This window comes from Novosphingobium sp. SG919 (genome assembly GCF_012932495.1).
Classification (GTDB): Bacteria; Pseudomonadota; Alphaproteobacteria; order Sphingomonadales; family Sphingomonadaceae; genus Novosphingobium; species Novosphingobium rhizosphaerae.
Genome location: NZ_JABCNG010000005.1, coordinates 230,687 through 288,357, shown reverse-complemented (window position 1 = coordinate 288,357; position 57,671 = coordinate 230,687). Strand labels below are relative to the sequence as shown.

Annotated in this window: 44 protein-coding genes (2 of these 44 running past the window's edge); 32 read left to right on the top strand and 12 right to left on the bottom strand. The window is 66.1% G+C overall.

Translation table 11 applies throughout. The features are described from left to right. Both FHT19_RS19190 and rpsA read right to left on the bottom strand, forming a co-directional pair. Positions 1-2,560 carry the 5' portion of a calcium-binding protein gene (locus FHT19_RS19190; RefSeq protein WP_169476381.1) on the bottom strand. The gene continues 1,613 nt to the left of window position 1, outside the view, so the window shows 2,560 of its 4,173 coding nt (coding positions 1-2,560); its start codon is at positions 2,558-2,560; its stop codon lies off the left edge, out of view. Positions 2,561-2,770: 210 nt separating this feature from the next. Further along, positions 2,771-4,471: a 30S ribosomal protein S1 gene (gene rpsA / locus FHT19_RS19185; RefSeq protein ID WP_168557623.1), complete on the bottom strand. Its 1,701-nt coding sequence runs from the start codon at positions 4,469-4,471 to the stop codon at positions 2,771-2,773. A 300-nt stretch (positions 4,472-4,771) separates the two neighbouring features. Here rpsA and FHT19_RS19180 point away from each other — a divergent pair, with 300 nt between their 5' ends. After that, positions 4,772-5,317 (top strand): GNAT family N-acetyltransferase, encoded by a 546-nt coding sequence (locus FHT19_RS19180; RefSeq protein WP_168557624.1) that lies wholly within the window; start codon positions 4,772-4,774, stop codon positions 5,315-5,317. Between the two features lie 9 nt (positions 5,318-5,326). On the opposite strand, the gene FHT19_RS19175 is transcribed toward FHT19_RS19180, so the two are convergent. Continuing rightward, positions 5,327-6,757, bottom strand: coding sequence for a Mur ligase family protein (locus FHT19_RS19175; protein ID WP_169476380.1), 1,431 nt, complete (start codon positions 6,755-6,757; stop codon positions 5,327-5,329). Between the two features lie 420 nt (positions 6,758-7,177). On the opposite strand from FHT19_RS19175, the gene FHT19_RS19170 reads away from it, so the two are divergent. The 6 genes from FHT19_RS19170 (at position 7,178) to FHT19_RS19145 (ending at position 13,396) form a co-directional block, all read left to right on the top strand. Beyond that, entirely contained in the window at positions 7,178-8,011 is an 834-nt protein-coding gene (locus FHT19_RS19170; RefSeq protein ID WP_169476379.1) for an LD-carboxypeptidase, read from the top strand. A gap of 32 nt (positions 8,012-8,043) precedes the next feature. Beyond that, positions 8,044-8,982, top strand: coding sequence for an ACP S-malonyltransferase (gene fabD, locus FHT19_RS19165; protein ID WP_169476378.1), 939 nt, complete (start codon positions 8,044-8,046; stop codon positions 8,980-8,982). A gap of 151 nt (positions 8,983-9,133) precedes the next feature. Then, a complete protein-coding gene (gene fabG, locus FHT19_RS19160) occupies positions 9,134-9,898 on the top strand; it encodes a 3-oxoacyl-[acyl-carrier-protein] reductase (RefSeq protein ID WP_168557628.1) in 765 nt (254 codons plus the stop codon). After that, positions 9,898-10,428 (top strand): hypothetical protein, encoded by a 531-nt coding sequence (locus tag FHT19_RS19155; protein ID WP_246866304.1) that lies wholly within the window; start codon positions 9,898-9,900, stop codon positions 10,426-10,428. Before fabG ends, FHT19_RS19155 begins: the two co-directional genes overlap by 1 nt. Positions 10,429-10,670: 242 nt before the next feature. Beyond that, entirely contained in the window at positions 10,671-11,789 is a 1,119-nt protein-coding gene (gene dnaN / locus FHT19_RS19150) for a DNA polymerase III subunit beta (protein WP_168557629.1), read from the top strand. A gap of 176 nt (positions 11,790-11,965) precedes the next feature. Beyond that, entirely contained in the window at positions 11,966-13,396 is a 1,431-nt protein-coding gene (locus FHT19_RS19145; RefSeq protein ID WP_169476377.1) for a globin-coupled sensor protein, read from the top strand. Between the two features lie 54 nt (positions 13,397-13,450). Here FHT19_RS19145 and FHT19_RS19140 read toward each other — a convergent pair whose 3' ends face one another. Beyond that, positions 13,451-14,251 (bottom strand): alpha/beta hydrolase, encoded by an 801-nt coding sequence (locus tag FHT19_RS19140; RefSeq protein WP_248290558.1) that lies wholly within the window; start codon positions 14,249-14,251, stop codon positions 13,451-13,453. A gap of 193 nt (positions 14,252-14,444) precedes the next feature. Here FHT19_RS19140 and FHT19_RS19135 point away from each other — a divergent pair, with 193 nt between their 5' ends. The 3 genes from FHT19_RS19135 (at position 14,445) to FHT19_RS19125 (ending at position 20,713) form a co-directional block, all read left to right on the top strand. Then, entirely contained in the window at positions 14,445-17,111 is a 2,667-nt protein-coding gene (locus FHT19_RS19135) for an EAL domain-containing protein (RefSeq protein WP_168557631.1), read from the top strand. Positions 17,112-17,209: 98 nt separating this feature from the next. After that, positions 17,210-19,012: a translation elongation factor 4 gene (gene lepA, locus FHT19_RS19130; RefSeq protein WP_168557632.1), complete on the top strand. Its 1,803-nt coding sequence runs from the start codon at positions 17,210-17,212 to the stop codon at positions 19,010-19,012. 90 nt (positions 19,013-19,102) lie between these two features. Beyond that, on the top strand, positions 19,103-20,713 hold the full coding sequence (locus FHT19_RS19125; RefSeq protein ID WP_211184966.1) for a mechanosensitive ion channel family protein: 1,611 nt from the start codon (positions 19,103-19,105) through the stop codon (positions 20,711-20,713). 8 nt (positions 20,714-20,721) lie between these two features. Here the strand turns inward: FHT19_RS19125 and FHT19_RS19120 are convergent, their stop codons facing one another. The 3 genes from FHT19_RS19120 to FHT19_RS19110 are packed head-to-tail and all read right to left on the bottom strand — an operon-like array spanning position 20,722 to position 23,946. Then, positions 20,722-22,239, bottom strand: coding sequence for an AarF/UbiB family protein (locus tag FHT19_RS19120; RefSeq protein ID WP_169476376.1), 1,518 nt, complete (start codon positions 22,237-22,239; stop codon positions 20,722-20,724). A 46-nt stretch (positions 22,240-22,285) separates the two neighbouring features. Beyond that, positions 22,286-23,047 (bottom strand): DeoR/GlpR family DNA-binding transcription regulator, encoded by a 762-nt coding sequence (locus FHT19_RS19115; RefSeq protein WP_169476375.1) that lies wholly within the window; start codon positions 23,045-23,047, stop codon positions 22,286-22,288. Beyond that, positions 23,044-23,946 carry an endonuclease/exonuclease/phosphatase family protein gene (locus FHT19_RS19110; protein WP_248290557.1) on the bottom strand — a complete coding sequence of 301 codons (903 nt, stop codon included), beginning with the start codon at positions 23,944-23,946 and terminating at the stop codon, positions 23,044-23,046. Before FHT19_RS19110 ends, FHT19_RS19115 begins: the two co-directional genes overlap by 4 nt. Positions 23,947-24,167: 221 nt before the next feature. On the opposite strand from FHT19_RS19110, the gene FHT19_RS19105 reads away from it, so the two are divergent. From FHT19_RS19105 to FHT19_RS19075, 7 genes are all read left to right on the top strand, one after another. Further along, positions 24,168-26,948, top strand: coding sequence for a TonB-dependent receptor (locus FHT19_RS19105; RefSeq protein WP_169476374.1), 2,781 nt, complete (start codon positions 24,168-24,170; stop codon positions 26,946-26,948). A 126-nt stretch (positions 26,949-27,074) separates the two neighbouring features. Further along, on the top strand, positions 27,075-28,001 hold the full coding sequence (locus FHT19_RS19100) for a CmcJ/NvfI family oxidoreductase (RefSeq protein WP_169476373.1): 927 nt from the start codon (positions 27,075-27,077) through the stop codon (positions 27,999-28,001). Between the two features lie 339 nt (positions 28,002-28,340). Beyond that, complete coding sequence (gene cysD / locus FHT19_RS19095; RefSeq protein WP_169476526.1) at positions 28,341-29,243, top strand: sulfate adenylyltransferase subunit CysD; 903 nt, start codon at positions 28,341-28,343, stop codon at positions 29,241-29,243. Beyond that, the gene (gene cysN / locus FHT19_RS19090; RefSeq protein WP_169476372.1) at positions 29,243-31,183 is read left to right on the top strand and encodes a sulfate adenylyltransferase subunit CysN; all 1,941 of its coding nucleotides are present in this window, start codon (positions 29,243-29,245) and stop codon (positions 31,181-31,183) included. Before cysD ends, cysN begins: the two co-directional genes overlap by 1 nt. 22 nt (positions 31,184-31,205) lie before the next feature. Next, positions 31,206-31,940, top strand: coding sequence for a 3'(2'),5'-bisphosphate nucleotidase CysQ (locus FHT19_RS19085; RefSeq protein WP_169476371.1), 735 nt, complete (start codon positions 31,206-31,208; stop codon positions 31,938-31,940). Positions 31,941-31,992: 52 nt separating this feature from the next. Next, positions 31,993-32,484 (top strand): flavin reductase family protein, encoded by a 492-nt coding sequence (locus FHT19_RS19080; RefSeq protein ID WP_168557640.1) that lies wholly within the window; start codon positions 31,993-31,995, stop codon positions 32,482-32,484. A 293-nt stretch (positions 32,485-32,777) separates the two neighbouring features. After that, positions 32,778-33,476, top strand: a complete 699-nt coding sequence (locus tag FHT19_RS19075) for a Crp/Fnr family transcriptional regulator (RefSeq protein WP_168557641.1) — start codon at positions 32,778-32,780, stop codon at positions 33,474-33,476. Between the two features lie 272 nt (positions 33,477-33,748). On the opposite strand, the gene FHT19_RS19070 is transcribed toward FHT19_RS19075, so the two are convergent. Further along, entirely contained in the window at positions 33,749-34,441 is a 693-nt protein-coding gene (locus FHT19_RS19070) for an OmpW family outer membrane protein (protein WP_169476370.1), read from the bottom strand. A gap of 271 nt (positions 34,442-34,712) precedes the next feature. Between FHT19_RS19070 and ccoN the strand changes: the two genes are divergently transcribed. The 13 genes from ccoN to sthA all read left to right on the top strand — a co-directional run bounded on the left by ccoN (position 34,713) and on the right by sthA (position 49,420). Continuing rightward, on the top strand, positions 34,713-36,365 hold the full coding sequence (gene ccoN / locus FHT19_RS19065) for a cytochrome-c oxidase, cbb3-type subunit I (RefSeq protein ID WP_169476369.1): 1,653 nt from the start codon (positions 34,713-34,715) through the stop codon (positions 36,363-36,365). Positions 36,366-36,381: 16 nt separating this feature from the next. After that, positions 36,382-37,128: a cytochrome-c oxidase, cbb3-type subunit II gene (gene ccoO, locus FHT19_RS19060; RefSeq protein ID WP_169476368.1), complete on the top strand. Its 747-nt coding sequence runs from the start codon at positions 36,382-36,384 to the stop codon at positions 37,126-37,128. Beyond that, entirely contained in the window at positions 37,125-37,286 is a 162-nt protein-coding gene (locus FHT19_RS19055) for a cbb3-type cytochrome c oxidase subunit 3 (RefSeq protein WP_169476367.1), read from the top strand. The genes ccoO and FHT19_RS19055 overlap by 4 nt, the downstream gene beginning before the upstream one ends. Continuing rightward, on the top strand, positions 37,279-38,202 hold the full coding sequence (gene ccoP, locus FHT19_RS19050; protein WP_169476366.1) for a cytochrome-c oxidase, cbb3-type subunit III: 924 nt from the start codon (positions 37,279-37,281) through the stop codon (positions 38,200-38,202). Before FHT19_RS19055 ends, ccoP begins: the two co-directional genes overlap by 8 nt. 6 nt (positions 38,203-38,208) lie before the next feature. Then, a complete protein-coding gene (gene ccoG, locus FHT19_RS19045; RefSeq protein ID WP_169476365.1) occupies positions 38,209-39,723 on the top strand; it encodes a cytochrome c oxidase accessory protein CcoG in 1,515 nt (504 codons plus the stop codon). Between the two features lie 13 nt (positions 39,724-39,736). Then, entirely contained in the window at positions 39,737-40,204 is a 468-nt protein-coding gene (locus FHT19_RS19040) for a FixH family protein (RefSeq protein ID WP_169476364.1), read from the top strand. Then, a complete protein-coding gene (locus tag FHT19_RS19035) occupies positions 40,201-42,345 on the top strand; it encodes a heavy metal translocating P-type ATPase (protein WP_169476363.1) in 2,145 nt (714 codons plus the stop codon). The genes FHT19_RS19040 and FHT19_RS19035 overlap by 4 nt, the downstream gene beginning before the upstream one ends. Then, positions 42,342-42,494: a cbb3-type cytochrome oxidase assembly protein CcoS gene (gene ccoS, locus FHT19_RS19030; protein WP_168557650.1), complete on the top strand. Its 153-nt coding sequence runs from the start codon at positions 42,342-42,344 to the stop codon at positions 42,492-42,494. Before FHT19_RS19035 ends, ccoS begins: the two co-directional genes overlap by 4 nt. Further along, positions 42,491-42,781 carry a hypothetical protein gene (locus FHT19_RS19025; RefSeq protein ID WP_169476362.1) on the top strand — a complete coding sequence of 97 codons (291 nt, stop codon included), beginning with the start codon at positions 42,491-42,493 and terminating at the stop codon, positions 42,779-42,781. Before ccoS ends, FHT19_RS19025 begins: the two co-directional genes overlap by 4 nt. A gap of 37 nt (positions 42,782-42,818) precedes the next feature. Next, positions 42,819-44,174, top strand: coding sequence for an oxygen-independent coproporphyrinogen III oxidase (gene hemN, locus FHT19_RS19020; RefSeq protein WP_169476525.1), 1,356 nt, complete (start codon positions 42,819-42,821; stop codon positions 44,172-44,174). A 110-nt stretch (positions 44,175-44,284) separates the two neighbouring features. Then, positions 44,285-44,902, top strand: coding sequence for a bifunctional 4-hydroxy-2-oxoglutarate aldolase/2-dehydro-3-deoxy-phosphogluconate aldolase (gene eda, locus FHT19_RS19015; protein WP_168557652.1), 618 nt, complete (start codon positions 44,285-44,287; stop codon positions 44,900-44,902). Between the two features lie 72 nt (positions 44,903-44,974). Beyond that, the gene (locus tag FHT19_RS19010) at positions 44,975-47,761 is read left to right on the top strand and encodes a phosphoenolpyruvate carboxylase (RefSeq protein ID WP_169476361.1); all 2,787 of its coding nucleotides are present in this window, start codon (positions 44,975-44,977) and stop codon (positions 47,759-47,761) included. A 267-nt stretch (positions 47,762-48,028) separates the two neighbouring features. Then, complete coding sequence (gene sthA / locus FHT19_RS19005) at positions 48,029-49,420, top strand: Si-specific NAD(P)(+) transhydrogenase (RefSeq protein WP_169476360.1); 1,392 nt, start codon at positions 48,029-48,031, stop codon at positions 49,418-49,420. 6 nt (positions 49,421-49,426) lie between these two features. Here the strand turns inward: sthA and FHT19_RS24795 are convergent, their stop codons facing one another. The 3 genes from FHT19_RS24795 to FHT19_RS18990 all read right to left on the bottom strand — a co-directional run bounded on the left by FHT19_RS24795 (position 49,427) and on the right by FHT19_RS18990 (position 53,123). Beyond that, positions 49,427-51,241 carry an FUSC family protein gene (locus tag FHT19_RS24795; protein ID WP_211184967.1) on the bottom strand — a complete coding sequence of 605 codons (1,815 nt, stop codon included), beginning with the start codon at positions 51,239-51,241 and terminating at the stop codon, positions 49,427-49,429. A gap of 115 nt (positions 51,242-51,356) precedes the next feature. Then, a complete protein-coding gene (locus FHT19_RS18995; protein WP_169476358.1) occupies positions 51,357-52,472 on the bottom strand; it encodes a potassium channel protein in 1,116 nt (371 codons plus the stop codon). A 63-nt stretch (positions 52,473-52,535) separates the two neighbouring features. After that, positions 52,536-53,123: a WHG domain-containing protein gene (locus FHT19_RS18990; protein ID WP_169476357.1), complete on the bottom strand. Its 588-nt coding sequence runs from the start codon at positions 53,121-53,123 to the stop codon at positions 52,536-52,538. A 200-nt stretch (positions 53,124-53,323) separates the two neighbouring features. Between FHT19_RS18990 and FHT19_RS18985 the strand changes: the two genes are divergently transcribed. Both FHT19_RS18985 and FHT19_RS18980 read left to right on the top strand, forming a co-directional pair. Continuing rightward, the gene (locus tag FHT19_RS18985) at positions 53,324-56,728 is read left to right on the top strand and encodes an acyl-[ACP]--phospholipid O-acyltransferase (RefSeq protein WP_169476356.1); all 3,405 of its coding nucleotides are present in this window, start codon (positions 53,324-53,326) and stop codon (positions 56,726-56,728) included. A 162-nt stretch (positions 56,729-56,890) separates the two neighbouring features. Further along, positions 56,891-57,517 carry a YceI family protein gene (locus FHT19_RS18980; protein WP_168557657.1) on the top strand — a complete coding sequence of 209 codons (627 nt, stop codon included), beginning with the start codon at positions 56,891-56,893 and terminating at the stop codon, positions 57,515-57,517. Between the two features lie 48 nt (positions 57,518-57,565). Here FHT19_RS18980 and FHT19_RS18975 read toward each other — a convergent pair whose 3' ends face one another. Beyond that, positions 57,566-57,671, bottom strand: the end of a protein-coding gene (locus FHT19_RS18975; RefSeq protein ID WP_169476355.1) for a hypothetical protein. 1,454 nt of this gene lie beyond the right edge of the window; only the last 106 of its 1,560 coding nucleotides appear in the window; its start codon lies beyond the right edge, outside the window; its stop codon occupies positions 57,566-57,568.

Here is a 57,671-nt window from a genome sequence, read left to right as displayed (position 1 = left end):
CGACCATGCGGTCGATCCCGCCGCGGCCGTCGATGTCATTGTCCGCGCTGTTGCCGGTGATGGTTTCGTTGGCATCGCTGCCGATGGCGCGCCGCGCCGCAGAGCCTTCGGCCAGAATGAGTTTCTCGACATTGGAGGCACGCGCGAACGTGTAGTCGATCGACGTCACGATCGTGTCGGTGCCCGAACCTGCCTCTTCGATCACCTGATCGCCCAGGTTATCAACGTAATAGGTATCGTCACCGGCATAGCCGACCATCACGTCGGCCCCGGTCTTGCCGTCGAGGATGTTGTTCTTGGCTGTCCCCTCGATGCGGTTGTCCAAGCTGTTGCCATAGCCTTCGGCCGCGTCTCCCCGCAGATAGAGATTTTCCAGGTTTTCGCCCAGGGTGTACGACAGCGAGGCATAGACGCGGTCGTTGCCCTCGCCAGCCTTTTCGATGATCACCTGGCCGGTCGTCTCGATGACATAGAAATCGTCACCCAGGCCGCCGATCAGCGTATCGTGCCCGCCCTTGGCGATCAGCGTATCGTAGAAATCGCCCCCGGTCAGCACGTTGTCGAGCGCATTGCCGGTCAACGCGCCGCCATGCGTGGGCGCAGAGATCACGCCGTTTTCGATATTGTCGGGCAGGATATAGGTATAGGCGGTGGTATAGACCGTGTCGGTGCCTTCATCGGCGTTTTCGAAGATGCCATACTTGGTACCATCGTTCACCCCGTTGACATTGTAATAGACGTCGTCACCCTTTCCGCCATAGATCCTGCTGGCGTTGAAATAGGTGATCACGTTGTTCTTGTCGTTGCCGTAGATGGTCGTGTCGAATGTCGCGGTGGCGGTAATTGCGTCACCCAGCAGGTAGATGATTTCGACATTGGCAATCTTGCCCAATGACGCGGTGCTGTAGACCGTGTCCGTGCCACTGTTGTAGGTGTACTCTTCGACAACCGTGTCCCCGACGTTGTCGATATAGTAGATATCGTTGCCTTGCCCGCCGATCATCGTATCGGCCCCGCCTGCGCCATCGAGCACGTCGGCGCCGCTGCTGCCGGTCAGCACATTGGCCAGGGCATTGCCGGTGGCGCGGTGGCCGCCGGCATCCATCGTCAGATTCTCGAGAGTGTCGCCCAGGGTATAGTCGAAAGTGACGCGCACCGTGTCCACGCCGGCATCGGCGGTTTCCACGATCACGTCATCCAGCCCCTGGATCACATAGGTATCGTTGCCCAGGCCCCCGGTGAGCACATTGGCGGCGGCATTGCCGGTCAGCACGTTGTCCAGATCGTTGCCGGTGGCGTTGATCGCGGCGCTGCCGGTCAGCGTCACGTTTTCGATGTCGGCCCCGGCGGTCCACGAAAGGCTGGACTTGATCGTGTCGATCCCGCCGCCGGCGTTCTCGGTGACCTGGTCGCCCTTGTTGTCGATGACGAACGTATCGTTGCCCGCGCCACCGATCATGCGATCGGCGCCGCCCATGCCGTTGATAAGGTTATCCCCTGCATCGCCGATCAGCGTATCCGCATAGGCGGAACCATTGATGTTTTCGATGGCCGTCAGCGTATCGTTGCCATCGGCGCCGGTTGCCGTGCCAAGGCCAAGATCGACCGTGACCGCACCGCTGGCATGGACATAGGTGGCCGTATCCAGCCCCAGGCCGCCGTTCAGGCGATCGTTGCCCAGGCCGCCTTCCAGCGTGTCATTGCCGTAATTCAGCGTGACGGTGTCGACCCAGGTGCGCTTGCCCGTGGTGGTCCAGGCGCCATCGCCATAGAGCGTGTCGTTGCCATCGCCGCCGCGCAAAACGTCGTTGCGATAACCCCCCGCCAGGATATTGGCGCCCGCGTTGCCGGTCAGCACGTCGTCGCCATAGCCGCCTGCCAGATTTTCGATGCTGGTAAGCGTCATCGCGTTGGCTGCGGTGGAGGGAACGAGCGAGAACGTGGTGCCGTTCTTGCCGGTGGTCCATCCCTGGATGCCCACGACCAGCCAGTCCGAGCCGGCGCCGCCATCGAGCGTGAAAGGGCCGACGGGCACGGCAGGCGTGCTGGAACTGAGTACGATGATATCGTTGCCGGCGCCTCCGGCAATCAATCCACCCGTCATGATTGCTGTCGCCTGGAGCCAGTCGTTGCCCGCAGAGCCGCGCAAAGTGCCGACCGTGCCGGAAACGGCTACCCCTTCCACCTCGGACACGATGAAGTTTCCGAACACTCCAGTGGCTTGCGCCGTGGTAAGCGAGAGGTCGAGCGAAAAGGGCTGGGTTGCTGTGCCCAGGTTTGCCCAGAGCAGATCCGATCCCGTTCCGCCGATCCAGGTCTGGACCGTGCCGGCATAGGCAAAACCGGATTCCCAGGTGGCAAACAGCCAGTCGTCGCCGCTGCCGCCATCGACCAGGTCGTTGCCGGTCCCCGGATGCAAATAGTCATTGCCGCCGAGGCCGCGCAAGATGTCATCGCCAGCGCCGGCATCGATGTCGTCCGACCCGTCATAGAAATCCTTGGGCGCGGGATTGGTGCCGGTGATGGTATCGTTGCCGGCGGTGCCGTAGGTGGTGATCAAGTCCTGCCCCTGGGAATTCTTGCGTGACGGCGGCAGGATAGAGCGCGCCGGAAGACCGTCAAATCCTATGTTTCAAAAGTTTTCGCCGTTCTGGAGCGATTGCGACGGCCACGAAAAAGCCCGCCCGGCAGATGCCGAGCGGGCCTTTTCGTGTTGTCTCAGGCGGCGAGGGCGCCAGGCCCCCGCTCAAAACCCCTGAGGCTTGCGGGATCAGCCGCGCGCCTTGAGGGCTTCGCCCAGGATGTCGCCGAGCGAAGCGCCCGAGTCCGACGAACCGTACTGTTCCACGGCTTCCTTTTCTTCGGCCAGCTGACGGGCCTTGATCGAGAAGTTGGGCTTCTTGGAACGATCGAAGCCGGTGACCATGGCGTCGATCTTCTGGCCCACCTGGAAGCGGTCGGGACGCTGTTCGTCACGATCGCGGCCCAGGTCCGAACGCTTGATGAAGCCGGTCGCGCCGTCTTCGCCAGCCTGCACTTCGAGGCCGCCATCGCGGACTTCGAGGACAGTGACGGTGACGACTTCGCCACGACGCAGCGAGCCCGAGGTGGCAACGCCGCCAGCGGCCGGAGCGCCCTTTTCGAGCTGCTTCATGCCGAGCGAGATGCGCTCCTTGTCGACGTCCACGTCGAGGACCACGGCCTTGACCTGCTCACCCTTGCGGTGAAGGGCGAGGGCGTCTTCACCCGAGATGCCCCACGCGATGTCGGACATGTGGACCATGCCGTCCACGTCGCCATCCAGGCCGATGAACAGACCGAATTCGGTGGCGTTCTTGACTTCGCCTTCCACGATCGAGCCGACCGGGTGCTTTTCGGCGAAAGCTTCCCAGGGGTTCTGCTGCGCCTGCTTGAGGCCCAGGCTGATGCGGCGCTTGTCGCTGTCGACTTCCAGAACCATGACGTCGACTTCCTGGCTCGTCGAAACGATCTTGCCGGGGTGGACGTTCTTCTTGGTCCAGGACATTTCCGAAACGTGGACCAGGCCTTCGATGCCCGGTTCCAGCTCCACGAAGGCGCCGTATTCGGTGATGTTGGTGACGGTGCCGCGCAGCTTGGCGCCAACCGGGTACTTGGCGGCAACGCCATCCCACGGATCGCTTTCCAGCTGCTTCATGCCCAGCGAGATGCGCTGCGTGTCCTGGTTGATGCGGATGATCTGGACGCGCACGGTGTCGCCGATGGCGATCACTTCGCTCGGGTGGTTGACGCGCTTGTAGCTCATGTCGGTGACATGGAGCAGGCCGTCGATGCCGCCCAGGTCAACGAACGCACCGTAATCGGTGATGTTCTTGACGACGCCGTCGATGATCTGGCCTTCCTTGAGGTTCTGGATCAGGCCCGAACGCTGTTCGGCGCGGGTTTCTTCCAGAACGGCGCGGCGCGAAACCACGATGTTGCCACGGCGGCGATCCATCTTGAGGATCTGGAACGGCTGCGGCATGTCCATCAGCGGGGTCACGTCGCGCACCGGGCGGATATCGACCTGCGAACCGGGCAGGAAGGCCACGGCGCCGTCGAGATCGACGGTGAAGCCACCCTTCACGCGGCCGAAGATCACGCCTTCAACGCGCTTGCCTTCGCCGAATTCGGATTCGAGCTTGTCCCAGGCGGCTTCGCGGCGGGCGCGGTCGCGGCTGAGCATGGCTTCGCCTTCGGCGTTTTCCACGCGGTCGACGAACACTTCGACTTCGTCGCCGACCTTGAGGCCGTGCGGCTGGCCGGGGGCGGCGAATTCGCGGAGGGCCACGCGGCCTTCGCTCTTCAGGCCCACGTCGATGACGGCCTTGTCGTTTTCGATGGCGGTAACGGTGCCCTTGACGACGCGGCCTTCAAAGCCACCGGTGGCGCCAGCGCCAAGCGATTCGTCAAGCAGCGCGGCGAAATCGTCGCGCGTCGGGTTGGTAGACATGGAAAGTCTTCCTAGTATCGATGTTTCCGGCCAGGCGGTTGGGTCCGCCGGTCTTTTCTCCACCACCTGCCCCATGCAGGATGATGGGCCAAAAGGGCCGATCCGCCCGTGCGGGCCGGATGCCCGCGCAGGCATTCTTCCGGCAGGGCCGGCAGAACACCGCGCGCTTAGGCCTGCCCCTTGTGAAATGCAAGCAAAACCGCGTGTTTTGCAAACGCCCGCTTTGCGCAAGGTCAAGGTCCGGGGGGCGAAACGCGGCTAGCTGCGATGCATCAATTCCTGCCGACGGGAGATGCCGCGATGACTGCCACCCAAACCCCACCCACCCTGGCCGCCTTGGCCCGCGCGGCCACGGTCGTCACCCGCCATGGCGTGACGCTGAGCGTGCGCCAGGCCTTTGCCGAAGACGAAGACGCGCTGGCCGCGTTCTTTGATGCTGTGTTGCCCGAAGACCGGCGTTTCCGCTTCCTGGCGGCGGCGGGGCATCTCGATCACCAGCGTCTTTTGCCGCTGACGCGGGTGGACCACTGGCGCACCGAAAGCTTCCTCGCGTTCGACCAGGCGAGCGGCGACCTTGTCGCTTCGGGCATGCTGGCGTGCGACGCCGCGATGGACACCGGCGAAGTGGCGGTTTCGGTGCGCGGCGACTTTCGCGGGCAGGGCGTGGGCTGGGCCATGCTCGATCTGCTGGCCCATGAAGGCGAGCGCCGCGGACTGGACCGCGTGATCGCCATCGAGGACCGCGCCAACCAGGCCGCGATCGACCTGGAAAAGGACTATGGTTTCATCGCCCACGGGGTAGAGGGCGATCCGCACCTGGTCATGCTGGAAAAGAAGCTGGCGTGAGAGGGCTGGTCAGGGAAGGCTGGCCAGCACATCGCGCGCGAACGCCGAGAGGGTATCGTCGCGCGCACCCATGATCACGATCCGGTCACTGGGGCGGGCGAGGGCGACGAGCCTTTCGCCTGCCTCGCCGCGCTGGCCGACGTGCTCGGCCCGGCCACCTTGCCCGTTGATCAAGGCGACGATCCGTTCGGAACCCATCGTGCGATCCACCGTGCCGCCGAAATAGACCGGGTCGGTGAGGATAACCTGGTCATCCGGCCCGAGCCGGGTAGCCAGGACTTCGGCCAATTCCGCACCCATCTGGCGCAGCGGGCCATAGCCGTGCGGCTGGAACAGCGCGAGCACGCGGCCCGGATGCGCCTTGAGCGTGGCGAGCGTGGCGGCCACCTTTTCCGGGTTGTGGCCGAAATCGTCGATCACCGTCACGCCGCTGGCGCTGGTGCCGACGATATCGAACCGGCGAGCAAGCCCGGCATAGCCGGCAAGCGCTGCCACGGCCTCGGCCAAGGGCAGGCCGGCGGCACTGGCGGCGGCCAGCGCGGCCAGGGCATTGGCGAGGTTGTGGCGGCCCGGCACGGCGAGGGTGAGTGGATATTGCGCGCCATCGCGCCGGTCGATCACCGTGCCTGAAATGCCGGTGGGGCTTTCGGCCACGCTGCCGGGCACCACACCGATCGTGGCGCTTTCGGCAAAGCCGAAGGTGAGCGCCGCGTGGGCACGATGGCGCAGGCCCGTGCTTTCCGCGTCATCGGCGTTGATCACCGCCACGGCCGCCGCGGCCAGGAAATTGCCAAACAGATCGCGCAATTCTTCCAGGCTCTTGTGATCGAGGCTGACATTGTTGAGCACGGCGATCTGCGGGCGATAGAGCGCGATCGAACCGTCGCTTTCATCCACTTCCGAAACGAACAAGTCACCCTGGCCAACCCGCGCCGAGGCGAACGGCGCATCGGGCGTGGCGAAGTTCTTCATCACCGCGCCGTTCATGATCGTGGGATCGCGGCCGGTGGCGGTGAGGATCCAGCCGATCATGCCGGTGACGGTCGATTTGCCGCTGGTGCCGCCCACGGCAATGCCCACCGGTGCGGCGTTGAACAGGCGCGCGAGCAATTGCGCGCGGGTGAAGCGCGGACAGCCCAGGTCACGCGCGCGCACCACTTCGGGCACGGTGTCTTCCACCGCGGCGGAGGCAACCAGCGCCTGGTTGGCCGAGGTGATGCCGCTGCCATCCTGCGGGAACAGGGCAAAGCCCAGGCTTTCCAGCCAGGCGAACTTTTCCGGCGTACGGCCCTGGTCGCGGCTGCGATCCGACCCGGCCACTTGCGCGCCGGCGCCTTTCAGGATCAGCGCCAGGGGCAACATGCCCGATCCGCCGATGCCGCAAAAGAACCAGGGGTGGGCAACAAGCGCATCATCGGGCGCGGAAACGGTGTGGGCCATGGCGCCAAGGCACTACAGAAAATGGCCGCCGAGGCAAGATTGCTTGGGGCTGGCGATTGGGGGCTGGCGGTGGAAAGGGCTGGCCGGAGCGAATGCCAGGGTGGACGGCATCGTTCGGCCAGGCCCTTTCACCAGGACCGGGTCCGGGCCGGAAAATGGCGAGACCGGAGCCAGGCTCCCCGTGGAGAGCACAAGTTCGGCCAAGCCATCTTCGGCCCTTCGCCCGATTGCAAAGGCGCAAGGGGCGACAGCACCGGAGCGGCCCACGCTGCATGTCCAGCGTGCCCGTTCGGCCCTGTCATCCGCTCAACGCGGCAGGCCCGAAAACCTTTCCCGAAACGCGCGCCCTAAGTATTCGGGCAATATCTGCTTAACCAAGTGCGATGGACGAAGGCCCCGGCACGGCCTAACACAGCCGCTATGTTGCGCGTTGCCGTCTGTGCCCCGTCCACCCCGTTTGACCGCGACGATGCCGTGCGCGTGGCCGCCTTGGCGCAGGATCATCCCGGCGTGGAAATCGTCTTTCACGACCAGTGCTTTGCCCAGGAAGGGCATTTTGCCGGGCCGGATGCGCTGCGCCTGGCCGCTTTCGTGGAATGCGCCAGTGATCCCGGCTTTGACGCGGTGTGGTTTGCGCGCGGCGGCTATGGCGCGGGGCGGATTGCGCAGGATGCGCTCGGGCTGCTGGGACCAGCCGCGCGCGGGAAGGCCTATCTTGGCTATTCCGACGGCGGGGTGATGCTGGCGGCGCTGTATCGCGCGGGCATCGGCCGGCCGGTTCACGCGCCGATGCCGGTGGACGTGCGCCGCGAAGGCGGCGAGGCGGCGGTGCGGCGCACGCTCGCCTGGCTGGGCGGCGAGGTTTGCGGGTTGGAACCTTCGCTCGATGGCGCTGTGCCGGCCGTGGCGTTCAACCTCATGACCCTGGCGATGATCATGGGCACGCCGGTCATGCCCGATCTGGCCGGGCACGTGGTGATGGTGGAGGAAGTGAGCGAATACGACTATGCCGTCGATCGCCTGCTGTTCCACGTCACGGCGGGCCTAGCAGCCGGGAAGGCGGCCGGGCTGCGGCTTGGCCGGGTAACCCAGGTGCCTGAAAACGATAGGCCTTTTGGCATTTCCGTGGAAGAGATGGCGCGCCACTGGTGCGCGCGCGCCGGCCTGCCATACCTGGGCCGGGCCCAGATCGGGCACGACGCCGACAATCGCATCGTGCCGTTCGGGCTTGCAGGAACCCCGCAGGGTCAATAGGGCGCGCGCCAGTTTTCAGGAGGCTTTGAACAATGCGGGCATTCGTTTTTCCGGGGCAGGGCAGCCAGAAGGTGGGCATGGGCGCCGAACTCGCCGCCGCCAGTGCCGCCGCGCGCGAAGTGTTCGAGGAAGTGGACGACGCGGTCGGCCAGAAGCTGTTCCAGATCATGACGCAGGGCCCCGACGACGCGCTGACGCTGACCGAGAATGCCCAGCCGGCGATCATGGCTCATGCCATTGCCGTGCTGCGCGTGCTGGAAAGGGAAGGCGGCATTTCCCTGGCCGACAAGGCCGATTTCGTGGCCGGCCACAGCCTGGGCGAATATACCGCGCTTTGCGCTGCCGGGGCCTTTTCGCTGGCCGATACCGCGCGCCTGCTCAAGCTGCGCGGCCAATCGATGCAGGCCGCCGTGCCGGTGGGTGAAGGCGCGATGTGCGCGCTGCTGGGGGCCGATATCGACAAGGCGACGGCGCTGGCGGAAGCTGCGGCGCAAGGCCAGGTCTGCACCGTCGCCAATGACAACGATCCCACCCAGGTCGTGCTGTCGGGCCATCGCGAAGCGATCGAGCGCGCGGTGGCGCTGGTCAAGGAGCACGGCATCAAGCGCGGCGTGCTGCTGCCGGTTTCCGCGCCGTTCCACTGCCCACTGATGCAGCCCGCGGCCGATGCCATGGCCGATGCGCTGGCCGCCACGCCGCCCCAGGCTTTCCGCGTGCCGCTGTTCGCCAACGTGACCGCCGCGATCGTCACCGATCCGGCGCAAGTGCAGCAGTTGCTGGTGGAGCAGGTGACCGGCCGCGTGCGCTGGCGCGAAAGCGCGATCGCGATGAAGGAAGCGGGCGTCGAACGCTTCGTGGAACTGGGCGGCAAAGTCCTTGCCCCGATGATCACCCGCTCGGCCGGCGCAGACCTTTCCGTCACCAGCGTGATCACCATGGCCGATATCGAGGCCCTGGCGAAAGACCTCTGAAACCGCTTCTTCGTCCATCCCTTCATCACCCCGGACTTGATCCGGGGTCCCGCTTGGGTCCACCGTGCCCGCCACGTGGCGCAGGGCTCCGGATTCGATCCGGGGCGACGGTGAACAGGACCGGCGGCCAGCATATTGTGGAGCCAAGTTTATGGAAAACCGTCTTTTTGACCTGACCGGCATGACCGCCCTGGTGACCGGCGCGGCCGGTGGCATCGGTTCGGCGATCAGCCATGCGCTGGCCCGCCAGGGCGCGCGCCTGGCGCTTTCGGGCACCAACCCGGCCAAGCTGCGGGCGTTTCGCGAAGAACTGAACGACACTTATGGCCACGACCATGTCGAGGTGACCTGCGACCTGTCCAACGCCGAGCAGGTGGAACGCCTGGTTCCCGCCGCGCTCGACACGCTGGGCAAGATCGACATCCTGGTCAACAATGCCGGCATCACGCGTGACAACCTGGCGATGCGGATGAAGGACGAGGAATGGGATGCGGTGATCCGCGTCAACCTTGAAGCCGCGTTCCGCCTGATGCGCGCCGCCACCAAGCCGATGATGAAAGCACGCTTTGGCCGCATCATCTCGGTTACCAGCGTGGTGGGGGCGACGGGCAATCCGGGCCAGATCAACTATGCCGCTGCCAAGGCGGGCCTGGTGGGCATGTCCAAGAGCCTGGCGCAGGAACTGGCCAGCCGCAATGTGACGGTCAACTGCGTGGCGCCCGGCTTCATCCGCACCGCGATGACCGACGTGCTGCCCGATGCGCAGAAGGACGCGCTCAACGGCCGCATTCCCATGGGCCGCATGGGCGAAGGCCAGGACATCGGCGCGGCGGTGGCCTATCTGGCCAGCAAGGAAGCCGGCTACATGACCGGTCAGACGCTGCATGTGAACGGCGGCATGGCGATGTTCGCCTGATGCGAGCCGGGTGGATGATGGCGCTGGCCGCCGTGGCGCTGAGCGTGCCATGGCCGGCCGGCGCGCGCCCGCCCGAGACGCTGGCCTGCGGCGTGAAGGCCGCGCCCGAGGGGCTGGATATCCGCGTGGCCGATGCGATCCTGGTGCCCGGCACGCCCACTGCCAACGCCACCCAGGCCGATCTGCGCGCCATCACCGATGCTTGCGCCGCCGACCAGTTGCTCAACGACAAGCAGCGCGAGGCGTATTTCAGCTATACCTGGGGGCGCATGGGTCGCGACGCCCTTGACGGTCGGCTGGCGGCGCTGGGCATTCGTTCGGGCCTGATCGACCAGGCGCTCGATATCGGGCCGGGCAACACCAACAACCCGGCCGACAAGGTGACGCAGGGCGACTTGCGCATCGTGGGCGAGGCGCTGGACAAGGCCGGCAAGCCCCCGGCCAGCGTGACCGCGCAAGGGTGGGAATTGATCACCGGCTGGATCGTGGCCACCGCGCTGATGTTCGACGGGCAGCGCGATCTGGACTGAAACCACGATTTTTTCGAGTTTTCGGGCCATTTATGCACAGTTTCACGGGGGGCAGGCAAGGCGAGCCTTGCCCAAGGGGCACGCCACGCTAAGAAAGGTGGTCCGAAACGCAACGCTGCGGGCTGTGATTCCATGGCCTTTGTGCGTGCAGCCAACCCGGACGGCGCCTGTCCGTCCAGTCCGGCCTGGGTCAGATTCTGTCTGAACGGGCTGGGTAAACGAGACTGGGGATCGAGACGAGAATGAAGGCGACCATCGAACGCGCGACTCTTCTGCGCTGCCTGTCCCACGTCCAGTCGGTTGTCGAACGCCGCAACACCATTCCCATTCTCTCCAACGTGCTGATCGAGGCTTCGGCCAACAATTCGGTGCGCCTGATGGCGACCGACCTTGATCTGCAGATCGTCGAATCGATGCCGGCCGTTTCGGTGGAAGGCGCCGGTGCCATCACCGTTTCGGCCCACTTGCTGTTCGACATCGCGCGCAAGCTGCCCGATGGCTCGCAGGTCAGCCTGGAGACCAGCGACAACCGCATGATCGTGAAGGCCGGGCGCAGCCGCTTCCAGCTACCCACGCTGCCGCGCGACGATTTCCCGATGATCGTGGAAGGCGATCTGCCGACCAGCTTCGAAATTCCCGCGCGCACGCTGGCCGAACTGATCGACCGCACGCGCTTTGCCATCTCGACCGAGGAAACCCGGTATTACCTCAACGGGATCTTTTTCCACGTGGCCGACGACGTGCTCAAGGCTGCTGCCACCGACGGGCACCGCCTGGCGCGCTACACCCTGTCGCGCCCCGAGGGTGCCGAGGGCATGCCCGATGTGATCGTGCCGCGCAAATGCGTGGGCGAACTGCGCAAGCTGCTGGAAGAAGTGCTCGATACCAACGTGCTGCTTGATCTTTCGGCCAGCAAGGTGCGCTTTACCCTGGGCGGTGAGCACGGCGTGGTGCTGACCAGCAAGCTGATCGACGGCACGTTCCCCGATTACAGCCGGGTCATTCCCACCGCCAACGACAAGCTGCTCAAGCTTGATCCGCGCAGCTTCTACGAAGGCGTCGATCGCGTGGCGACGATCGCCACGGAAAAGACCCGCGCGGTGAAGATGGCGCTGGAAACCGACCGCGTGACGTTGTCCGTTACCAGCCCTGACAACGGCACCGCTGCCGAAGAACTGCCGGCAGACTATACCGCCCAAGGTTTCGAGATCGGCTTCAACGCCAATTACCTCAAGGACATCCTCAGCCAGATCGATGGCGACACGGTGGAATTGCACCTGGCCGATGCCGGCGCGCCCACGCTGATCCGCAAGGACGACAAGTCTCCCGCGCTCTATGTGCTGATGCCCATGCGGGTGTAACCGGCGCGGCGTGTTGCCGATGGAACGCGAATGGGGCGGGGTCGATGCGACTTCCGCCCCTTTTCGTTGGTGCGGCGCAGCAGGCACGGGATTGCGGATGATCCCCTAGTGGGTGTTTTCGCGCTATTGAACCAAAGCCGGTATCCCTTGGCCGTTCATACCGTCAAGGAAACCTCATGGCCCTCTCCCAGCAGGACGTCGATCAGAAGCTGGCATTCTTCAACATTTCTGCGGATGATGTGGCGCGCTTTGCCCAGATCGCCGGAGCGATGGACAGCCTCGCGCCGCCCGCGCTGGAGCGGCTTTACGATAGGATCGGAAGCACGCCCGACACTGCGCGATTCTTTTCATCGCGACAGGCGATGAGCCATGCGCGCGACAAGCAGATCGAGCATTGGCGCGGCATGTTCAGCGGCGCGCCGGGCACCAATCTGGCCGAACGCGCCCAGCGCATCGGCGATGTGCACGCCCGCATCGGCCTGGCGCCGGGCTGGTATATCGGGGCCTATGCCTCGGTGTTGGATGAAGTCATCGTGCGGTTCCTGGGGCGCGGGCTTGGCGCGATGGGGCGCAGCCGCGCCAAGGCCGTGGCCACGCTGGTGAAAATGGCGCTGATGGACATGGAATTGGCGCTGTCTGCCTATTTCGAGGCGGAAGATGCCAAGCGCCAGGCCGTCGTGGCGCAGGTGGGGCACACCGTGCGCAAGATGACCGAAGGCGATTTCACCGTGGCGCTATCGGGCCTGCCCGAAGCCTATGCCGCGCTGGAAAACGACCTGGAAACGATGCGCAAGAAGGTAAGCAGCGCGCTGGGCGAAGTGTCGCAAACCTCGCGCGCGGTCGATACCGGGGCCAAGGAAATCCGCGAAGCGTCAGACGATCTGGCCCGCCGCACCGAACAGCAGGCTGCCTCGCTGGAAGAGGCCTCGGCCTCGATCACCACGCTTGCCGGCACGGTGAGCACCACGGCGGAAGAGGCGACGCAACTCAATTCTGCCGTCCAGCAGGCCCATGGCGACGCGCGCCAGGGTGGCGGCGTGCTGGACGAAGCGGTCCAGGCGATGAACGACATCCACCGCTCTGCCGCGGAAATCGGCAAGATCATCGCGGTGATCGACGGCATCGCGTTCCAGACCAATCTTCTCGCCCTGAACGCCGGGGTCGAGGCGGCGCGCGCGGGTGACGCCGGGCGCGGCTTTGCCGTGGTGGCCAACGAAGTGCGCGCGCTTGCCCAGCGATCGGCCGAAGCCGCGCTCGATATCAAGAAGCTCATCGGCGAAAGCTCGGTCCAGGTGGAACGCGGCGTTACGCTGGTCGGGCAGACCGGGGAAACGTTCGAGCGCATCGTCAACCGTGTGGGGGCGATTGCCGACGTGGCGGCCAACATTGCCGAAGGCGCGCGGGCGCAGGCCGGCAATATCCGCCAGATCCAGGCCACGGTGAACGAACTGGACCTGATGACGCAACAGAACGCGGCGATGGTGGAGCAAGCGACCGCGGCATCGCGGAGCCTGGCGGGGGAGGCCGATCGCATGGCCGATCTCGTCGGGCATTTCCGGGTGGACGCATTGTCGGGGCATCAGGCGGCGGTGCGGCGGGCTGCCTGAAGCGGCCTGGGCACAGGCCCGCCCAGCGCAAGGCTGCGCGGGTGCTTTTCCGCGTCAGGCGGCGTCGAGGAACCCGCGCAGCGTGGCGGCAAAGGCTTCGGGATCGGCCAGCATGAACAAGTGGCCGCCACCCTTGAACAATTCGAGCTGGCTGCCGGGAATGGCGCCATGCAGGAAATGGGCGTTGGCGGGTGGAATGAGCTGGTCTTCCTCGTCGTGCAGAACCAGCGTGGGCACCGAAAGCAGCGGCAGGAACGGCGCGCTGCTCCAGCTGGAGAAAGCGCTCAACTGGCACGCCCAGCCGACCGGCGAGGGCGGCATGGCGGCATTGAGCGACACCGCGTGGCGGCCGCCGCCGTTATAGAGCATGGCCAGATTGCGTTGCAGGGTGCGGGCCACGGTATATTCGCGCGGATCGGCCATGTGGCTCAGGATCGTGGGATTGCCGGGGACCATGGCCACGCCCGCCGCGGTTGCCGCCAGGGCAAGCCGGCCGATGCGCGCGCGATGCTGGAATGCAAATTGCTGCGCCACCGCGCCACCCCAGCTGATGCCCAGCACGTCGACCGCATCGAGATGCAGGCGATCGAGCAGCGCCGCGAGCGTCAGCGCCATGCACGGCATGGTATAGGGAATGATCGGGTCGGGTGACTTGCCGATGCCCGGCACGTCGAAGCTGATGACCCGGCGGCAGGACAAGGCACGCGCCACGGGCTCCATCAGCTCCATGTTCATGCCAATGCCGTTCAGCAGCACGAGCGGACGCGCCGCTTGCGCGCGAACGTGCCATTGCCCCAGCCTCAGCCGCCGGCCCGCCACGCCAACCATCGAAAAATCAGCGGTTAAACTCGCCACGATCCCGTCATCTCCTGCCGGCCGTGCCGCACGAACAGGCCGGCCAGAAACCGTCCTTTTGCGCTGCAACGTCCCTTCCGGCCCCGGCGCGCGGCCTAGCAGGTTCATTACGGAGGTAAAAGTGGGCAGATTTCGAGCGCCTTCGTCAGGTCTGCTTAACGGTTTTTCAAAGCCGTTCGGGCAAGTCGGTGTCATGGCAGACGTATCCGGGGCTCAGCAGACCGATCTTGAAGCACGTGGCGATGATCGCCGCGACTATGCACGCACCCAGCGGCGGCGCGAACGCGTGCCATCGAGCCACGCCCCGGCACTGCGCCACGGCAACCGCCTGATCGCGCGCGAATGGCCGCAGATTGCCGTGCCGATGGCCGTGGGGCTGGTCGGCTTGGGCGCGCTCAATGCCACGGTGCCTGATGGCACGGTGCTTTCGGTGGGAATCACCGCCGTGGTGCTCGCCCTGCTGGGCGCGCTGGCAGTGCGGGTTGAAAACGCCGGCGTGGTGGGCACTGCGCCGCGGATGATGTTGATGGCGCTGGCCGTGGGCATGCCGATGTTCCTGTTTGGCGCAACGGTGGGCCATTGGGCAGACATCGGCGCCGTGCCCTGGCTTGAGGCCCTGGCCCTGCTGGTCACCGTCTCGCTGCTCGCCACGGTGTTCGAATCCGGGCAACTGGCCGGCGTGCTGGTGGCGCAAGTGGCGATCTGGGCAGGCGTTGCCTGTGCGGCGAGCCGTCTGGGCGGGCTGGTCACGCTGGGCATCGGCCTCGCCGTGGCGGTGGCCGCCTATTTCCGCCAGCGCGAGATCGAAGCGCGCACGCGCGAACAGATGGAAATCGAAACCCGCATCCAGACGCGGGCCCAGGAAATCCTGGCCGACTACGAGGAAACCGGCCAGGGCTGGTTCTGGGAAACCGACCGACGCGGCCAGATCACTTACCTGTCCCGCCCCGTGGCCCAGATCCTGGGCCGCAGCGTGGAAGAATTGATCGGCCGCCCGTTTCCCGAGCTGTTCAACCTGGCCAGCCAGGCCGGCGAAGGCGAGCGCACCCTGGCGTTCCACCTTTCGGCGCGATCGAGCTTTTCCGAACTGGCCGTGCGTGCAGCCACCGATCTGGAAGAGCGCTGGTGGCAGATCAACGGCCGCCCGACTTATGACACCTTCAACAATTTCCAGGGCTTTCGCGGTTCGGGCACCGATCTGACGGAAAAGCGCCGCTCGGCCGAACATGCCTCGCGCCTGGCGCAGTTCGATTCGCTGACCGGCCTGTCCAACCGCCTGCGCATGTCGCAGACGCTGGAAAAGATCCTGGTTGCCCCGCAAGTGCAGCACCGCGCCTGCGCCGTGTTCCTGCTCGATCTCGACCGGTTCAAGCAGGTCAACGATACGCTGGGCCATCCGGCGGGCGACGCGCTGCTCAAGCAGGTGGCGCAGCGGCTGGAGGGCGTGATCGGCAATGTCGGCCGCGTTGGGCGCCTGGGCGGCGATGAATTCCAGGTGATCATGCCCGGCAAGATTGAGCGCGACCACCTTGCCTATCTCGCCGGGCAGGTGATCGAGCAGCTTTCGGCGCCTTATGCCATCGACGGCAATCGCGTGATGATCGGCGCATCGGTGGGTATCGCCATCGCGCCCGACGATGGGGTGACCAGCGAGGCGCTGATTCGCAACGCCGACCTCGCGCTCTATGCCGCCAAGGATGGCGGGCGCGGGCGCTATCATTTCTATGCCGCAGACCTGCACAGCGATGCCGAGGAACGGCGCCAGCTGGAAGAGGAACTGCGTGACGCAGTGGCCCACGGCGGGCTGGAACTCTATTACCAGCCGGTGGTGCAGACCGCGACCGAGCGGATCACCGGGTTCGAGGCGCTGCTGCGCTGGCACCACCCCAAGCATGGCTTCATTTCGCCGGCCAAGTTCATCCCCATTGCCGAAGACACCGGCCTGATCGCCGCGATCGGCGAATGGGCACTGCGCACGGCCTGCCAGGATCTGGCGCAATGGCCCCAAGACGTGCGCGTGGCGGTCAACGTGTCGCCGCTGCAGTTTGCCAACCCGGCGCTGCCCACGATCGTCACGTCGGCGCTGGCCCACGCGGGCGTGGATGCCGAGCGGCTTGAGCTGGAAATCACCGAAAGCGTGTTCCTCAACAACGACGAGGGCACCGACCAGATGTTCAAGCAATTGAAATCAATCGGTGTGCGCCTGGCGCTCGACGATTTCGGCACTGGCTATTCCTCGCTTGGCTATCTGCGCTCCGCGCCGTTCGACAAGATCAAGATCGACCAGTCGTTCGTGCGTGGCGCCACCCAGCCGGGCAGCCGCAACGGCGCGATCATCGCCTCGATCGTCAGCCTGGCCGAAGCATTGGGCATGGAGACCACGGCCGAGGGCGTCGAGACGCTCGACGAACTGGACCTGGTGCGCATGCTGGGCTGCAGCCACGTCCAGGGCTATATCTATGAGCGCCCGCTTTCGGCGGTGAACGCGGCGGCGCGGCTTTCCACGGGCCTTGTCGCGGTGGCACAAGGGCCGCGTTCGGCCCGCGCCAGCCGCCAGTCGATGCTGCGCAAGGTGGTGCTGGAGCACGCCGGGCACAAATACAACGGCATGGTTCGCAACATCTCGATGACCGGCGCGCTGATCGAAGGGCTGTGGAATGTGCCGGCAGGCACGGTGTTCCGCATCCAACTGGCCGATGGCCATACTGTGACGGGCACCTGCCGCTGGAGCAATGACGACCGCATGGGCGTGGAATTCGCCGCCCCGCTCAAGGCCGACGAGGATGGCCGCATCGCCGTGGTCCAGGTGCGCGCGCCGATGCCGCTGCCCGAACGCACGGTACAGCGCAAGGTGGGGTGAAGGCATGTTGCGATGGCCGCGGCAGGGCATGTTCCCTGCGGCCAAACACTCCCATCGCCCCTGATGACAGGGCGCAAAGGGCCTGCTAACGGCGGCGCATGACCGACCTCGCGCTGATCCGCAATTTTTCCATCATTGCCCACATCGACCATGGCAAATCCACCCTGGCCGACCGCCTGATTCAATACACCGGCGGCCTGGCCGAGCGCGAAATGACCGCGCAGGTGCTGGACAACATGGATATCGAGCGCGAGCGCGGGATCACCATCAAGGCGCAGACCGTGCGCCTGGATTACAAGGGCAAGGACGGGCAGACCTATCAGCTCAACCTGATGGACACGCCCGGCCACGTCGACTTCGCCTATGAAGTGAGCCGGAGCCTGGCCGCCTGCGAAGGCGCGCTCTTGGTGGTGGACGCGGCGCAGGGCGTGGAAGCACAGACGCTCGCCAACGTCTACCAGTCGATCGAGCATGACCACGAGATCGTGCCGGTGATCAACAAGATCGACCTGCCCGCCGCCGAGCCGGAAAAGGTCAAGGCCGAGATCGAGGAAGTGATCGGCATCGATGCCAGCGATGCCGTGCTGACCAGCGCCAAGGCCGGCATCGGCATCGAGGAAGTGCTCGATGCCGTGGTGGCGCGCATTCCCCCGCCGGGCGGCGATCGCAACGCGCCCTTGAAGGCGATGCTGGTCGATTCCTGGTACGATCCGTACCTGGGCGTCGTCATCCTGGTGCGCGTGATCGACGGGGTCATCAAAAAGGGCCTGCAGGTCAAGTTCATGGCCGGCGGGACCGAGCACCTGATCGACCGCGTGGGCTGCATGCGCCCCAAGATCGAGCAACTGGCCGAACTCGGGCCGGGCGAAATCGGCTTCATCACCGCGCAGATCAAGGAAGTGGCCCAGGCCCGCGTGGGTGACACGATCACCACGGTCAAGGGCGGCGCGGCCGAGCCGCTGGCCGGCTTCAAGGAAGTGCAGCCGGTGGTGTTCTGCGGGCTGTTCCCGACGGACGCGGCCGACTTTGAAAAGCTGCGCGATTCGATCGGCAAGCTGCGCTTGAACGACGCTTCGTTCAGCTTTGAAATGGAAACCAGCGCGGCGCTGGGCTTCGGCTTCCGCTGCGGCTTCCTCGGGCTGCTCCACCTGGAAATCATCCAGGAGCGCCTGAGCCGTGAATACGACCTCGACCTGATCACCACGGCGCCTTCGGTGGTCTATCGCCTGAGCATGACCGACGGTTCCACCCAGGAACTGCACAACCCGGCCGACATGCCCGACGTGGTCAAGATCGACACCATGGAAGAGCCGTGGATCAAGGCGACGATCTACACGCCCGACGAACACCTCGGCTCGATCCTCAAGCTGTGCCAGGACCGCCGCGGCATCCAGACCGGCCTGACCTATGTCGGCGGGCGCGCGCAGGTGAATTACGAATTGCCGCTCAACGAAGTGGTGTTCGATTTCTATGACCGGCTCAAGTCGATCAGCCGTGGCTATGCCAGCTTTGACTATGAGCAGATCGGGTTGCGCGAAGGCGATCTGGTCAAGATGAACATCCTGGTCAACAACGAGCCGGTCGACGCGCTGAGCATGATCGTGCACCGCAGCCAGGCCGAAGCGCGTGGTCGCGCGCTGTGCGAGCGGCTCAAGGACCTGATCCCGCGCCACTTGTTCAAGATCCCGATCCAGGCCGCGATCGGCGCCAAGGTGATCGCGCGCGAGACCATTGCCGCGATGCGCAAGGACGTGACCGCCAAGTGCTATGGCGGGGACATCAGCCGCAAGAAGAAGCTTCTGGAAAAGCAGAAGGAAGGCAAGAAGCGGATGCGCGAGTACGGCAACGTGCAGATCCCGCAGGAAGCCTTCATCGCCGCGCTGCGAATGGGCGAGGAGTGACGTCTGCGCGGCGCGGCGGGGAACCGAACGCGCCGCCACCCGGTTGAGACGGCACGAGCCAACCGCTTTTGCCGCCCGACCGGAGGACGCTTGCCCATTTTTCGCCTGATCCGCTCTGCCCTGCTGGCGCTGTTGATGCTGGCCGCGCCATCTGCCCATGCCCAGCTGACACCGACCGCTTCCTCCAGCGCCGCGGCACCGTCAGACCCCTATGGCCGCGAAACCCCGCGATCTTCGGTAGCGGGCCTGATCCAGGCCCTGGCCGGGCGCGACTATGAACGCGCCGCGCATTTCATGTCGGTGCGCATGGACAACCCGCGGTTGACCAACGGCGCTGAGGAACTGGCGCGGCGCCTGCAAGTGCTGCTCGACAAGGGTGGCACCTTGCGCGCGTTCGGCGCGCTGTCGAACCAGCCGGTGGGCGACCTGACCGACGATCTGCCGTTCAACCGCGAGCAGGTCGGCACGATGAAGGTGGGCGAGGATAAAGTGCCGGTGATGCTGGCCAGCAGCCAGCAAGGCCAGGTGGTGGTATGGCGCGTGGCGCCCGAAACCTTGCAGATCCTGGCCAAGGCCGATGTCCCGCGGGAGGCGCCGGCAGCCAGCACCAGCCCCGATAACTGGATGATCGGTGGCGCGCCGGTCAGCGATTGGGCGATGCTGCTGGGCCTTGCCGCGGTCAGCTTTGCTGTGTTCCGCCTGCTTGCCGCGCTAGTCTTGCTGGTGGTGCGCAAGGTGATCCCGCGTTGCCAGGATAGCGCGGTCTATCGCTTTCTTGCCGCCGCGTTGCCCCCGCTCAGCCTGTTCCTGTCGATCATGATCTTCTTCATGTGGGCTAACCGGCTGCCCGTGGCGATCGTCGCGCGGCAGACCCTGCTGCGCTATGGCGGCACGGTGGCGCTGGTTGCGCTGGTGTGGTTCGCGCTGCGCCTGATCGATGCAATCGCCGAACTGGCGACGCGGCGCCTGCACCACTATCAGCGCCGCCAGGTGATTTCGGTGGTCAACCTGCTGCGGCGTGGGGCCAAGTTGCTGTTGCTGGCTTTCACCGTGGTAGGCGTGCTTGATACGTTTGGTATCAACGTTACCACGGGGATCGCGGCGCTGGGCATCGGCGGTATCGCCCTGGCGCTGGGCGCGCAAAAGACGGTGGAGAACCTCGTCGGCAGCGTGACGGTGATTGCCGACCAGCCGGTGCAAGTGGGCGACTTCTGCAAAGTGGGCGATGTTTCGGGCACGGTGGAGGACGTGGGCATCCGCTCTACCCGCATCCGCACCAACGATCGCACTCTGGTGACCATTCCCAATGGTGATTTCGCCGCCCGGCAGATCGAGAATTTCGCCACGCGCGACCGCTTCCTGTTCAACCCGGTGATCGGCATTGCCTATGGCCTGACCGTGGCCAAAGTGCGCGAGGCGGTGGACATCGTGACGCAAGCCTTGCGTGATCATGACGGCGTGCTCAACGATGGCATCCGCGCCACCTTCACCAATTTTGCCGATACCGCGCTGACGATCGAAGTGTGGTCCTATCTTGCCGGGCCGGATTACAACAAGGCGATGCTGGCGCGGCAGGACGTGCTGTTGACGATCATGGAAAAATTCGAAGCGGCCGGCATCGCGCTGGCCCAGCCGACGCGATCGGTCATGGTGCAGGGTGGCATCCCCCTGCCTACTTCAGAGGATGTGCCAGTCAACTGAGCTGCTGTTCAACCCAGCAGCCGGGCGGCCACCAAGGCCATGGCAACCAGCGTTCCGGCACCCCAGATGGCGCGCGTGATCGGGCGAACGAGCGCGGCCCATTGCGGTGACGGTTCGATCGGCGCCGGCGGCTGGGTCAGCCGTTGCACGGCCGCGCGCAGCAGGCGCGGCGCATCGTTGCCCATGTGCGCCAGTTCCAGGCCAAGCGCGCGCACGATCGGCTGCCAATGATCGGGCGAAAGCCGCGCCGCCACCAGGCGCAAGGTGGACCGGCGCAGCGCGGCGGCAAGGTCGAACCCCGGCTCGATGCGGGTCAGCACGCCATCGATGGTGACCAGGGCCTTGAAGATCAGCAGCAAGTCTGACGGCATGACGATGCCGGTTTCGCGCAGCAGCGGCAGGAAATCGGCGACCATCGGCGCCAGGCGCAGGCTTTGCCCACCATGGGTTTCCACCAGGCGGCGCGCCGCCGCCGCCACGGCCGCGGGGGGCGCGCTGCCGCTTTCATCCCAGGTGGCCAGCACATCGGCCATGGCGGTATCATCAGTGGTGATCAAAGCCTGGGTAAAGCGGATGAATTCCTCGCGCCGCCGGGGCGAGACCTGGCCGACGAGGCCCAGGTCGAGCAGGGCGATGCCGTTGCCGGGCGTGCAGCGCAAGTTGCCGGGGTGCGGATCGCCATGAAAGCGGCCGTTGATCAGCACCATGTCGAGCACGACGTCGGCGCCCAGCGCGGCGATGCTGGCCGGATCGATCCCCGCCTCCAGCAAGGCCTGGGCACTGGTTGGCGCAACGCCGGCCACATAGTCCATCAACAGCACGCTTTCGCTGCTGAGGGGCCAGTGGATTTCCGGCACGATCACGTGCGGGTTGCGGGCAAAATCGGCGCGCAGCTTGTCGGCATTGCGGCCTTCGACGGTGAAATCCAGTTCCTGGCGCAGCGCGTCGGCCAGTTCGGCTGCCATCGCGCCGGCGCGCAGGCGGCGGGCCTGGGCGTTGGTCCGCTCGGCCAGCGCGGCGGCGCCGGCGATCAGCCGCAGATCGGCCAGCATGGGGGCGGCAATGCCGGGGCGGCGGATCTTGACGACCACCGCGCGGCCATCGTGGAGAGTGGCGCGGTGTACTTGCGCCATGGAGGCGGCGGCCAGCGGCGCTTCGTCAAAGCTGGCAAAGCACGCATCGACCGGCGCGCCGAGCGCCTGCTCCAGATCGGGCCGCAGCGCGGCAAAGGGCAGGGTGGGAGCCTGGCTTTGCAGGCGCTCCAACTCGGCAATCCATTCGGGCGGCAGCAGGTCGGCCCGTGTCGCCAGGATCTGACCCAGCTTGATCCAGGCGGGCCCCAATTCTTCCAGCGCCAGCCGCACGCGCCGGGGCGTGGTGGCGGGATCGCCGTCCCCGGCATCGGCACTTTCCCCGCTGGGCAGAAACCGGGCCGCCAGCCAGCCCAGCCCGTGGCGGGCCAGGATGCGGGTGATTTCGGCAAGCCGGGCACTGTCGGCCGCACGGCCGGGGAAAGAATGCATCATGCCCACCAAGGTAGGGGCGCGATTGGCGGGTGCAACCGCCTGCCGCCTAACCCGTCACGACGACTTCGGCATGGGCGAAGACACTGGCGATGTCTGGCGCAAGCGGTTGATCGGTAACCAGCACACTCACGCTGGCGCAAGGCGCGGTGGCCATCAGGCCATAGCGCCCGAACTTTGACGCATCTGCCGCCAGCAGCACGCGCCCTGCCGTGGCATAGGCGATCCGGCTCATCGTTGCCTCGCCCGCGTGAAAATCCATCAGCCCGCGATCGGCGCTGACGGCGCCGACGGACAGCAGGGCAAGGTGCGGCGTGAACCCGGCCACGTAATCCTGCGCCTGGCGATCGGAAAAGGCGCGGTATTCATAGTCCATCTGCCCGCCGGCCAGGAACAGCCGGTTGCCGTTGATCCCGCCCAGCGCAGTGGCGACGCCAAGCGAATTGGTGATCACCGTCAGGTCGGTGTGCTGGCGCAGGGCCTGGGCGATATGGAACGTGGTGGTGCCGGCATCGATGAAAATGATGTCGCCATCGGCCACGAAGCGCGCGGCGGCTTGCGCAATGCGCTTCTTGGCATCGACATTTTCGTGCAGGCGCCGGTCGAGCGGGCCTTCGGTTTCGCGCCGGGCAAGACGCACCGCGCCGTGCAGGCGTTCCACCCGTCCGGCCGCCTCGAGATCGCGCAGTTCGCGGCGGATCGTCTCGTCCGACACGTCGAGATCGCGGGCCAAGGCGGCGATCGCCAGAGTCGTGCCCGAACCGAGCAGTGCCAGCAGGCGGTCCTGGCGATCCTGGCGCTTGATGCTCATTGTTGTGGCGTGCTTTCCCGTTGGTCCGGCGTCAGGTCTGCCAGAATGGGGAAGTGATCGGAAGGCCAGCCCGCACCCTGGTGGTCGGTCAACGCGGCATAATTGCGCACCCGCCAGCCGCGCACCAGGATGTAATCGATGCGATCCTGCGCCTGGCCGGTGAAATCGTGGAAAGTGGCTTCCGGGCCAAGCGGGTTGGCGGCGCGTTGGCGGCTATCGGCGAGGTTTGCGGTCAGCGTGGCATAGGCGGCGCTGTCTGGCGTGGCGTTGAGATCGGCGGTCAATACCACCGGCAGCGCGCCGGCGAGCGCGGGCAGGCGTGCGGCGATCATCCGTGCACTTTGCACGCGGGCCGTCTCGTCTTCCTTGTCGCGGTTGGCCAGGTGAGTGTCGATCATCAGGAACGTGGTGCGGGCCGCGCTCCGGCGCTGGAACACGGCCCATTGCACCATGCGCGGCAACGTCGCGCCCCAGCCCAGGCTGCCGGGCACATCCGGCGTGGGGGAAAGCCAGAACACGCCGTGACGCAGCAGGCGCAGCCGGTCATGGCGATAGAGTATGCCCATGTGCTCGTCGGCATGGCCACCAAAGCGATCGGGGCCGAACCAGCGCCAGTGCGGCAGATGGCGCACCACGGCATCGCCCTGGCGGCGATAGAGTTCCTGCGTGCCGATCACATCGGGATCGGCGGCGCGGATCGTGGCGAGGAACAGCGGCTGGCGCCTTGGCCAGATGTTGATCCCGTCATCGGGAGAGGGCCAGCGAACGTTGAAGCTCATCACCCGCAGTGCGCCGGCCGGCCGGGGCGGCGGTGCCGCCCATGCGGGCAGGGGGGAGAGGCTGGCGGCAAGCAGCAAGGCCAAGGCGCGCAGCCGGGCCGGAATGCGGTTTTCGGTCATGCTGACTCATTTGGCGTTTTTGATGAAATTTCGATGACAATGTTTGAAAATCCTCAAAATTGCGAAACATCTCATCAGAAAATGTGGATGTGTCATGGAATCGTCGTGCGGTGCGCCTAGGTGCCGCTGCACAAGGCGCCGTCTTGACGGGTGCCGACGATTCGCCGCCAGGCCAAGAATTCGCCAACAGGCCAACAACTCAGCAACAGGGAAGTCCTTCGATGACCAATTTGCCGATCCTTTCCGGCATGCCCCGCCGTGCGCGCTTGCTGCGTGGCGCTGCGCTCGCTGCCATGTCGCTGGGCGGGCTCGCCGCCCCGCTGGTGGCCCATGCCACCGCCACCGCGCCCGCCGATGGCTTGCGCGCTCCCAGCAGCGAGGCCGATGCCGACAGCAACACCCGTAGCATCGTCGTTTCGGGGCAGGCGGCACGCACCGTGAAGCTGGAAGCACCCGGCACCACCGCCGTGCTCGCGCCCGAAGACCTGGTGCGCCAGCCCAATGTCAGCGTGGTCGATGCCCTGGCGCGGGTGGCGGGGATTTCGGTTTCACCCACCGACTTCTTCGGCACCCCGTCTTCGGGCAATCACGGCGGGCTGGATGGCGCCGCGCGCGGCGGCGCCAGCTTCGTCTATGTGCGCGGGCTATCGGGTTCGTACAACGTCAACCTCGTCAACGGCGCCAATGCCGCCCAGGGCATGCCCTATTCGCGCGAGATCCAGCTCGATCTGCTGCCGCCGGTCGGCCTTGCTGCCGTGGTCGTGAGCAAGACATCGACAGCCGACATGGATGGCGACGCGATCGGCGGCACGATCGATTTCCGCACGCCCAGCGCCGACAATTTCAAGGATGGCCATCTTGGCCTCACGCTTCAGGGTGGTGTCAGCCAGTATGGCCTGGATTACCATGTGCCGGCCGGCAGCGGCCTGGCCCAGGGCGAATACAGCACGCATTTTGGCGCCGATCACCAGTTCGGCATCTATGCCACCGGCTATTACGGCAAGCGCTACTTCGCTTCGACCATGGTCGATTTCCAGGCGGGGCAGTGGGAGTATGCCGTTTCGGAAGGGGAGCAGGGCAGCAACCCGGCAGGCTTCAGCAAGGCCGACAACCTGCTGCTGACCAGCACCAACGCGCAGTTTACCGAAGGTCACCAGACCCGCTTTGGCGGCGCGCTCTCGCTCGATTGGGACATGGGCGCCACCAAGCTCTATCTGCGCGGTACTGTGGCAGAATCCAACATCCGCCAGATCGTCTATCAAAAGGGCATCCAGGCCGATCACTATTCCTCGCCCACGGTGCGCCCCGACGGGCTCTATCAGAACGGGGAAAGCGATGCGGCCTATCACTATTGGGTGGAAACGGCTCCGGCGGAATCCGCGCTCGATACCGCCGAACTGGGCGGCAAGACCAGCGACGGGCCGCTGACCCTGGATTATGCCGCATTCTGGAGCTGGGCCAAGAGCGCCGCGCCCGACCATGCCGAAGTCTCGTTCGAAACCAGCGCAGCCAACCAGCTTGGCGGCCCGTTCAGCGTGACCTATCGCGATGGCTATCCGATCCCGGCCTTGAGCGCGGCGCAGCTTGCCCGGCTCAACAACAGCAGCCTGTTCCTCAAGGCCGACGGCAGCGGCGAATATACCACCTCGCGCAGCACGGCCAACAAAGTGGGCGGGCGCCTGGATGCCGAACTGGCAATGGGCGGCCTGGTGCAGGCGGTGAAAGCCGGGGTAAAGTTCGTGCGCAGCAGCCGGGCAAGCTATTCGCGCGACTATAGCGGCCTGGAATTCATCGACACCGGCACGCCGCTGAGCGCCAGCCCGTTTACCCGCAACACCATCGCCGCGATCGACAAGAAGTATTATCCCTATTCGTTCGTGCGCTTCGATGGGAACGCGCTGACCGGGGCGGCGGCCTCGGCCGCTTCCGCCGTGACGCTCAGCCCCGACGATTACAACGGCAACACCCTGTCGGGCCATGAAAACGTGTGGTCGGCCTATGTGCTGGCGCGCATGCAGGCTGGCGGCGTGGCGATCCAGCCGGGGCTGCGGTTCGAGCACACCACGATCGACAACCGTTTCTGGAACACGGTGAGCGTGGACGATGGCGCCACGGCCACCACGTCATCAGGTTGGGGCACCAGCCGCACCCGCTATGACATCCTGCTGCCCAGCGTGCACGCCGATTGGCATCCCTGGCAGGGTGGCATCCTGCGTGGCGCGATCTGGCGCAGCTATACCCGCCCGGCGTTTTTCCAATTGGCTGGCGGCACGCAGACCGAGCTGAACAGCGATGGATCGGTGAGCATCACCCAGGGCAACCCCGATTTGCGCCCCGTCACCTCGTGGAACTTCGACCTCAATCTGGAACATGAGTCCCACGGCTTCAGCGGCTCGATCGCGGCGTTCTACAAGGCGATCGGCAACTATCTCTATGATCGCGGCACCAGCTATCGCGCCCAGGAAATCGCCAGCACCGGCGTCAGTTCGATCAGCAAGCCGATGAACGGCGGGAACGCGGCGCTCTATGGCCTGGAACTGGCCGGCCGGTTCCAGTTGAGCGCGTTGCAAGGTTGGGTTTCGGGCTTTGGCGTTTCGGGCAACGTGACGTTCCAGCACTCCTGGGCCCACCTGCTCGATTCGGGCACCGATGCCACCCAGGCGATGCAGGGCGTGCCCTCGTTCCTGGCCAATGCCTCGGTGTTCTACGAAGGGAAGAAAGTATCGGCCAACCTGGCGTACCGCTACAACGGTTCGCTGGTAGCGGCCTATCGCTTTGGCACCTGGGGTGGCGCGGCGATGAACGATACCCAGCGGGCAACCCACAGTGTCGATGCCTCGGTCGGCTATGCGCTGCGCCAGGACGTGCGCCTGTCGCTTCAGGCGAGCAATATCTTCGACGATATCAGCTATTACCGCACGGTGAGCGCCACCAGCGAAGCGGTGCCGCAGATCGTGCGCTGGGGCCGCACGTTCCAGGCCACGCTTTCGGCCGCGTTCTGATCGCTGCCGCAGCCCCCGGGCCGGGCCGGCCCGGGGGGCAACCGCTGGACTCGCGTGCGCAAAATTGTTAGGCAAACAAACGAGTGGAGCGCGCCAGATCGCTTCATCCGTGCGAGAGGAAGCGCCATGGACACCGTGTTGTCAGCCCGCCCCGAGGCGATCGATCCCATCGAGGAAACCGCGCGCCAGGCGCCCGCGTTGATCCGCTATCTGGGGGAGGGGAATTTCGTCACCCGCCGCTATGTGAGCCAGGGGGCCGAAATCAACACCGGCACGTATACCGATCATGCCGTGGTGGTGCGCGATGGCATGCCGATCCGCGATCACTTCACGCTCGACACCCATGGTTTCATGCTGGGTCGCCACCAGTCGGCCGTGCGGGATTTCCATGACCGGGCCGATGTCGACGCACATTACCTCGCCGAAGTGGAAGCGCTGGTGGCGCGGATGTGCGGCGCCGATCGCGTGGCGGCGCAAGGCTGGATGATCCGCACTTCGGCTGATCTTTCCGCCCGCGCGCAAGAGAAGGTGGCCAATTACCAGCACAACGGCGGGATTCAGCCGCCGGCCGGCGAGGCCCATGTCGATTACAACCGCCCCACCGCGCGCCGTGCCGCGCAGCGCATGCATGACCAGCGCTTTGCCGATCGGCCAGGCTATGCCCGCGCGATCTGTTTTTCACTGTGGCGCACGTTTTCGCCTGGGCCGCAGGATTGGCCCCTGGCGGTGTGCGACGGGCGCAGCGTGGGCGACGCGGAAACGGCCTCCAACACGCTGTTCGTGGTGGACGAATTTCCGGTGGGCGACGCGCTGACGGCCCCGGTGCCGGGCGAGGAGGACATGATCGCCGCCACGATCTTCCGCTATTCCCCCGCGCACCGCTGGTGGTATTTCGCCAACATGGCGGCCGATGACGTGCTGCTGTTCAAGTTCAACGACAGCGACGAAAGCGTCACCTGGCGCTGCCCGCACACCGCGTTCCACGACAGCAGCCTGCCCGACACCCAAATCCGCAGCAGCATAGAAGTGCGCTGCATCGCCTATTTCGACTAGGGCCTGTGGGGATTTAGCCCATGGCGGGCTGCGAACGGCCGCTTTTCGCGCTTCCGGTGCTCACGTACATAAAAGTACGCTGCGCTCCGGGTCACGAAAATCAGCCATTCTAGCTGCGCTGAACTACGTTTCGCTCCACCCTGAGCTAAATCCCCACAGGCCCTAGGAAAAGCCCCTCCCGCTTGCGGGAGGGGTTTGGGGAGGGCATGTTGTGGTTCCGCTGCGAACATCTCCTCCCTTTCGCGGGCAGGCGGCGTGCCCAAAGTTTGGCTTGGGGGCGCTTAACCAATTCGCCCTGTCGCTGCGGGGGGCGGCTGTGCCAAAGGCGGCGCCATGAACATGCCGTCGCTCACCCATCTGCAACGCCTTGAGGCCGAGGCGATCCACATCATGCGCGAAGTCGTGGCCGAGGCGCAGGCGCCGGTCATGCTCTATTCGGTGGGCAAGGACAGCGCGGTCATGCTGCACCTCGCGCGCAAGGCGTTCTATCCCTCGCCGCCGCCGTTCCCGCTGTTGCACGTGGACACCACGTGGAAATTCAAGGCGATGTACGAGCTGCGCGATCGCATGGCGCGCGAAAGCGGCATGGAACTGCTGGTCTACCAAAACCCCGAAGCCAAGGCGCGCGGGATCAATCCGTTCGATCATGGCGCGCTTCACACCGATATGTGGAAGACCGAAGGGCTCAAGCAGGCGCTCGATCTCCATGGCTTCGACGCGGCCTTTGGCGGCGCGCGGCGCGACGAGGAAAAGAGCCGCGCCAAGGAACGCATCTTCTCGTTCCGCACGGCCAGCCACGGCTGGGACCCCAAGAACCAGCGGCCAGAGCTGTGGAACCTTTATAACGCCCGCAAGAACAAGGGCGAGAGCATCCGCGTGTTTCCGATCAGCAACTGGACCGAGCTGGATATCTGGCAGTATATCCACTTGAACGACGTGCCGATCGTGCCGCTCTATTTTGCTGACGAACGCCCCACGGTGGAGCGCGATGGCATGCTGTTGATGGTGGACGACGATCGCTTTCCGTTGCGGCCGGGTGAAGAGCCGGTGATGCGCTCGATCCGCTTCCGCACGCTGGGCTGCTATCCCCTGACGGGCGCGGTGGAGAGCACGGCCAAGACCTTGCCCGAAGTGATCCAGGAAACCCTGCTGACCACCACCAGCGAGCGCCAGGGCCGCGCCATCGACAAGGATGCCGGCGGCGCCGGCATGGAAGTGAAGAAGCAGCAGGGGTATTTCTGATGCCGGAAACGATCACCGACGTGGCCGACGTCATCTACAAGACCGATGCCCTGATCGCGCAGGATATCGACGCCTATCTGGAAACCCACCAGCACAAGACCATGCTGCGCTTCATCACCTGCGGGTCGGTGGACGATGGCAAGTCCACGCTGATCGGGCGGCTGCTCTATGATTCCAAGATGATCTTCGAGGATCAGCTGGCCGCGCTGGAAAGCGACAGCAAGAAGCAGGGCACCCAAGGCCAGGCGATCGATTTCGCGCTGCTGGTCGATGGCCTGGCGGCCGAACGCGAGCAGGGCATCACGATCGACGTGGCCTATCGCTTCTTCAACACCGAAAAGCGCAAGTTCATCGTGGCCGATTGCCCCGGCCATGAACAGTATACCCGCAACATGGTCACCGGCGCGTCCACCGCCGATCTGGCCGTGATCCTGATCGATGCGCGCAAGGGCGTGCTGGTGCAGACGCGGCGGCATTCCTACCTCTGCCACCTGCTGGGCATTCGCAACATCGTGCTGGCGGTCAACAAGATGGACCTGGTCGATTACAGCCAGGCCCGCTTTGACGAGATCGTGGCCGATTACCGCGCCTTTGCCACCAGCATCGGCATCGACACGTTCACCGCGCTGCCGATCTCGGGCTTTGCCGGCGACAACGTGACCGCGCCATCGGCCAACACGCCGTGGTACACCGGGCCCTCGCTGATTGCGCACCTGGAAACCGTGCCGGTGCGCGGGGCCGACGATCTGGCCCGTCCGTTCCGCATGCCTGTGCAATGGGTCAACCGCCCGAACCTGGATTTCCGGGGCTTTTCCGGCCTGATCGCCAGCGGCAGCGTCAAGCCGGGTGATGCCGTGCGCGTGCTGCCCTCGGGCAAGACCAGCACGGTCACCCGGATCGTGACGCTGGAAGGCGATCTGGACCAGGCGCTGGCGGGGCAGGCGATCACGCTGTGCCTGGCCGACGAGATCGACTGCTCGCGCGGGGACGTGCTCGCCCTGGCCGACGCTCCGCCCGAAGTGGCCGACCAGTTCCAGGCCACGCTGGTGTGGATGGCCGACGAGGCGTTGACGCCGGGCCGCGCCTATTGGCTCAAGCTTGGCACGCAAACCGTTTCGGCCACCGTGCGCACGCCCGAATATGTGGTGAACGTCAACACCATGGAGCATCTGGCGGCCAAGACGCTGGAACTCAACGCCATCGGCGTGGCCGAAGTGGTGACCGACAAGCCGCTGGTGTTCGAGCCCTATACGGAAAGCCGCACATTGGGCGGCTTCATCCTGATCGACAAGATCAGCAATGCCACCGTTGGCGCCGGCATGCTGGAATTCAGCCTGCGCCGCGCGCAGAACGTGCACTGGCAGGCGCTGGACGTGACGCGCAAGGCCCATGCCGCGCTCAAAATGCAGCAGCCGGCCGTGCTGTGGTTCACCGGGCTGTCCGGCTCGGGCAAGTCGACCATCGCCAACCTTGTGGAAAAGAAGCTGCACGCGCTGGGCAAGCACACGTTCCTGCTGGACGGCGACAACGTGCGCCATGGCCTCAACAAGGACCTGGGCTTTACCGACGCCGACCGGATCGAGAACATCCGCCGCGTGGGCGAAGTGGCCAAGCTGATGACCGACGCCGGCCTGATCGTGCTGACTGCGTTCATCAGCCCGTTCCGTGCGGAGCGCGAGCTGGTGCGCAGCCTGCTGCCCGAAGGCGAATTCATCGAAGTGTTCATCGACACCCCATTGGAAGACGCCGAAAAGCGCGACGTGAAGGGCCTTTATAAAAAGGCGCGCAGCGGCCAGCTCCAGAACTTCACCGGGATCGACAGCCCGTACGAGCGCCCCGAAAACCCCGAAATCCGGGTGGACACGCGCCGCGAAAGCCCCGAAGACGCCGCCGAGCGGATTGTCGAGCGGGTGATCGGCGCGTGGATGCCGGTGATCTGATCGGACAGGCAGGGGGCAAGCGATGGACGATCTGGCGCTGGCGCGGCATCTGGCCGCAGGGGCGGGGCGCATCCTGATGGATTTGCGTGCCGCCGGCACGCACGAGGGCAAGGCGCTGGGGGCGCAAGGTGACGTTCTCGCCAATGCGTTCCTCATGGCCGAAGTGGCGGCGCACCGTCCCGATGATGGCGTGCTGAGCGAGGAAACCGCCGACACACCCGCGCGGCTGGCCAAGGACCGGGTGTGGATCATCGATCCGCTTGATGGCACGCGCGAATATGGCGAAGGCCGCAGCGACTGGGCCGTGCACGTGGGCCTGGCCGTGGACGGCAAGGCCGTGCTCGGCGCCGTGGCGCTGCCGGGGGAAGACCTGGTGCTCGACAGCGCCGGCATTGCGCCACTGCCGCCCATGGCGCCCACGCCGCGGCTCCTGGTCAGCCGCTCGCGCCCCGCGCACGAGGCGGTGGAAGTGGCCAAGGCGATCGGTGGCGAATTGCTGCCGATGGGCAGCGCCGGGGCCAAGGCGATGGCCGTGGTGCGCGGTCAGGCCGAGATCTACCTCCATTCGGGCGGGCAATACGAATGGGACAATTGCGCGCCGGTGGCCGTGGCGGCCGGCGCCGGCCTGCATGTCTCGCGCATCGATGGTTCGCCCCTGGTCTACAACAACCGCAACACCTGGCTGCCCGATTTGTTGATCTGCCGCCGCGAATGGTCCGAACGGGTGCTTGAGGAAGTGGCCCGGATCGGCGATTGACGCAGCGCAGCGAAATTCTGATCCCCCATTCTTTGCTTGCCCCGAGGACACCATGATCGATCCCAAGCATTTCCGCACCGTTCTTGGCGCCTATCCCACGGGTGTCTGCGTCATCACGTCGGTTGACGAGGCCGGCTTGCGCACCGGGCTGGTGGTGGGTTCGTTCACCTCGATCTCGCTCGATCCACCGCTTGTCGGCTTTTTCCCCGACAAGCGCTCGGGTTCGTGGCCGCGCATTGCCGCCACCGGGCGGTTCTGCGTCAACGTGCTGGGCGCCGACCAGCTGGACCTGTGCCGCCGCTTTGCCAGCCGCGCCGATGACAAGTTTGCCGAACTGGCCCATGGCCACAGCCCGGCGGGCCTGCCGCGGCTCGACAACGCACTGGCCTGGATCGATTGCCGGATCGAACGGGTTGATGACATCGGCGATCACTGGCTGGTGGTGGGCGCGGTGGAAGCGCTGGATTCGCGCCAGGAAGGAACGCCGCTGCTGTTCTTCCGCGGGCAGTATCACGATGCCGTGGAAATCGCGCAAGGGGTGTGAAAACCGCTGCAACGGTGCTGGCCCTGCGCCAAATTGCACCATTCCTGCTGTAATTGCCGATCGATTGACACCGATCAAAGCCGCGTCGCCGGGCTGGGGGTAAAGCGGAAATCGCCGAAGGGAACAGGTCTTTCCAACCCGGACAGTCTGTTCGTTTCGCGTGATTTCTCCCCAACTCGGGCGGCATGCCTGGCAGGCCGCCCCCCTTTTTGCTGGGTGGGGTGATCATACTTTGGTCTGATAAGGCCCTGTCTTGTCGTTGTCTTTCACGGCGCAAGATGGTAATTGGGGCCATGTCTTCTTGCGAAACCTGCGTCGTCCGCAACCGCGCCATCTGCGCCGGCCTCGACAATCAGGAGATCAACGCGCTCAACGCGATCGGACGCCGCCGCAACGTTTCGGCCGGGGAACCGCTGATCTGGGAAGACGATGACTCGCTGCTCGTCGCCAACGTGATCGAGGGCGTGCTCAAGCTGACCACCAGCACCGAAGACGGCCGCGAACAGATCGTGGGCGTGGCTTATCCGTCCGATTTCATCGGCCGCCCGTTTGGCCAGACCAGCAAGGCCAGTGTCGTCGCGCTGACCGATGCCCGCGTCTGCGTGTTCTCGCGCAACGATTTCGATCGCTTTGCCCGCAGCCATCCGGGCCTGGAGCACAAGCTGCTGGAACGCACGCTGGCCGAACTGGACCGCACGCGTTCGTGGATGATGCTGCTGGGCCGCAAGACCGCGCCCGAAAAGATCGCCACATTCCTGCTCGAAATGTCGGAGCGCCTGGCCGAAACCGGCTGCACCCCGATCACGCGCGGCCCGGCCACGCGCTTCACCCTGCCGTTCTCGCGCCAGCAGGTGGCCGATGTGCTGGGCCTGACGATCGAGACCGTCAGCCGCCAGTTCACCAAGCTCAAGAACGAAGGCGTGATCGACCTGCCCGCGCGGCGTGACGTGGAAATCCTCGACCGGCCTTCGCTGGTTTCGCTGGCGGGGTAAGCGCGGCGGGCGCGGGCTTCGACAAGCGCAGCCCGAACGCGGTTTCAGCAGAATTTTCGGATGAGCGTTCGCCCTGAGCTCGTCGAAGGGCGGTTGGCCTATGCGCCATTGCGCAAGGCCTTGCACCACCGCGCCTGAGGGAAGGCGTGTTGCACCAAAACCCAATCCGCAAACGAAAACGGGCGGGCCGACGCCAGGGGATCCCAGACCCTGGATCGACCCGCCCGCGGCCCTGCATACGACGGATATGCAGGGCTATCGGTGCGCCGTGATCAGAAGCGGTAGGCGACGCCCGCGCTCAGGACCCAAGGGTCCATGCGATGGCGCGTGGTCAGCGCTTCGGTACCGTTGGCGGTGTAGAAATGCGCGGTCGTGCTGATCCAGTACTTCTTGGCATCGAGCGTGAGGCCAAGGCCGGTCTTCGTGATCGGAATGTCGATCCCGCCCTGAACCACGACGCCGGCGTCGTTATCCAGCTTCACCCGCTTGGCGCCCAGGGTCTGCGCGGTCGCACCGGCGCGCTCGTCGATATAGAAGAACCACGCGCCGCCCGCGCCCACATAGGGCTTGATGCCGCCGGGCAGGGTGAAGTGGTACTTCGCCGTGACCGTGGCGGGCAGGATCAGCGCATGATCGACCAGCGCCGCGCCCTGGAGCGCGCCGGCGCCCGAGACGTGGTGCGCGGTAAAGCAGCAGATCGTTTCCACCGACACGTTGGGCAGCGCGAAATATTCGATCGCCAGCGTGGGGGTGAAGCTGTTGTTGCTGGCATCGGTCTGCGATCCGGTGGGCAGGCCGATCAGGTCCTTGCGAACCGCGGTGATCTTGCCATCGGCCAGAACCGACGTGGCCAGCAACTTGACCTGCCACTTGCCCGCCGGCGCTTCATCGGCCGCGATTGCGGGAGAAGCGAAGGCCAGCGCCAGGGCGGCGGCACCAAGAGCTTTGCCAAGAACCTTTTTCATCACACGTTTCCTAATTGCTGGCGGACTGAGTTACCGCGGACTGGGCCACTGCGGGCTGCGCCGCAGGCGGCCTGCCCCTCGCAGGCTCCGTTCCCTCTGGCGTGGCACGGTCAATGGCGGGGATCTCGATTCGCTACATTGACGCAACGCAAAAATGGCAGGGTGCTGAACAAATCGTTCACCGCAGGGGTTATTTGACTCGTATCAATGTGATGGGTGGGCAAAGGTTGCAGGGGCAGAATCTGTAGTTGGGCATGGAAGGGAAGGGTCCATGGAACAGGTTCTGATGCGCGCCGGCCTATGGTTTGGTGCGCTTGTCCTGGCGGTGGTCGCCTGTGCTCTGGCAGTGGACCAGGGTTTTGCGATTCACATGGCGATCTTCGGGATCGCCGCCGCCATCGCGCTGTGGGTGACTATCAGCGGTAAGAGCGTCGACAATGCGGTGCGGGGCGTGCTGCGCATGCCCGATCCGGGCCGCTATGACGACGATGTGATTCGCTGGGGCGTTATCGCCACGGTTTTCTGGGGTATCGCCGGGTTCGCCGCCGGCTTGTGGATTGCGCTGGAGCTGACCTGGCCCCAGCTCAACCTGGGACTGGAGTGGATCAACTTCGGCCGCCTGCGTCCGCTCCACACCTCGGCGGTCATTTTCGCTTTCGGGGGCAATGCGCTGATCGCCACGTCGTTCTACGTCGTGCAGCGCACCTGCCGGGCGAGGCTGGCCTTCCCCGGCCTCGCCCGTTTCGTGTTCTGGGGATACCAGCTGTTCATCGTCATCGCGGCGACCGGCTATCTCCTGGGCATTACCCAGGGCAAGGAATATGCCGAACCGGAATGGTACACCGACTTGTGGCTGACCATCGTGTGGGTGGCCTATCTGGCGGTGTTCGTCGGCACGATCGTGAAGCGCAGCGAGCCGCACATCTATGTGGCCAACTGGTTCTATCTCTCGTTCATCCTGACTGTGGCGATGCTGCACATCGTCAACAACCTCAACATTCCGGTCAGCCTGTTCGGTTCGCGCTCTTATCCCATCTTTGCCGGCGTGCAGGGCGCGCTGGTGGAATGGTGGTATGGCCACAACGCTGTGGGCTTTTTCCTGACCGCCGGCTTCCTTGGCATGATGTATTACTTCGTGCCCAAGCAGGCCGAACGCCCGGTCTATTCCTATCGCCTGTCGATCATCCACTTCTGGGCGCTGATCTTCCTCTATATCTGGGCCGGCCCGCACCACCTGCACTATACCGCGCTGCCCGATTGGGCGCAGACGCTGGGCATGGTGTTCTCGGTCATGCTCTGGATGCCCAGCTGGGGCGGCATGATCAACGGGTTGATGACGCTGAACGGCGCGTGGGACAAGATCCGCACCGATCCGATCATGCGCATGCTGGTGATGAGCCTGGCGTTCTATGGCATGAGCACGTTCGAAGGCCCGATGATGAGCGTGAAGAGCGTCAATTCGCTCTCGCACTATACCGACTGGACCATCGGCCACGTGCACTCGGGCGCGCTCGGCTGGAACGGCATGGTGACGTTCGGGGCGCTCTATTACCTGGTGCCGCGCCTGTGGAACCGTGAACGGCTCTATTCGCTGCGCATGGTCAACTGGCACTTCTGGTGCGCCACGCTGGGTATCGTGTTCTATGCCGCCTCGATGTGGGTGGCGGGCATCACCCAGGGGCTGATGTGGCGCGAATATGGGCCCGACGGCTATCTGGTAAACAGCTTTGCCGAAACCGTGGCCGCGCTGCACCCGATGTATGCCCTGCGTGCCTTTGGCGGGCTGCTCTACCTTTCGGGTGCGGTGATCATGGTGATCAACATCACCAAGACCATCCTGGGCCAGTACCGCAACGAAGCGCCGATGCACGATGCCGCGTTCGATCCCGAAAAGGATCGTCCGATCGTCGCCCAGCCTGCCTGATAAGGAAACCCGAACAATGTCCAGCATTGTTGAGCGTCACAAGACGCTGGAGCGCAATGTCACCCTGCTGGCAGTCCTTGCCTTTGCTGCGGTGACGATTGGCGGGATCGTGGAAATCGCCCCGCTGTTCTGGATCGACAACACCATCGAGAAGGTGGAGGGGATGCGCCCCTACACCCCGCTCGAACAGGCCGGGCGCGACATCTATGTGCGCGAAGGCTGCTATGTCTGCCACAGCCAGATGATCCGTCCGTTCCGCGACGAGACCGAACGCTATGGCCACTACAGCCTGGCGGCGGAATCGATGTACGATCACCCGTTCCAGTGGGGATCGAAGCGCACCGGGCCGGACCTCGCCCGCGTGGGCGGCAAGTATTCGGATGAATGGCATGTCCAGCATCTGAAAGACCCGCGCTCGGTCGTGCCGGAGTCGATCATGCCCACGTACCAGTTCCTGGCGGAGCGTCCGCTCAACCAGGGGAACATGACGGCCGAGCTGCAAACGCTCTACACAACCGGGGTTCCTTACACGAAGGACCAGATCGCCCAGGCCAACGATGACTTGAAGGCCCAGGCAGACCCCGAAAACGCCACCGAATTCAAGACGCGCTGGCCCAAGGCCCAGGTTCGCGATTTCGATGGCGATCCCAAGAAGCTGACCGAGATGGATGCGCTGGTCGCCTATCTCCAGATGCTGGGCACGCTGGTGGATGTGAATGCGCCTGCCGCCCAGGAAGACCTGGCCAAGGAGAAGGGGCGATGAGCACGTACGACGTCTTGCGCCACTTTGCCGATAGCTGGGCGCTGGTGGTGATGGGCGCGATTTTCCTGGCCCTGTGCATCTGGCCGTTCCGCAGCGGGGGCAAGTCCTCGGGCGCGGAAGCCGCCAACTCGATCTTCACGGAGGATCACGATGGCTGACAAGCGCATCGACGAGCCCACCGGCGTTGAAACCGTCGGACACGAATGGGATGGAATCGAAGAACTCAACACCCCGCTGCCGCGCTGGTGGCTGTGGACCTTCTATGCCACGATCGTGTTCGCGGTCGGCTACGTGGTGGTCTATCCCGCCATTCCGGGGCGCCATGCGGCAACGGCCGGCACCGCCGGCTGGACCAGCCGTGGCGCGCTGGCCAAGGATCTGAAAGCGGCCGATGCGGCCCGCGCCCAGACCCGCGCCGCCATTGCCGCGACGCCGGTGGAAAAGCTGGCCGACAATCCGCAACTGCTGCGCGCCGCGATCGAAGGGGGGGCTGCCGCGTTCAAGCAGAACTGCGTGCAGTGCCACGGGTCTGGCGCCGCCGGGTCCAAGGGCTATCCCAACCTCAACGACGACGACTGGCTGTGGGGCGGTGACATCGCCACCATTCACCAGACGCTGGAACACGGCATCCGCTATCCCGGTGACGAGCAGACCCGCTCCAGCCAGATGCCTGCGTTTGGCCGCGATGGTATCCTCACACCCGCGCAAGTGCAGGACGTGGTCAGCCATGTGCGCGTGATCAGCGGGCAGGAAAAGGCCAGTGCCTCTTCCACCCGTGGCGCGCAGGTCTTTGCCGACAATTGCAGCGTCTGCCACGGCGCCAATGGCGAAGGCAACCGCACCGTCGGCGCGCCGCGCCTCAACGACAAGATCTGGCTCTATGGCGGGGACCGCGCCACGCTGACCGAGACCGTCACTTATGCCCGCCAGGGCGTGATGCCGGCCTGGGGCCAGCGCCTCGATCCGGTCACGGTCAAGATGCTGGCGGCCTATGTCCACTCGCGCGGGGGCGGTGAAGCGCTGCCCGCCGCGCCGGCCGCTGCCGCGCCAGCGCCAGTGCCGGCAACAAGGTAAGCTGCCATGCCCGCCGATCCCAGGCTCAAGCTCGTGGCATCCACCCCCGCACCGCAAGGCGGGGGTGGCCAGCCACCCGCACCACACGAACCGGCGCTCTATGCCCGCCGCGAACCCGTTTGCCCCAGCAAGATCGACGGGCGGTTCCGGCGCTTCAAATGGGCGATCATGGCGTTTTGCCTCGCGGTCTATTGGGGCACGCCGTGGCTGCGCTGGGATCGCGGGCCGTGGGCGCCGCATCAGGCGGTGCTGATCGATCTGGCCCATCGCCGGTTCTACATGTTCGGCATCGAAATCTGGCCGCACGAGTTCTATTTCGTGGCGGGCCTGCTGATCATGGCCGGGGTTGGCCTGTTTCTGGTGACCTCGGCGGTGGGCCGGGCCTGGTGCGGCTATGCCTGCCCGCAGACGGTGTGGACCGATCTGTTCCAGCATGTCGACCGGCTGATCGATGGCGATCGCAATGCCCAGCTGGCTCTGGACCGCGCGCCTTGGGGCGCGCGCAAGACCGCCAAGCGGCTGGCCAAGTGGGCGGTGTTCCTGGGTATCAGTTTTGCCACGGGTGGCGCGTGGATTTTCTATTTCGCCGATGCGCCCACGCTCCAGCGTGAATTCTGGACCGGTGCAGCGCCCGGCGTGGCCTATGCCTGTGTGGCCGTGCTCACCTTCACCACGTTCTGGCTGGGCGGTTTCATGCGCGAGCAGGTCTGCGTCTATATGTGCCCCTGGCCGCGCATCCAGTCGGCCATGCTCGATGAAAAGTCGCTGATCGTCACCTACAAGGACTGGCGTGGGGAGCCGCGTGGCTCGCTCAAGCAGGCCAAGCGCCTGCCCGGCGCCATTGGGGATTGCATCGACTGCAAGCAGTGCGTCGCGGTGTGCCCCACCGGGATCGACATCCGCGAAGGCGCGCAGATCGGCTGCATCACCTGTGGCCTGTGCATCGACGCCTGCGACCGCGTGATGGGGCAAGTGGGCCGCGACCGTGGCCTGATCGATTATTGCACGCTCGACGATGCCGAGGTGGAGCGCAAGGGCGGCGCGCCCAAGCCGCTGATCAAGGCGATCTTCCGCCCGCGCACGCTGGTCTATCTGGGCATGTGGAGCGCGATCGGCGCCGCGCTGCTGTTCATGCTGGGTGAACGCACCCGGCTCGATCTGTCGGTGGCGCGCGATCGCAATCCCGAATTCGTGCAGCTTTCCAACGGCGCGGTGCGCGATGGCTTCACCATCAAGCTGCGCAACATGGAAGACCGCCCGCGCGAAACCGTGCTTTCGCTCGAAGGGTTGCCCGATGGGGCGATCTATACCGACGAGATGGACGCATCGGCGGCCAAGCCCGCGCTGCGCTTTACCGTGCCGGCCGATACCACGCAGCGTTTGCGCGTCTATGCCGTGGTGCCGGGCCATGCCGCCCGGCCGCAGCCCTTTGCCTTTCACCTGGCCGCCGCGGCGCGCCCTGGCGAGAAGCCGGCGGAAGACCGCGTGAAGACCGAATTTTCCGCGCCAGCCGCGCCATAGAAGGATCACGCCGATGACCCAGCATCGCCCTGCACGTCCGTTCACCGGCCGCCACATGGCCGCCATCCTGATCAGCTTCTTTGGCGTGGTCATTGCCGTCAACGTGGTGATGGCGCGGCTGGCCACGTCGACCTTTGGCGGGGTGGTGGTGGAAAATTCCTATGTCGCCAGCCAGAACTTCAACCGTTGGCTGAGCGAGGCGCGCACCGAGCGCGCGCTGGGCTGGGCAGGGGCGGTGGCGCGGGGCAGCGACGGCGCCCTGGCCGTGACACTGAACGATGCCCAAGGCCGCGCGCTTTCCGGCGCACAAGTGACCGCCGTGGCCGAGCACCCGCTGGGCCTGCGCGACGACCTTGCCCTGACACTGCACGAAACGGCGCCGGGCCAGTATCGCGCCGCGCTGCCGGCGGGCCGCTGGCGGATCAAGCTGCGGGTGGCGCGGCACGGCGCCACCTGGCGCATGATGGGGGATGTGGGATGAGCCAGGCCGCACAAACTCTTGCGCGCCCGGCAGCGAAAGTGCCGCTGCACACCGCGCTCAATGTTCCGGCCATGCATTGCGCCGGCTGCATGGGCAAAGTGGAACGCGCGCTGGCCGCCGTGCCCGGCGTTGCCCATGCCCGCGCCAACCTGACCGCGCGCAGCGTGAGCGTCGATCATGATGACAGCGTGGCCGTGCCCGATCTGGTGGCGGCGCTGGCGGGGGCAGGCTTTGCCGCGCAGCCGCGCGAAACCGTGCTGGAGCAGGCGCCATCGGCGGTGCGCCCGCTGTTGGCGCCGCTGGCCGTGGCGGCCTTTGCCTGCATGAACGTCATGCTGCTGTCGGTCAGCGTCTGGTCCGGCGCGGATGGCACCACGCGCGATCTGTTCCACTGGCTTTCCGCGCTGATCGGCGTGCCGGCCATCGCCTATGCCGGGCGGCCGTTCTTCACCTCTGCCTGGGGCGCGCTCAAGCATGGGCGCACCAACATGGACGTGCCGATTTCCATCGGCGTGACCCTGGCGACCGGTCTGTCGTTCTATGAAACGCTCACCCACGGGGCAGAGGCGTGGTTCGACGGCACGCTGATGCTGCTGCTGTTCCTGCTGGCGGGCCGTGCGCTCGATGCGATGATGCGTGATCGCGCCCGCGCCGGGGTGGACGCGCTGTTGCGCCAGGCCGCACCGGGCGCGCTGGTGGTGGCCGCCGATGGCACCACCACCTGGCGCGCGGTGGCAGACCTGGCACCAGGCATGATGATGCGCGTGGCCGCGGGCGAACGCCTGGCCGCCGATGGCGTGGTGCGGCGCGGGGCCAGCCGGCTCGACCGTTCGCTGCTGACCGGCGAAACCGCCGCCGTGCCCGCCAAGGTCGGTGACCTGGTGCTGGCCGGCACGCTCAACGAGGAAGCCCCGCTCGACGTGGAAGTGCGCGCCATTGGCGAGGATACGGCCCTGGCCGAGATCGCGCGCCTGATGGAGGCGGCGGGGCAATCGCGCTCGCGCTATGTGCGGATCGCCGATCGTGCCTCGCGGCTCTATGCCCCGGCGGTGCACAGCCTGGCTGCGCTCACCTTTGCCGGCTGGATGCTGGCCGGGGTGGGGCTCTATCATGCGCTGGTGATCGCCATTGCCGTGCTGATCATCACTTGCCCTTGCGCGCTCGGGCTGGCGGTGCCGGTGGCGCAAGTGGTGGCGGCGGGCGCCCTGATGAAGCGTGGGGTGCTGATCAAGGATGGTTCCGCGCTGGAACGGCTGGCTGAGGTTGACCGCATGCTGATCGACAAGACCGGCACGCTCACGCTGGGCCGCCCGGTGCCCGATCCCGCCGCGCTCGATGCGCTGACGGGCGATGAAGCCGGCGTGGCCCTGGCGCTGGCCAGCCACAGCCGCCATCCGCTCTCGCTCGGCTTGGCCGAGGCATTGGCCGCGCGCGGCGTGAAAGCGTTGCCGCTTGACGCGGTGGAGGAAGTGCCGGGACGCGGGGTGATCGCGTTGTGGCGCGAAATTCCGGTGTCGCTGGGCCGTCCGTCTTCGCCCACCGGCGGCATGGCGGCGGCCCTGGCGGTGGGGGCCGATCCGGTGCGGCTGATCGGCTTTGCCGATGCCTTGCGGCCCGATGCCCTGCGCGCATTGGCGGCGCTGCGCGGGCAGGGGCTGGAAGCCTCGATCCTGTCGGGCGACAATGTTGAGGCCGTCGCCCAAGTGGCGCGGCAGACCGGATTGACCGCGCAGGCCAGCGCCTCGCCACAAGACAAGCACGATGCGATCGGGCGCCTGGCGGCCGGTGGGCGGCGCGTGCTGATGGTGGGGGACGGGCTCAACGATGGGCCGGCGCTCGCCGCCGCGCACGCTTCGATCGCGCCGGGCAGCGCCAGCGACGTGGGGCGCCAGGCGGCAGACGTGGTGTTCACCACGCCTTCGCTCATGGCCCTGCCGTTCGCCGTGCGCATGGCGCGGGCGACGATGCGCGTGGTGCGGCAGAACTTCACGCTGGCGATCGCCTACAACCTGCTGGCGGTGCCGCTGGCCATGGCGGGCCTTGTCACGCCGCTGATCGCGGCCGTGGCGATGTCCACCTCTTCGCTGATCGTCGTGGCCAATTCGCTGCGGCTTTCCTGGATGGGGGGGAAGGGGGCATGACCTCGATCGCGGTGCTCATCCCCATTGCGCTGGGCATGGGGTTGATCGGGCTCTGCGCCTTTTTCTGGGCGCTGCGCCGGGGGCAGTTCGTGGATCTGGATGGCGCCGCCGCGCGTATCCTGATCGACGAGACGGACGACGTGCCATGACGCGCCAGGGCCGCCTGCGGCTGGTGGCGCTGTGTTCGGCGGCCGCAGTGCTTCGTCTGTCGCTGCCCGCGCCGGCGGTGGCGGCCGTTGGTGGCGCGGCGCTTGCGGTGCCGATCTGCGGGGAAGCGGGCCATGTCCTGCTGATCCGCATTCCCGGCCATACGCCGCAGCGCAAGCCGTCGGGCGATGGCACCGCGCCGTGCTGCGCGATTTGCCATAGCGCAATGCGCAAGCGCGCCGGAGAGCCTAGCTGCTGTGGCGAGGAGGACGACGACGATGTCGCTTGAAGCAGGCCCAGCTGCCCAACTGAACACCGCCGCCACGATGATCACGGCGGCGCCCCCGCCCGGATCGGGCGAACGCTTTGCCGATTGGACGTGGTATCCCGAACTGCTGGCGCGGCCGGTGCCGCGCTATACCAGCTATCCGACGGCGGCGGAATTTGCCGATGCCGATCTGGCTGATGCGCAGCGCGATGCGCTGGCCGCGTTGAAAGGCCCGGTCTCGCTCTATCTGCATATCCCCTATTGCCAGGAGATCTGCTGGTATTGCGGTTGCAACACCGGGGCGGCCAACCGCAGCCAGCGCCTGGCCGGCTATCTCGCGGCCTTGCATCGGGAGATTGAACTGGTGGCCCAGGTCATCGGGCCGCAGGCGCGGATCACCCGCATCGCGTTTGGCGGGGGCAGCCCCAATGCCATTTCGCCCACCGATTTCGTGCGGCTGATCGATACGCTCACGCTCAATTTCCGCCTGGCGCGGCCGGTGATCTCGCTCGAACTCGATCCGCGCAGCCTGGTGCCGCAGTGGTTCACCGCGATTGCCGGCATCGGCGTGATCAAGGCCAGCCTGGGCGTGCAGACATTCGATCCGCGCGTGCAGGCCGCCATCGGCCGGGTGCAGCCGCAGGATGATATCGCCCGTGCGATGGAGGGTTTGCGCCGGGCGGGCGTGGATTCGATCAATTTCGACCTGATGTATGGCTTGCCCCATCAGGACGAGGCGGTGCTGGACCAAACGCTGGACACCGCGATGGCCATGGCGCCCGATCGCGTGGCGCTGTTCGGCTATGCCCATGTGCCCCACGTGGTGCCGCGCCAACGGCGGATCGACGTGGGCGCGCTGCCGGGGCAGCGCACCCGCTTTGCCATGGCGGCGCAAGGATCGGCGCGGCTGCGCGGGGCGGGCTATGAGGCGATCGGCTTCGATCACTTTGCCTTGCCTGGCGATGACCTGGCCAAGGCGCGCCACAACGGCACGCTGCGGCGCAATTTCCAGGGCTTTACCGATGATACCGCCGGTGCGCTGATCGGGCTGGGCGCGTCGTCGGTGGGCATGTTCCCTGGCCTGCTGGTGCAGAACGAGAAGAACGCGGGCCGCTATCGCCAGAGGGTGGAAGGCGGGCAGATGGCCGGTACGCGCGGCCTGGTGCAAAGTGCCGATGACTGCCGCCGCGCCGCCCTGATCGAAACGCTGCTTTGCCAGGAAGCGGTGGACCTGCCCGATGACCTGCTGGAGGATGCGCGCGAGGGACTGGCCCCGTTCGTTGCGCGCGGCCTGGCCCGAATCGAAGGGCAGCGGCTGGTGCTGGCTCCGCACAGCGCGCCCTATCACCGCTCGATCGCGGTGCTGTTCGACGCCTATCGCGGCGGCGGGCACCAGTTCAGTTCGGCCGTTTGATGCGGATTTCCCACGGTTTGAGGAAATAGCTATGCACCGGTCCTGTTAGCGGGTGCACAACCGCGCGCTGAAAGGCTAGGCTTTTCTCCTGCCAAATGCGGGGAGAGTTCATGAAGCCGATCGAAGCCATCATGCGCACGGCGCCTGTCATTCCGGTGCTGGTGATCGATGATGTGGCCCATGCCCTGCCGGTGGCGCGCGCCCTGGTGGCCGGTGGCCTGCGTGTTCTGGAAGTGACGCTGCGCACGCCTGCCGCCCTGGAAGCGATCACTGCGATGAAGAGCGTCGAAGGCGCCATCGTGGGTGCCGGCACGGTGACCAATCCGGGCGAATTGAAAGCCGCGATCGACGCCGGCGCCGAATTCATCGTTTCGCCCGGCCTGACCGATCGCCTGGGCCAGGCCGCCGTTGATTCGGGTATTCCGTTCCTGCCCGGCACCGCCAGCGCGGCCGATATCATGCGCGGGCTCGATCTGGGGCTCACCCACTTCAAGTTCTTCCCCGCCTCCACTTCGGGCGGGTTGCCCGCGCTCAAGGCGCTGGCCGCGCCGTTCTATCAGGCGCGGTTCTGCCCCACCGGCGGGATCACCCCGGCCAGCGCGCCGGAATGGCTGGCATTCGACCGCGTGTTGTGCGTGGGTGGCAGCTGGGTCGTGCCCAAGGGCGTGCCCGACGAGGCAGAGATCGAACGCCTCGCGCGCGAAGCCTCGGCCCTTTCCAAGGGCTGAGGGGCCAGCACGCGGGTGGCAGGCCAAGGCAAGGTTCGCTCGATACGTAAGCCAGCAGGGGGGAAACGGCAGATGAAGACCGTCGCAAAGCTCAGGGACCGTTTGCGCAAGCTGCACGAGCGCACCGCCGAAACGCCGCTGTTCAATCCCGTTTTCCAGCTGAGCCACGATCTCTCGCGCGAGCTGGAAACCGGCGCTCTTTCGCTCGATGACATGGAAGGCCTGGTCGCCGAGCTGGAATGCGAGGCGCTGCAAAACCGCGCGGGGCGCTTGGCGCGCCTGATCGCGCCGACCGACCCTGACGAGAACCTGGCGCGCGTGGCAGCCCTTCTGGACGAGGAAGACGGCTTCAGCCAGTTCCGCGCCCGCTGGGAAAAGCCGCTGCTGCACGCGGTGTTCACCGCGCACCCCACGTTCCTGCTCAATCCCGCGCAGGCCGATGCCGTTGCCACCGCCGCGCTGGACGAAGATCCGCTGGCCTCCACGGTGTGCGCCCTGCCGGCGAATGGCCCCAAGATCACGCTGGAATTCGAACACCTTGAGGTGTGCAACGCGATCGAGCGTGCCGGCCATGCGCGCGATCGCATCAATGCCACGCTGCTGGCCCACGCCCGCCAGCGCTGGCCGGGCCGCTGGCTCGATTTCCGCCCGCTGCCGTTCCGCTTTGCCACCTGGGTCGGCTATGACATGGATGGTCGCACCGACATCGGCTGGCACACCTCCATCGCGTTTCGCCTGCGCGAAAAGGCGCGGCGCCTGCGCACCTACGCCAGTGGCCTTGCCAGCCTGGCGCCCGATCACGCACTGCTCGCCACGCTCGAAGCGGCGCAAGCCCATGCCTCGGAAATGGCGGAGCTGTTTTCACGCCCGCTCGATACGCCCGAGGGGCTTGCCGCCGCCGCCAACCGCATGACCGCAGACGATCCGGCCAAGCTGCTGACCCTGGCGCCGATCATCGCCACGCTCGAAGCCGATGCCGCCGCTGCCGAAGATGGCGACGTGGCGGTGGGCCTGGCCACGCTGGCGGGCGCCATGCGCGCCGATGGCCTGGGCATGGGCTGGATCCATTTCCGCGTCAATTCCTCGCAGCTTCACAACGCCTTGCGCCGCCGGATCGACCCCGAGGGCACGCTCGACATTGCCAGCAAGAGCGCGATTTCGCGGCTGCGCGAGCTGCTGGCCGAAGTGAAGCCGCTGCGCGTCAACTTTGCCGCGCTGGCGATCGAGACCAGCACCGCGATCCGCCAGTTTCTGGCCATGGCGCAGATCCTGCACCACATCGATGCCGATGCGCCGATCCGCATGCTGATCGCCGAATGCGAACAGCCGCAGACGGTGTTGGCCGCGCTTTATTTCGCCAAGCTGTTCGGCATCGAGGACAAGGTGGACGTTTCGCCCTTGTTCGAAACCGAAACCGCGCTGGAACACGGTGGCCGCTTCCTGGAAGCCTTGCTGGCCGAGGAAGCCTATCGCGACTATGTGCGCAAGCGCGGGCGGGTCTCGATCCAGACCGGCTTTTCCGATGCCGGCCGCTTTATCGGCCAATTGCCCGCCGCCCTTGCCATCGAGCGCCTGCAAGGCCGCCTGGCCGAGGCGATGACCAACAATGGCCTGGCCGACGTGGCCGCGCTGGTGTTCGACACGCACGGGGAATCGATGGGCCGCGGTGCGCACCCGGCCGGTTTTGCCGATCGCCTGACCTGGCCATTGAGCCGCTGGGCACGCCGCCGCTTCGCCAAGGCCGGCATCGCGCTGGAGGCCGAAGCCAGCTTCCAGGGCGGCGATGGCTATCTCTTCTTCCGCAACGACGAACTGGCGCTGGCCACGCTTTCGCGCATTGCCGAGGCGGAAGTGGCCTTTACCGCGCCTGCCGAACGCGATCCGTTCTACGCGCGCACCGATCTCAGCCTCGATTTCTATCGCGCCATCCGCCGTGTGCAGCGTGATCATCTGAAAAGCGCGACGTATGCCCGCGCGGTCACCGCGTTCGGCCTCGGCATGCTGACCGCCACGGGCAGCCGCGTCTCGCGCCGCCAGTCCGACATTTCGGCCGACCGCTCGATGAGCTTGCGCCAGATCCGCGCGATCCCGCACAACGCCATCCTCCAGCAGATCGGCTATCCGGTGAACGTGATCGCCGGGGCGGGCACCGCTGCGGGTGACGAGATGGAGGCAATTGCCGAACTGCTCGGCCAGTCGGAACGCGGCAACCAGTTGGTGCGCCTGCTGCGCGCGGCCAATGGCCTCGCCTCGATCAAGACCGTGGCCGCCTATGGCGAGCTGTTCAATTCGGCCTATTGGGCCAGCCGGCCTTATCGCGGCACCGAAACCGCGCTGGAATCGGCCTGCATGGCGCTGGCCGAATACCTCACCAAGGACGACCGCTCGGGCGTGTTCCGCCGCCTCACTTCGCGCCTGCGGGTGGACTGGATGAAGCTGCACCGCCTGCTGGCGCTGGTGCCCGGCCTGCCTTCGGGCCGCGATCCGGTGGTCGATGCCGAACGGCGCAATATCGGCTTGCTCCAGGCCGTGCGCCTGTCGCTGCTGATGCACATGTTCCTGCGCGCGGTGCAGGTGCCGCCGTTCTCGCGCTCCAACGACGTGAGCCGGGACGACGTGCTGGAAATGGTGCTGTCGCTGCGGGTTGACGATGCCCTGGCGCAATTGCGCCGCGCCTATCCGGTGGCCATGCCGCACGTGGGCGATTTCAGCGTGGATGAAGCCAGCGATTTCCCCGATCACGAAGGCGAAGACTATGGCGCGATCCGCGCCCGCTTCATCGACCCGATCGAGCGCGCCCATGCCTTGAACCTGCGTGTGGCCGTGGCCGTGGCGAACTACTTCGGCGCCCACGGCTGACGGTTGCGGGCGGGGGGCTTCGACTGGCTCAGCACGAACGGTGATGGCGATACTCTCCCCTGCTCCTTAGCGGAAGGGCCGGGACGCGGTGTGAACCCTTGCGCCACGCATTCCCACGCCCCACCCAATCCCCATTGCCAGCCCCGCACCAGACGATAGGATGATGTCCTAGGGTGGAGAGGAAGTCTTCTGAAAGGCCGGGGGCGCTCTGATGCTGGCGGCCCCGCATGGCACCGCGCCGGGGGGCGCGGCTTTCAGGGGGGCGGCATGGACAAGTTCGATCTTATCGTCATTGGGTCCGGCCCGGCCGGGCGGCGCGCGGCGGTGCAGGCGGCCAAGCTGGGGCGCAGCGTGCTGGTGGTGGAAGGCCGCCGCCGGGTGGGCGGGGTTTCGGTGCACACCGGCACGATCCCCTCCAAGACCCTGCGCGAAACCGCGCTCAATCTGTCTGGTTGGCGCGAGCGCGGGTTCTATGGCCATTCCTATCGCGTGAAGCAGGATATCGGCGGCGAAGACCTGAATATCCGCCTGGCCAAGACCCTGGAACACGAAGTGACGGTGCTGGAGCACCAGTTCCACCGCAACAAGATCCGCACCATGGTCGGCGCCGGGCGTTTCGTCGGTCCCCACGAGATCTGCGTGCGCCGGACCGATGGCAGCGACGTGGTGGTGAGTGCCGAGCGCATCCTGATCTGCGTGGGCACCGTCCCGCATCACCCGGACAACGTGCCGTTCGACGGGGTGAGCGTGGTGGACAGCGACGCCATGGTGGAAGTGCCGCGCGTGCCGCGCAGCCTTTGCGTGATCGGTGCGGGGGTGATCGGCATCGAATATGCCACGATCTTTTCCGCGCTCGATGTGCCGGTTACCGTGATCGAACCGCGCGAGACGATCCTCGATTTCGTGGATCGCGAGATCATCGACGAATTCATCCACGACTTGCGCGACCGGGGCATGTCGATCCGCCTGGGCGTGGGGGTGGAGAAAGTGGAACGTGGGCCCGATGGCTGGGTGACGACGACGCTGGCCGACGGACGCACCGTGCGCACCGAAATGCTGCTCCACGCAGCCGGGCGCAGCGGCGCGACGGCCGACCTGGGGCTGGAACATTGTGGCCTTGCCACCGACAGCCGGGGCCGCATCACGGTGGACCCCAAGACATTCCAGACCGCCGTTCCGCACATCTATGCCGCCGGTGACGTGATCGGTTTTCCCAGCCTCGCCTCCACCTCGATGGAGCAGGGGCGGATTGCCGCCTGCCACGCCTTTGGCCTGCCGCTGCCGCCCGCGCCGCAATACTTTCCCTATGGCATCTATGCCGTGCCGGAAATCTCCACCGTGGGGCTGAACGAGCAGGAACTGAAAAGCCGGGGCATCGCCTATGAAGTGGGCATCGCCCGCTTTCGCGAAACTTCCCGCGGGCACATCATGGGCTTGCATTCTGGCATGATGAAGATGCTGTTTTCGCTGAAAACCCGGCGCCTGTTGGGCGTCCACATCCTGGGCGAGGGGGCGACCGAGCTGATCCACATCGGCCAGGCGGTGCTCAACCTGAAGGGCACGCTCGACTATTTCATCGAGAACACGTTCAATTTCCCGACCCTGGCCGAAGCCTACAAGATCGCCGCGCTCGACGCGTGGAACCGCATGCCGAAATAGCGCGGTTCAGCCACGCGCGCCCTGGCCCAGGCGGCGGTGCCAGGCCATCGCCGCACTGCCCGCCAGGGTGCGCAGGGTGCCCAGCCCGGCGGCATGGGCCACTGCGCCGTTGGTGCGGTTGATCAAGCCGCCAAGATCGTGGAGCGCGGTTTCTGCCTCGATGCTGGCAAGGCCCGCCGCACGGCGCACCGCCTCGATCTCGGCAAAGGGCAGCGCGGCCTCCACCGCTTCGAAATAGGCACGGTTGGCGGCGATGCCTTCGGCAATGCGCCCCTGCAGCGATGCCCCGAAATCGGGCCACAGCGCCAGTACGGCGAGCAGCGCGGCCAGGCTGCCGATCACATTGTCCACCATGCGCGCGGCCACGATGCCCTCGCCGGGATGCAGCATGGCCGTGACGATCACGAACAGCATGGTCAGGAACACGACGAAGACGGTGTAGTTGACCGCGCGCAGGGCAATCGCCGCGCCGGCCAGCGCCGTGGCCAGCACGGCCAGGGTGATGGTGGCATCGCCTGCCAGCAGCAGCCCGAACGCCAGAATGCCGCCCAGCACGCTGCCCAGGATCCGCTCAAGACTGCGTGCCCAGGTAATCCGCACGCCGCCTTGCAGCACCACGACAACCGCCATTGCCGCCCAATAGGGATAGCCCAGGTCAAACGCGAGCGCGGCGGCATAGACCGCCACCAGGCCCGCCGTCTGTCGCAGGGCCTGCTGCACCGCGCTGCGCGACAGCGGCCGCAGGCGCAACGGCCCGCGCAACGCATCGCGCGCCGGATTGGCGCAAGGATTGGGCAGGGGGGCGGCAAGCGCTTGCGCCAGGGCCAAGGCGCAACCGGCGCACAGGTCTTCGTGCAGAGTGGGGACCAGCCGCCGCAGCCGGGTGACGGCCCAGGGCAGGGCGGACGGCTGGTCGGGGCAGTGCGCATTCGCACGATCGATCATCCAGGCCAGCAGAGCGGTGCGGCAGGCGCGCGCCACCGCCAGCCGCTCGTGCGCCGGGCCCACCCGTTCGATAAAGCCCTGGTCCAGCGCAATCAGCGCGCCGAACAGGGTTTCGGCCGTGGCCAAGGTGGCGTGATGCGCTTCCAGCATGCCGGCCTGCCCGGCATAGCGATCGAGCAGGCTGCGCAGGCGCTCGATGGCAAGGCGCACCGTGCGGCGGTGTTCAGCGTGCTCACTGTGCCAATATCCATCGCGGTGCGGCCCATCGCCCTGGGCAACCAGGCTTTCGGCCATGTCGAGCAGGCGCACGATCACCGCATCGCTGGCGCGCACCAGCGGCCGCGCGGCATCGATCGGCCAGAGCAGGGTGATCAGCAGATAGGCCCAGGCCGCGCCGCCCATGAACGCTGCGGCCTGCGCGGCGGCGAGAGACACCGGCTGCGGGAAGCCCACGGCGACTACGGCCACCACCCCCAAAAGCGTGCCCAGCAACCCGCCATAGGCAATCCGCGCGCTGGCCAGGACAGCCGCAAACACGGCGATCGGTCCAATCACCATGCCCGCCATCGGCCACAAGGCAGCCAGTGCGCTGCCGGCAAACGCGATCACCGTGCCCACGCCCATGAACAGCGCCAGGATGCGGCGCCGCACGGCATCGGGCGCCGGGGCATCGCACAGGCAGGTCCAGAAAGCGGCAAACACCGCCCAGCCCAGCACGGTGATGTCGCTGGCGAGGGCGAGCGCCAGCGGCGCACCCACGGCAAGGGCAGCGCGCAGCCCTTCGGCCTTGTCGAAATGTTCCGGCACCAGGCCGAACGAGCGCAGTTCGAGCCGGCGCGCCGCCCAGCGCACGATGCTGTCTGGGCGCCGCTTCACAGGGAGCGCAAGAGAAGGGCTGGCGGCGGGCAAGGCGTGCATGGCTGGCGCCGGCTCGTGCCGCCGCGCGTGCCGGGCGGCAATTGCATTTTTGCCCTGTGCAGTTGCGCGGACCTCACCGAACCAGCGTGCGGCCGTGCTTGATCGGGCGGGCCGGGGCGGTGAACACGGCGCCGGCCGAAAGGCGGCTGCCGCGCACCACCAGCAGGATGCGGTCTTCCGCTTCGATCCGCACGTCTTCGCCAGGATGCTGGATCTGCTGGCCATTGGCGCGGTCGATCTGCACGATGAAGAACGCGCCATTGCCGCGCCGCTCTGCCTCGCCCACACTGGCGCCGGTCAACGCACCCTTGGCCGGGCAGGTGACGACTTCCAGGTCGAGCCCGAAATCGTGCAGCTTGCGCTTCACTTCGCCCATCGGGCTGCTTTCGCCCACAGCCGCGCCGGTGGCGGGATAGAGGATCAGTTCGGTGATGCGCTCGGCGCCGATATGGGTGGGCAGCACGACCTTGTCGGCCCCGGCGTGGAACAGCTTGCTTTCGGTGGTGGGTGCCTCGCCGCGCGCGATGATCTCCACCTGGGGATTGAGGTTGCGCGCCGAAAGCGTGATGAACACGTTGGCGGCGTCATCGGGCAGCACCGTGGCCAGCACGCGTGCACGGGTGATGCCTGCCTCTTTCAGCGTCTCCTCGTGCGTCGCCTCGCCCACCAGGGTGAGGAAGCCATGGGCGCGGGCCTCCTCCGCCTTGGCCGGAGAGCGTTCCAGCACCAGGAACGGATGGCCCGCGTCGGCCAGGGCCTTGGCCAGTTGCACGCCGATGCGGCCATAGCCACAGATGATGGTGTGTCCGGTCAGGCGTTCGATTTCGGTTTGCATGCGATCAAGCCCCAACAGGCGGCGAAACTGGAACAGCGTGAACACCTGGACGAGCGCGCCGGTCAGCACGATCATGCCGGTGCAGCCCAGCACGATGGTCATGGTAGTCCACAGCCGCAGGAACGTGCCGTCGATCGGCCGCACTTCGCCATAGCCGACCGAGAAGATGGTGAGCAGCACCATGTAGGCCGCATCGCCCAGCGGCCACCCGGCGCGGACATAGCCCATGGTGGACACCGCAAACAGCGCCACGACATACAGCAGCGTGCCCGTCAGCAGGCGCAAGGGCGAACCCAGCACGCTGTTGGCGCCTTGCGAAAAGGCTGATTCGCTTCCCGGTCTCTGCTCGGCCATGGGTCCCCGTCCAGGGGCGACTGTGACGGGCGCTGCCGGCGCTGTCCAGCGTCGGCATGATGCCTATGCCGCGTTTACGGCGTCTTCCACGCGGGCGAGGGCGGCGGCCAGCGGATCGGTTTCACCCAGCAGGCGGAACGTGCCGTTCATGGCAAAGAAGCAGTGCCCGTGCACCGTGGCCAGCAGCGAGCGCGCCAGCGCCTGTGCCTGGTCGCGGCGGCCGGTGGGCAGGGCGGCGGCCACTTCGCGCACCACGACATCGGTGATCGCGGTAACGCGCGCGGTGTAATCGGCCGGCGGGGTTTCATTTTCCGGCAGGCGGAAATCGTAGAGCGCGGTCCAGGCATTGCGGTGCTGTGCGGCGAAATCGAAATAGGCGGCAATCGCCTGGGCCAGGCGGTTCTCGCTTTGCCCTTCAAGCCGTTGTTCCAGCGCGGCGCGCCACAGATCGAGCGTGTGGCCGTTGATCGCCAGCATCAGCGCATCGAGGCTGCCCATCACGTTGTAGATCGTGCCGATCGAATAGCCGATCTGCTTGGCCACTTCGCGCGCGGAAAAGCGGGCAAAGCCCACCTCCGACAACTGGCGATGCCCTTCGCGCACGATCATGGCGTGCAATTCTTCACGGGTGTGGTCTGATCGGCGGCCCATGGCGCGGCTCTAGCGCAGAAAATGAACACCGTCTAATTTTTTAATTGAACGGTGTATATTTTCGTGCGACATCGGCGATGCGGCCGCTGAGTCGCAAGGTCGGATGTGCAACATTCGGCAATCCTTAAGGCTCTCGGCCTCATGAGCGGGGTCGGGCAGCGCAATTGGGGGCAAATCGCGTGGCAAAATCTGATCTTGCATTGCTGGGAAAACGCCGCTTCGGGCCGATTTTCCTGGTGCAGTTCCTGGGCGCGTTCAACGATAACCTGCTGAAATTCGCGCTGCTGTTCCTGGCCAACTTCGGCCTCTATGCCGCCGCGCCGGAAAAGGCCAAGATGTTGGCGGCGGTGGCCACGGGCCTGTTCATCCTGCCCTATTTCCTGTTTTCCGCGCTGGCCGGGCAATTGGCCGATGGCATGGACAAGGCGCGCCTGGTGCGCTGGATCAAGGGCGCGGAACTGGCGATCATGGCGCTGGCCATGGCCGGCTTCTGGTTGCTTTCCGTGCCGCTGCTGCTCGCCGCGCTGTTCTGCATGGGCCTGCATTCCACGCTGTTTGGCCCGGTCAAGTATTCGATCCTGCCTCAGCACCTGGGCGCGGACGAAATCATGGGAGGCACCGGCCTGATCGAGGGCGGCACGTTCCTGGCGATCCTGGGCGGGCAATTGCTGGCCGGCGTGGTCCCGTCGCATCTGGCCGGCCTGGCGCTGACCGCGCTCGCGCTGGTCGGTTTCCTCGCGAGCCTCATGGTGCCGGCGGCACCCCCGGCCGGGCCAAGCGAAAAGCTCGACTGGAACCTGTGGCGCGGCACCATGGCCATTCTGGACGATGCCCGCGCCATCCGCCCGGTGTGGGGCGCGATCCTGGGCACCAGCTGGTTCTTTGCCGCCGGGGCCGTGCTGGTTTCCGAATTCGCCCCGCTGGTCAGCGGCACACTGGCCGCCACGCAGGATGTGGCGACGCTGTTCCTGATCGTGTTCTCGCTGGCGATCGCGGCCGGGTCGGTCTGCGTCAACCTGCTGCTCAAGGGCGAAGTTTCGGCTCGCTGGGTGCCGCTCTCCGCGCTGGGTCTGGCGGCGGGCCTGATCGACCTGTGGATCGCCACCAGCGGCTTTGCCGTGGGCGTGGCCGGTGCCTCCATCCCGCAGTTTCTCGCCACCGATGGGGCGTGGCACATCCTGTTCGACCTGGGCGTGATCGCCTTTTCGGGCGGCATGTTCATCGTGCCGCTCTATGCGATCATCCAGGTGAAAAGCCCGGTGGACCAATGCTCGCGCCTGATCGCCGCCAACAACGTCGTCAATGCCGCGCTTACCGTGGCGGTGGTGCTGGTCGTTACCAGCCTGCTCGCGCTGGGGCTAGACGTGCCCGATCTGATCGGCGTGCTGGGTTTTGCCACGCTGGCCGTGGCGCTGGCCAGCGTGTGGCTGCTGCCCGAAACCCTGTTCAAGGACGTGATCCGCCTGACGCTCCGCGTGCTCTATCGCGTGGAGGTGCATGGCCTGGAAAACATGCCGCGCGAAGGGCAGGGCGCGGTGGTGGTGGTCAACCACCTCTCTTTCCTCGATGGCGTGCTGTTGGGTGCGTTCCTGCCGGGCAAGCCGACCTTTGCCGTGCACACCGCCATTGCCAAATCGTGGTGGATCAAGCCGTTCCTCAAGCTGTTCAAGGCCTTCCCGGTCGATCCCACCAATCCCATGGCGGCCAAGGCGATGGTGCGCACCGTGCGCGGCGGCGCCTGCCTGGTGATCTTCCCCGAAGGCCGCATCACCGTCACCGGCGCGCTCATGAAAGTGTTCGACGGACCGGGCATGGTGGCGGACAAGGCCGATGCGCCGATCATCCCGGTGCGCCTCGATGGCCCGCAGTTCTCGCCCTTTTCCTATCTCAAGGGCAAAGTGAAACTGCGCTGGTTCCCCAAGGTTTCGCTCACCGTGCTGCCGCCGCGCCGCTTTGCTATCGAGGGCGAAATGACCGCGCGCGCCCGCCGGGCAGAGGCCGGCCGCAAGCTCTATGACGAGATGAGCGGCATGATCTTTGCCACGTCGGACACGCAGCGCACGCTGTTTGCCGCACTCACCGATGCGCGCAACCTGCATGGCGGCAAGACCCGCGTGCTCGAAGACGTGAAGCGCGTGCCGCTCAGCTATGACAGGCTGCTGGTGGCTGCCGGCCTTCTGGGCAAGCGGCTGGAGCAGGGCACGCACGTGGGCGAGGCGGTAGGCCTGCTGATGCCCAACGTGAACGGGGCCATGGCGGCGTTCTTTGCCCTGCAGGCGATCGGCCGCGTGCCGGCCATGCTGAACTTCACCGTGGGCGCGGCGGCCATGCGTTCGGCCTGCGCCACGGCGGCGGTGCGCACGGTGGTGACGGCGCGTGCGTTCGTGGAACAGGCAAAGCTGCAGGGGGTGATCGCCGCGCTGGAAAGCGATGGCATTGCCGTGCGCTATCTGGAAGACATCGGCGCCACCATCGGTGCGGGTGAAAAGCTCTGGGCCCTGCTGCGCGTGGGCGGGCTGGCGCGCGCCCATGCCCGGCGGCGGATCCCCGCCGATGCCCCGGCGGTGATCCTGTTCACCAGTGGATCGGAAGGCCTGCCCAAGGGCGTCGTCCTCTCGCACGGCAATCTGCTGGCCAATTGCGCGCAGCTTTCGGCGCGGATCGATTTCAACAGCGCCGATGTGGTCTTGAACGCGTTGCCGGTGTTCCACTCGTTCGGGCTGACCGGGGGCACGCTGCTGCCGCTGCTCAACGGCATTCGCGTGGTGATGTATCCCAGCCCCTTGCACTATCGCATCGTGCCCGCGCTCGCCTATGATGCCAATGCCACGATCATGTTCGGCACCGACACGTTCCTTTCGGGCTATGCCCGCATGGCCCATGGCTATGATTTCTATGCCTTGCGCTATGTTTTTGCCGGGGCGGAAAAGGTGAAGGACGAGACGCGCCGCACTTGGGCCGACAAGTTCGGCCTGCGCATCCTGGAAGGCTATGGCGCCACCGAATGCGCGCCGGTGATCGCGGTCAACACGCCGATGCACTTTGCCGCCGGCACCGTGGGCCGCCTGCTGCCCGGCATCGAGGCGCGGCTGGAACCCATGCCCGGCATTGTCGAAGGGGCGCAGCTTTATGTGCGCGGACCGAACGTGATGGCCGGCTATTTCCTGCCAGGGGAGCCGGCCGTGCTGCAACCGCCCGCCGATGGTTGGCACGACACCGGCGATATCGTCACGATCGACGCCGCCGGCTTTGTCACCATTCGCGGCCGGGCCAAGCGCTTTGCCAAGATCGGCGGCGAAATGGTCTCGCTGCCGGCGGTGGAAGCGTTGGCCGGCGGCCTGTGGCCGCAGGGCGCCCACGCTGTCGTGACGCGGCCCGACGCCAAGAAGGGCGAGCAACTCGTGCTGTTCACCACCCAGGCCGACGCCACCCTGCGCGCGCTGCAGCAATGGGGCCGCCAGGCGGGTGCGGCGGAGCTGTCGATCCCGCGCGAAATCCGCGTATTGGGCGAACTGCCGGTGCTGGGCACGGGCAAGGTGGACTATGTCACGCTGGGCGACATGGCTGCGCAATCGGCGCCCACCGAGGAACCGGCCGAAGCCTGAAGCGAGAATGCCCTCTCTCGCGCCGGGCGAGAGGGGGCATCTTGCGCTTGGCTGGGGCCACCGCGCCTGCCGTCATACATCGGGCAGTCATGATACACTTGGCACCAGCCATGGGCCGATTATTGTGCCGCCAGACGGTCACCGGCCGGGAGTGCGTCTGCCATGTCACGCCGTTGGAAAGCTTTGTTCGCTGGCGCGCTTGCCGCTGCCACTTTGCCGGTGGCCGCGAATGCGCCGGCCCTGGCCCAGGCGCCGGCCGTGCCCGCCATGCTCCAGGGTCTTCCGGCCGGGCGCTACACGGTCAACCCCGCGCAGACCATGGCGCGCTTCCGCGTGCGCTATCTGGGCGTCAACCACATCGAGGGCACTGTGCCTGGAGCGACGGGCACGATCACTATCGATCCGGCAAACCTAGATGCCCTTGCGCTCGACGTGGTGATGCCGGCCACGGCCATCGCCACGCAGGACGGCGAATTCGACGATGAACTCAAGGGGCCGGGCCTGTTCGACGTGGCGCGCTTTCCCACCATCCGTTTCCAGGGGCGCAAGTTGATCGCCACCGGCCCGCGCACCGCGCGGATCGAGGGGGAAGTGACTATGCATGGCGTCACGCGGCCGTTGCTGCTGGAGGCCACGTTTGCCGAAGGCAACCAGGCGGATGGCGGGGCCCTGGCAGTCAACGCGACCGGCGTGGTCCATCGTTCCGAATTCGGCATGACCAAGTATGCGCCGTTCGTGGGCGATGACGTCAGGATCAGCATCGCCGTATCGCTCACGCGCGGCGGCTAAGCCTTGGCGCGGGCGGGCGCGGGAAGAAGCGCTGCCCGCCCTGCCGCTTCACCCCGGATGCCGCTCCCCACCCTCGGGATGCGGGCGCTGCGCGCGGGCGGCGCGCTGCGCCGCGGCGCGGGCCTGGGCTTCCTGGCGCTTGGCTGCCGCGTGC

Bases quoted from the DNA above. Each gene is read 5' to 3' on its own strand.
- rpsA (WP_168557623.1), bottom strand. From the start codon at position 4,471: ATGTCTACCAACCCGACGCGCGACGATTTCGCCGCGCTGCTTGACGAA.
- FHT19_RS19180 (WP_168557624.1), top strand. From the start codon at position 4,772: ATGACTGCCACCCAAACCCCACCCACCCTGGCCGCCTTGGCCCGCGCG.
- FHT19_RS19175 (WP_169476380.1), bottom strand. From the start codon at position 6,757: ATGGCCCACACCGTTTCCGCGCCCGATGATGCGCTTGTTGCCCACCCC.
- FHT19_RS19170 (WP_169476379.1), top strand. From the start codon at position 7,178: ATGTTGCGCGTTGCCGTCTGTGCCCCGTCCACCCCGTTTGACCGCGAC.
- fabD (WP_169476378.1), top strand. From the start codon at position 8,044: ATGCGGGCATTCGTTTTTCCGGGGCAGGGCAGCCAGAAGGTGGGCATG.
- fabG (WP_168557628.1), top strand. From the start codon at position 9,134: ATGGAAAACCGTCTTTTTGACCTGACCGGCATGACCGCCCTGGTGACC.
- FHT19_RS19155 (WP_246866304.1), top strand. From the start codon at position 9,898: ATGCGAGCCGGGTGGATGATGGCGCTGGCCGCCGTGGCGCTGAGCGTG.
- dnaN (WP_168557629.1), top strand. From the start codon at position 10,671: ATGAAGGCGACCATCGAACGCGCGACTCTTCTGCGCTGCCTGTCCCAC.
- FHT19_RS19145 (WP_169476377.1), top strand. From the start codon at position 11,966: ATGGCCCTCTCCCAGCAGGACGTCGATCAGAAGCTGGCATTCTTCAAC.
- FHT19_RS19135 (WP_168557631.1), top strand. From the start codon at position 14,445: ATGGCAGACGTATCCGGGGCTCAGCAGACCGATCTTGAAGCACGTGGC.
- lepA (WP_168557632.1), top strand. From the start codon at position 17,210: ATGACCGACCTCGCGCTGATCCGCAATTTTTCCATCATTGCCCACATC.
- FHT19_RS19120 (WP_169476376.1), bottom strand. From the start codon at position 22,239: ATGATGCATTCTTTCCCCGGCCGTGCGGCCGACAGTGCCCGGCTTGCC.
- FHT19_RS19115 (WP_169476375.1), bottom strand. From the start codon at position 23,047: ATGAGCATCAAGCGCCAGGATCGCCAGGACCGCCTGCTGGCACTGCTC.
- FHT19_RS19110 (WP_248290557.1), bottom strand. From the start codon at position 23,946: ATGACCGAAAACCGCATTCCGGCCCGGCTGCGCGCCTTGGCCTTGCTG.
- FHT19_RS19105 (WP_169476374.1), top strand. From the start codon at position 24,168: ATGACCAATTTGCCGATCCTTTCCGGCATGCCCCGCCGTGCGCGCTTG.
- FHT19_RS19100 (WP_169476373.1), top strand. From the start codon at position 27,075: ATGGACACCGTGTTGTCAGCCCGCCCCGAGGCGATCGATCCCATCGAG.
- cysD (WP_169476526.1), top strand. From the start codon at position 28,341: ATGCCGTCGCTCACCCATCTGCAACGCCTTGAGGCCGAGGCGATCCAC.
- cysN (WP_169476372.1), top strand. From the start codon at position 29,243: ATGCCGGAAACGATCACCGACGTGGCCGACGTCATCTACAAGACCGAT.
- FHT19_RS19085 (WP_169476371.1), top strand. From the start codon at position 31,206: ATGGACGATCTGGCGCTGGCGCGGCATCTGGCCGCAGGGGCGGGGCGC.
- FHT19_RS19080 (WP_168557640.1), top strand. From the start codon at position 31,993: ATGATCGATCCCAAGCATTTCCGCACCGTTCTTGGCGCCTATCCCACG.
- FHT19_RS19075 (WP_168557641.1), top strand. From the start codon at position 32,778: ATGTCTTCTTGCGAAACCTGCGTCGTCCGCAACCGCGCCATCTGCGCC.
- FHT19_RS19070 (WP_169476370.1), bottom strand. From the start codon at position 34,441: ATGAAAAAGGTTCTTGGCAAAGCTCTTGGTGCCGCCGCCCTGGCGCTG.
- ccoN (WP_169476369.1), top strand. From the start codon at position 34,713: ATGGAACAGGTTCTGATGCGCGCCGGCCTATGGTTTGGTGCGCTTGTC.
- ccoO (WP_169476368.1), top strand. From the start codon at position 36,382: ATGTCCAGCATTGTTGAGCGTCACAAGACGCTGGAGCGCAATGTCACC.
- FHT19_RS19055 (WP_169476367.1), top strand. From the start codon at position 37,125: ATGAGCACGTACGACGTCTTGCGCCACTTTGCCGATAGCTGGGCGCTG.
- ccoP (WP_169476366.1), top strand. From the start codon at position 37,279: ATGGCTGACAAGCGCATCGACGAGCCCACCGGCGTTGAAACCGTCGGA.
- ccoG (WP_169476365.1), top strand. From the start codon at position 38,209: ATGCCCGCCGATCCCAGGCTCAAGCTCGTGGCATCCACCCCCGCACCG.
- FHT19_RS19040 (WP_169476364.1), top strand. From the start codon at position 39,737: ATGACCCAGCATCGCCCTGCACGTCCGTTCACCGGCCGCCACATGGCC.
- FHT19_RS19035 (WP_169476363.1), top strand. From the start codon at position 40,201: ATGAGCCAGGCCGCACAAACTCTTGCGCGCCCGGCAGCGAAAGTGCCG.
- ccoS (WP_168557650.1), top strand. From the start codon at position 42,342: ATGACCTCGATCGCGGTGCTCATCCCCATTGCGCTGGGCATGGGGTTG.
- FHT19_RS19025 (WP_169476362.1), top strand. From the start codon at position 42,491: ATGACGCGCCAGGGCCGCCTGCGGCTGGTGGCGCTGTGTTCGGCGGCC.
- hemN (WP_169476525.1), top strand. From the start codon at position 42,819: ATGATCACGGCGGCGCCCCCGCCCGGATCGGGCGAACGCTTTGCCGAT.
- eda (WP_168557652.1), top strand. From the start codon at position 44,285: ATGAAGCCGATCGAAGCCATCATGCGCACGGCGCCTGTCATTCCGGTG.
- FHT19_RS19010 (WP_169476361.1), top strand. From the start codon at position 44,975: ATGAAGACCGTCGCAAAGCTCAGGGACCGTTTGCGCAAGCTGCACGAG.
- sthA (WP_169476360.1), top strand. From the start codon at position 48,029: ATGGACAAGTTCGATCTTATCGTCATTGGGTCCGGCCCGGCCGGGCGG.
- FHT19_RS18995 (WP_169476358.1), bottom strand. From the start codon at position 52,472: ATGGCCGAGCAGAGACCGGGAAGCGAATCAGCCTTTTCGCAAGGCGCC.
- FHT19_RS18990 (WP_169476357.1), bottom strand. From the start codon at position 53,123: ATGGGCCGCCGATCAGACCACACCCGTGAAGAATTGCACGCCATGATC.
- FHT19_RS18980 (WP_168557657.1), top strand. From the start codon at position 56,891: ATGTCACGCCGTTGGAAAGCTTTGTTCGCTGGCGCGCTTGCCGCTGCC.